Source organism: Paraburkholderia sp. SG-MS1 (assembly GCF_012275575.1).
Taxonomy (GTDB): Bacteria; Pseudomonadota; Gammaproteobacteria; order Burkholderiales; family Burkholderiaceae; genus Paraburkholderia.
In genome coordinates, this window is record NZ_NPIH01000234.1 from 1 (window position 1) to 43,367 (window position 43,367).

33 protein-coding genes and 2 pseudogenes are annotated in these 43,367 nt (G+C 61.4%); 19 read left to right on the forward strand and 16 right to left on the reverse strand.

The features are described 5' to 3' along the window. Position 1: 1 nt before the first annotated feature. The 4 genes and pseudogenes from CIC12_RS22060 to CIC12_RS22075 all read left to right on the forward strand — a co-directional run bounded on the left by CIC12_RS22060 (position 2) and on the right by CIC12_RS22075 (position 4,177). A complete protein-coding gene (locus CIC12_RS22060) occupies positions 2–859 on the forward strand; it encodes an HpcH/HpaI aldolase family protein (RefSeq protein ID WP_168665291.1) in 858 nt (285 codons plus the stop codon). Then, a pseudogene (locus CIC12_RS22065) lies at positions 859–1,049 on the forward strand (thiamine pyrophosphate-binding protein); the annotation flags it as partial. The gene CIC12_RS22060 and the pseudogene CIC12_RS22065, both read left to right, overlap by 1 nt. A 184-nt stretch (positions 1,050–1,233) precedes the next feature. Beyond that, positions 1,234–2,130, forward strand: coding sequence for a phosphate ABC transporter substrate-binding protein (locus CIC12_RS22070; protein ID WP_168666985.1), 897 nt, complete (start codon positions 1,234–1,236; stop codon positions 2,128–2,130). A gap of 154 nt (positions 2,131–2,284) precedes the next feature. Next, positions 2,285–4,177, forward strand: coding sequence for a PD40 domain-containing protein (locus CIC12_RS22075; RefSeq protein WP_168666986.1), 1,893 nt, complete (start codon positions 2,285–2,287; stop codon positions 4,175–4,177). A 414-nt stretch (positions 4,178–4,591) separates the two neighbouring features. Here the strand turns inward: CIC12_RS22075 and CIC12_RS22080 are convergent, their stop codons facing one another. Further along, on the reverse strand, positions 4,592–5,566 hold the full coding sequence (locus CIC12_RS22080; protein ID WP_168666987.1) for a hypothetical protein: 975 nt from the start codon (positions 5,564–5,566) through the stop codon (positions 4,592–4,594). Positions 5,567–6,411: 845 nt separating this feature from the next. Here CIC12_RS22080 and CIC12_RS22085 point away from each other — a divergent pair. The 3 genes from CIC12_RS22085 (at position 6,412) to CIC12_RS22095 (ending at position 10,829) form a co-directional block, all read left to right on the forward strand. Continuing rightward, a complete protein-coding gene (locus CIC12_RS22085; protein ID WP_168666988.1) occupies positions 6,412–7,437 on the forward strand; it encodes a porin in 1,026 nt (341 codons plus the stop codon). Between the two features lie 925 nt (positions 7,438–8,362). Beyond that, positions 8,363–9,310 (forward strand): helix-turn-helix domain-containing protein, encoded by a 948-nt coding sequence (locus CIC12_RS22090; protein WP_168666990.1) that lies wholly within the window; start codon positions 8,363–8,365, stop codon positions 9,308–9,310. 421 nt (positions 9,311–9,731) lie between these two features. Then, positions 9,732–10,829, forward strand: coding sequence for a lactonase family protein (locus CIC12_RS22095; RefSeq protein WP_238812806.1), 1,098 nt, complete (start codon positions 9,732–9,734; stop codon positions 10,827–10,829). Positions 10,830–10,842: 13 nt separating this feature from the next. Here CIC12_RS22095 and CIC12_RS22100 read toward each other — a convergent pair whose 3' ends face one another. Continuing rightward, positions 10,843–14,277 (reverse strand): DEAD/DEAH box helicase, encoded by a 3,435-nt coding sequence (locus CIC12_RS22100; protein ID WP_168666994.1) that lies wholly within the window; start codon positions 14,275–14,277, stop codon positions 10,843–10,845. 422 nt (positions 14,278–14,699) lie between these two features. On the opposite strand from CIC12_RS22100, the gene CIC12_RS22105 reads away from it, so the two are divergent. Together CIC12_RS22105 and CIC12_RS22110 are read left to right on the forward strand one after the other, a co-directional pair. Further along, complete coding sequence (locus tag CIC12_RS22105) at positions 14,700–16,457, forward strand: M30 family zinc metallopeptidase (protein WP_168666996.1); 1,758 nt, start codon at positions 14,700–14,702, stop codon at positions 16,455–16,457. A gap of 135 nt (positions 16,458–16,592) precedes the next feature. Then, on the forward strand, positions 16,593–16,904 hold the full coding sequence (locus tag CIC12_RS22110) for a hypothetical protein (protein ID WP_168666998.1): 312 nt from the start codon (positions 16,593–16,595) through the stop codon (positions 16,902–16,904). Positions 16,905–16,928: 24 nt separating this feature from the next. Here the strand turns inward: CIC12_RS22110 and CIC12_RS22115 are convergent, their stop codons facing one another. After that, positions 16,929–18,401, reverse strand: coding sequence for an MFS transporter (locus CIC12_RS22115; protein WP_168667000.1), 1,473 nt, complete (start codon positions 18,399–18,401; stop codon positions 16,929–16,931). A 217-nt stretch (positions 18,402–18,618) separates the two neighbouring features. Here CIC12_RS22115 and CIC12_RS22120 point away from each other — a divergent pair, with 217 nt between their 5' ends. The 5 genes from CIC12_RS22120 (at position 18,619) to CIC12_RS22140 (ending at position 25,451) form a co-directional block, all read left to right on the forward strand. Then, entirely contained in the window at positions 18,619–20,547 is a 1,929-nt protein-coding gene (locus CIC12_RS22120; RefSeq protein WP_168667002.1) for a putative bifunctional diguanylate cyclase/phosphodiesterase, read from the forward strand. Positions 20,548–20,567: 20 nt separating this feature from the next. Beyond that, complete coding sequence (locus tag CIC12_RS22125) at positions 20,568–20,987, forward strand: hypothetical protein (protein WP_168667004.1); 420 nt, start codon at positions 20,568–20,570, stop codon at positions 20,985–20,987. 322 nt (positions 20,988–21,309) lie between these two features. After that, entirely contained in the window at positions 21,310–23,007 is a 1,698-nt protein-coding gene (locus CIC12_RS22130; RefSeq protein WP_168667006.1) for a purple acid phosphatase family protein, read from the forward strand. A gap of 347 nt (positions 23,008–23,354) precedes the next feature. Next, entirely contained in the window at positions 23,355–23,795 is a 441-nt protein-coding gene (locus CIC12_RS22135) for a hypothetical protein (RefSeq protein WP_168667008.1), read from the forward strand. Between the two features lie 147 nt (positions 23,796–23,942). Further along, the gene (locus CIC12_RS22140; RefSeq protein ID WP_168667010.1) at positions 23,943–25,451 is read left to right on the forward strand and encodes an argininosuccinate lyase; all 1,509 of its coding nucleotides are present in this window, start codon (positions 23,943–23,945) and stop codon (positions 25,449–25,451) included. A gap of 83 nt (positions 25,452–25,534) precedes the next feature. On the opposite strand, the gene CIC12_RS22145 is transcribed toward CIC12_RS22140, so the two are convergent. The 8 genes from CIC12_RS22145 to CIC12_RS22180 all read right to left on the reverse strand — a co-directional run bounded on the left by CIC12_RS22145 (position 25,535) and on the right by CIC12_RS22180 (position 34,238). Beyond that, positions 25,535–26,848, reverse strand: coding sequence for an MFS transporter (locus CIC12_RS22145; protein ID WP_168667012.1), 1,314 nt, complete (start codon positions 26,846–26,848; stop codon positions 25,535–25,537). A 27-nt stretch (positions 26,849–26,875) separates the two neighbouring features. Beyond that, positions 26,876–27,637 (reverse strand): enoyl-CoA hydratase, encoded by a 762-nt coding sequence (locus CIC12_RS22150; protein ID WP_168667014.1) that lies wholly within the window; start codon positions 27,635–27,637, stop codon positions 26,876–26,878. After that, positions 27,634–28,800, reverse strand: a complete 1,167-nt coding sequence (locus CIC12_RS22155; RefSeq protein ID WP_168667016.1) for a CaiB/BaiF CoA transferase family protein — start codon at positions 28,798–28,800, stop codon at positions 27,634–27,636. The genes CIC12_RS22150 and CIC12_RS22155 overlap by 4 nt, the downstream gene beginning before the upstream one ends. A 373-nt stretch (positions 28,801–29,173) precedes the next feature. After that, positions 29,174–30,064 (reverse strand): LysR family transcriptional regulator, encoded by an 891-nt coding sequence (locus tag CIC12_RS22160; protein ID WP_168667018.1) that lies wholly within the window; start codon positions 30,062–30,064, stop codon positions 29,174–29,176. A 201-nt stretch (positions 30,065–30,265) separates the two neighbouring features. After that, positions 30,266–31,414 (reverse strand): 6-bladed beta-propeller, encoded by a 1,149-nt coding sequence (locus CIC12_RS22165; RefSeq protein ID WP_168667020.1) that lies wholly within the window; start codon positions 31,412–31,414, stop codon positions 30,266–30,268. A gap of 186 nt (positions 31,415–31,600) precedes the next feature. After that, entirely contained in the window at positions 31,601–32,395 is a 795-nt protein-coding gene (locus tag CIC12_RS22170) for an alpha/beta hydrolase (RefSeq protein ID WP_168667023.1), read from the reverse strand. A 118-nt stretch (positions 32,396–32,513) separates the two neighbouring features. Continuing rightward, a complete protein-coding gene (locus tag CIC12_RS22175) occupies positions 32,514–32,864 on the reverse strand; it encodes a DUF4148 domain-containing protein (RefSeq protein ID WP_168667025.1) in 351 nt (116 codons plus the stop codon). A gap of 477 nt (positions 32,865–33,341) precedes the next feature. Continuing rightward, positions 33,342–34,238: a LysR family transcriptional regulator gene (locus CIC12_RS22180; protein ID WP_168667027.1), complete on the reverse strand. Its 897-nt coding sequence runs from the start codon at positions 34,236–34,238 to the stop codon at positions 33,342–33,344. Between the two features lie 101 nt (positions 34,239–34,339). Here CIC12_RS22180 and CIC12_RS22185 point away from each other — a divergent pair, with 101 nt between their 5' ends. Together CIC12_RS22185 and CIC12_RS22190 are read left to right on the forward strand one after the other, a co-directional pair. Next, positions 34,340–35,377 (forward strand): nitrilase-related carbon-nitrogen hydrolase, encoded by a 1,038-nt coding sequence (locus CIC12_RS22185; protein ID WP_342030560.1) that lies wholly within the window; start codon positions 34,340–34,342, stop codon positions 35,375–35,377. Positions 35,378–35,513: 136 nt separating this feature from the next. Beyond that, positions 35,514–35,807 carry a DUF1330 domain-containing protein gene (locus CIC12_RS22190; RefSeq protein ID WP_121323699.1) on the forward strand — a complete coding sequence of 98 codons (294 nt, stop codon included), beginning with the start codon at positions 35,514–35,516 and terminating at the stop codon, positions 35,805–35,807. A 135-nt stretch (positions 35,808–35,942) separates the two neighbouring features. Here the strand turns inward: CIC12_RS22190 and CIC12_RS22195 are convergent, their stop codons facing one another. The 3 genes from CIC12_RS22195 to CIC12_RS22205 all read right to left on the reverse strand — a co-directional run bounded on the left by CIC12_RS22195 (position 35,943) and on the right by CIC12_RS22205 (position 39,078). Continuing rightward, entirely contained in the window at positions 35,943–36,794 is an 852-nt protein-coding gene (locus CIC12_RS22195; protein ID WP_168667029.1) for a carbohydrate ABC transporter permease, read from the reverse strand. Further along, positions 36,791–37,681: a carbohydrate ABC transporter permease gene (locus CIC12_RS22200; protein ID WP_168667031.1), complete on the reverse strand. Its 891-nt coding sequence runs from the start codon at positions 37,679–37,681 to the stop codon at positions 36,791–36,793. The genes CIC12_RS22195 and CIC12_RS22200 overlap by 4 nt, the downstream gene beginning before the upstream one ends. Before the next feature lie 164 nt (positions 37,682–37,845). Continuing rightward, a complete protein-coding gene (locus tag CIC12_RS22205; RefSeq protein WP_168667033.1) occupies positions 37,846–39,078 on the reverse strand; it encodes an ABC transporter substrate-binding protein in 1,233 nt (410 codons plus the stop codon). A 332-nt stretch (positions 39,079–39,410) separates the two neighbouring features. Here CIC12_RS22205 and CIC12_RS22210 point away from each other — a divergent pair, with 332 nt between their 5' ends. The 3 genes from CIC12_RS22210 to CIC12_RS22220 all read left to right on the forward strand — a co-directional run bounded on the left by CIC12_RS22210 (position 39,411) and on the right by CIC12_RS22220 (position 42,259). Further along, positions 39,411–40,184 (forward strand): SDR family oxidoreductase, encoded by a 774-nt coding sequence (locus CIC12_RS22210; RefSeq protein WP_168667035.1) that lies wholly within the window; start codon positions 39,411–39,413, stop codon positions 40,182–40,184. 45 nt (positions 40,185–40,229) lie between these two features. Continuing rightward, positions 40,230–41,312, forward strand: coding sequence for an ABC transporter ATP-binding protein (locus CIC12_RS22215; RefSeq protein ID WP_168667037.1), 1,083 nt, complete (start codon positions 40,230–40,232; stop codon positions 41,310–41,312). 83 nt (positions 41,313–41,395) lie between these two features. After that, the gene (locus CIC12_RS22220) at positions 41,396–42,259 is read left to right on the forward strand and encodes a MurR/RpiR family transcriptional regulator (protein ID WP_168667039.1); all 864 of its coding nucleotides are present in this window, start codon (positions 41,396–41,398) and stop codon (positions 42,257–42,259) included. Positions 42,260–42,334: 75 nt separating this feature from the next. On the opposite strand, the gene CIC12_RS22225 is transcribed toward CIC12_RS22220, so the two are convergent. Continuing rightward, positions 42,335–43,186 carry an IclR family transcriptional regulator domain-containing protein gene (locus CIC12_RS22225; protein ID WP_168667041.1) on the reverse strand — a complete coding sequence of 284 codons (852 nt, stop codon included), beginning with the start codon at positions 43,184–43,186 and terminating at the stop codon, positions 42,335–42,337. Then, positions 43,183–43,367: pseudogene (locus CIC12_RS22230) on the reverse strand (IclR family transcriptional regulator); the annotation flags it as partial. The gene CIC12_RS22225 and the pseudogene CIC12_RS22230, both read right to left, overlap by 4 nt.

The window sequence follows — 43,367 nt, forward strand, 5'->3', positions numbered from 1 at the left end:
CATGAGCGACACCCGCCTCAACAGCATCATCCGCGCATTCGAATCCGGCAAGCCCGCCTTCACCGCGTTTTCGAAACTGGACAAGCAGAGCGCCATCGAGATGAGCGATGCGCCGTATGACGGCATCGTCTTCGAAATGGAGCACAACCCGTACGACGTCTCGGCGCTCGGCGATGCATTGCAGTACATGCTCAACCGCAAGCAGATTGCCGAGTCCGGTTCAGTCGCACCGCGCGTGACGCCAATTGCCCGCATTCCGTCCAACGGTGTGGAGATGAATCAGGCGTTCGCCAAGCAGGTGCTCGATCGCGGCGCCTACGGCGTGGTGTGGCCGCACGTGGCGACGGTGGAGCAGGCCTGTAACGCGGTGGCCTCGTGCCGCTATGCGCGCCCGAAAAACGCGCCGCTATATGAGCCCAAAGGTGTGCGCGGCGATGGCCCCGCCACGGCCGCACGCTACTGGGGTTTGAGCATGGCCGATTACTACAGGAAAGCCGACGTATGGCCGCTGGCTCCGGAAGGCGAGATTCTCGTCGGCCTGATGTGCGAAAGCACCGAGGCGATCGGCAACCTCGACGACATCCTCTCGAACGTGCCCGGCATCGGCTTCATCCTGATCGGTGAAGGCGACCTGAGCCAGGAGCTCGGCTTTCCGCGTCAGTACGAACATCCCGAAGTGCTCGACGCAATGCGCCAGATCGTCGAGACCTGCCACAAGCACAACGTGGTGGTCGGCAATCCGCACACCACCGCGAAGAATCACGAGCGACTGCTCAAGGAAGGCTACCGCTTCCTGATGTCGGCGCCGCAGCGCAGCTATGGCGTGGTCGGCGCGGCGCGCGAGCTGGCGGGATACTGATGAACGGAGCCGCAAGCCTGGTCCGGACGCTTACCGCTCAGGGCGTCGACGTCTGGCTCGCGAACCCGGCACCTCGGAGATGCACTTCCTGAAGGCGCTGGAGAACCCGCAGATGCGCAGCGTCCTGTGTCTGTTCGAAGGCGTCTGCACAGGCGCAGCGGACGGCTATTACCGGATGAAAGGCAAGCCCGTGATCGATATCGATCGCCCGCGTATCGACTGGCTGGCGATGGCGCAGGGCATGGGCGTGCGCGCCGTCGCCGTCGACACGGCCGAAGCCTTCCATCAGGCGATGGCGGACTCGGTGAACGAGGCCGGTCCGTGCCTCATCGAGGTGAGGCTTTAACCCCATTCAAGCATAAGGACGCACATCAATGACAACGACGACCCTGACTGAAGTACCCACGTTGCGCACCAATCTGGCCGACTATCCGGTCACGAAGGCGATGAAGGACGGCCGCGTGGCGTCGGACATCGTGAAGCTCGACTATTGCGGACCGACGCCGGCCCATAACGGCTTCAAGGCGATGGTGCGCGAGAACAAATTCGACGCGGGCGAACTGGCGATCGTCACGTTCCTGCAGGCCAGGGCGTATGGCAAGCCGTACATCTTGTTGCCGACGCCGGTTTCCGGGCGCTTCCAGCATCATTGCGCGGGTTTCAACATCGACTTCGGCCACCTCGATCCGAAGGATATCGAAGGCCGGAAGGTCGGTGTTCGCACCTACACGCAGACCACCGCGCTGTGGATTCGCGGCATTCTGCGCCACGAATACGGGGTCGATCTCGACAAAGTGACGTGGATGACGCTCGGTGACGGGCATCTCGCGGAGTACCGCGACCCGGAGAACTGCGAGCGTCTGCCGGCGGGTTCGTCGATTCCCGAGATGATGCTCAAGGGGGAACTGGCCGCTGCGCTGCTCGGTGAAGACATGCCGAAGGACGAGCGGGTCCGCACGCTGGTGCCGAATGCGCAGGCGGCGGCGAAAGACTGGTTCGCACGGGAGAACGTGGTGCCGATCAATCACATGTTCGTGGTGCACGAGGACATCTCGAAGCAGCGCCCGGATGTGGTGCGGGAGCTGTACCGGATGATCGTCGAAAGCCGTGAGCTCGCTGAAGGGGTGCCTGCGGTGTTTCCGCCGATCGGGCTGGAGGCGAACCGCAAAGGTCTGCAACTGGCGATCGACTGGGCGCTCGATCAGAAGATCATTGCACGCCGTCTGTCGGTCGATGAACTGTTCGACGATGTGACGGGCAGCCTCGGGTAAACGAAGGAAGCAGGCGCAGCGCACGCGAAGCAAAAGTTGAAACGAGCACATCACGCGCAGCCGGGAATAGCGGCGCAGAAGCGGTTGAGCGGTTTCACGCCGCTTACCTACGCATAATTAATGGAGGCAATTCGCTGTGTATCTGACATCATCTGTGAAGAAGCGCCTGGCTTATTCAGTCATCGGGGGCACCTGGATTTTCATTTGCGCGAGCGCGCAAGCGGCGACCGAAGGCACGGCGCTTCTCAATCGCGTCGGCCCAGTGACGTCCGAGTTGTACGTCGCGAATGCGGACGGTACGGACGAACACAAGTTGCTGCCGACTCCGGGTTTCGACTATCACGCTTCTTTTTCGAAAGACGCACAGTGGATCGTCTTCACATCCGAGCGCGATGGCCTCGGCCAGTCGAATCTCTATCGCGTCAAAGCGGACGGCTCGGACCTGACGCAACTCACCCATCACATTGCAGTCGACGATGCCGCCGTCTTTTCGCCGACCGACCCTAACGTCATCGCATTCGTCTCTTCACGCCGCGGCGCGAAAGAATTCGGCACGACCAATATCTGGACGCTGAACATTGCGACTGGCGCGTTGAAGAACGTCACCGGTTCGCTGAAATTCGATCCGAGCAAACCGCATAGCTACTTCCGGCCGACGTGGTCTCCGGACGGCAAATGGCTTGCCCTGTCATCCGACATCGGTTCCGATTGGCGCGGCCACAATCTGCCGGTTGGCTGGGAGCGTACGCAGGAAAGCAGCATCTACGTCATCAGGCCCGATGGCTCCGGCTGGAAGAAGATTGCCAGCCATCCCGGTTTTGACGAGGGTTCCCCCTCCTGGTCGCCGGACGGCAAGCGCGTCGTTTTCTATGAAACGCCGGTTGAGTCGACGTGGGGTGCACATCGTCCGGAAGGGATCAACTCCGTCAGCTCGCAACTGGTGTCGGTCGAGTTGTCCACGCTCGCGAAGACCACGTTGACGTCGACGCCCGGCTTCAAGGTGTTCCCGCAATATCTGACGGACACCAACGTCGCGTATCACGTGAAGGGCGGCCAGACCGAGGGCATCTACACCACCGCCGGGACTTTCCGATCGACGGCGGATACGGGCATTCGCTCGCCGCGCTATTCGTCCGACGGCACGCGAATGGTCTATGAAAAGATCACGATGCGGCCCGCGCATCCGAATGGAATGCCGATGTTCAGCTTCGACCCCGCGTGGGACTACCGCTACATCGACGTATTCCCGCAACTGTCGGCGGATCGCAAGAAGCTCGTGTACACGGAAAAGGCGATGAACTCGTCCATTGCCACCATCAACCCGGATTTCTCCGGCTACACGCGCATCTATGATGCGGCAACGAGTGGCCTGACCCCGGACATGGTTAAGAAGGGCCTGGCGGGGGCGTTCCAGCCGACGTGGTCACCGAATCGCGAGTGGGTGGCTTTTGGCGTGGGCGACTGGTTCTTCACGCGCGGCGCGGGTCCGGGCCGGATTGCGCGGATCAAGGCGGACGGCAGCATGGACGGCCATCCGGAGTTCCTGACGGACGATTCGATCAATGCGGGCTTCCCGAGCTATTCGCCGGATGGCAAGAAGCTCGTGTACCGCGTGTGGAGCCCCAAGGTGCAGGGCCTGCGCATTCTCGACCTGGATACGCGCAAGACGACGGTGCTGACGACCGACGCGGACAACCTGCCGGGCTGGTCACCGGATGGCAGCAGGATCGTGTTCACGCGCAAGCTGATCAACCCGACCGATCCGAACAAATTCAACTATGACGTGTTCACGATCAAGCCTGATGGCACGGGTCTGGTCCGTCTGACTTCGGATGGATCAAACCAGGGGCATGCCGTGTGGACCTGGGATGGCAAGATCGGCTACAGTTCAGGCACCTATGGCTTCCGGGATGAACTCGCGCTGTACGACAACAGCTTCCAGCCCGACGGCCAGAACTGGGTGATGAATGCGGACGGAACCGAACAGCATGCGATCACGGATACGTTGTGGGAGGAGGCGATGCCGTTATACATTCCCAACCCTTGATCCGGGTGCTGCACTAGTGTGAGAGGCGCCGTGCAAAAGCACGGCGCTTTTTATTGCGCAACGAAATGAATGAGTGGGCACGCGACGGCTGTACTTTGCGCTTGTCGCCGATCCCATGTAGAAAAGGAACGCTATCCTAAGAAGCCGTCAATCTGATTCGTTGAGCCAGTGAAGGAAACAGCTTCAGCAAATTATCTGAAAGATGAAATCTCGAGAACCGGGTTCTGCATGGGCGAAGAATAGGGAATAGAAGTGAATACCAAGCTACATGCTCGTATTCAATAATGCGGCGTAGGTGAAGGAACTTCAGCAATCGCCCACGTGAAAGAGAACCCATTTCGAGGCGTGCTTTGAAACGCTCACTGGCGACCGGTTGAATGGATCGCCAGTGAGTAAGTGTTACAGGCGTGCCGATCAGAAATGAATTTCGGCTATCACCATGGGTGCGGACGTTATCGTGCTGACCGTTTCACGAGTCGGCGAGCCATACATGTGGTACCAGTATTCGTAGCCGACGCCAGCATAAATAGTTCGCGGATGACCAGCGAACGAACCAAGATCGGCCAGCAGCGAGACCCGTGTGAGAAATTCCGTTGTGGTCTCGACGCCGAAGCCGTCTTTTCCTTTCGGTCCGGTCACGCTCGCGAAGCCGCGAAACATCAATGGCACCGGACCTGCCCGGAACGGGAAGAGCCATGAACTTTCGACGTGCCAAGCCGTGTTGTAGTGCACGTCGACGCCGACGATGCCGTTGTGGTTGCTTTCGGTTCTCAGGCCCGCAGTCAGATTCAGGAACCCCCGCGGCAGCGCGAATTCGAGAGTCGGACCGAAAACGAGCATTCGTGCTCGCTGCGCGTAAGCGTCGTTCTTCGTGCCGATTTCGTAGCCGCCTGTCAGGCCCACATCCCGAATGATGCCGATACCGACCGGCCTTCCGAGGATTTTGCCCGCGCTCAACGTCACGCGGCCGATGCTATACAACTCTTGTGCGCCACCGGAGGAAGGGCCGCCAGCTTCCGGATTCGCTGAGTTCGAGATGATGTAGTCGACATTGAACGCATAGCTACCGAATCTGAAGCCACCGGTAGTCGTGAGATAGCCGATGTTTTGCGCGACCTTGTCGGGAACGCCAGGGTAGTGGAAATTGCTGCCGTAGCGGTAGCCGATATAGGTGTCGTTCCACGAGACGGGCGGTGCACCGATTTGTTCTCCCGATTTCAGATCCGGAGCAGTGAGCGGAGCGGTGCTATTCGTCTGGGTTGGTTGGGATTGCTGGGGAACGGAGGCATTCGGTGGGCTGAACACCTCCGCATAACTGAATTCGCTCAAGCAGCAGAACATGGCGATACCGAGAAGCGGCTCGCGCACAGCTATCGAAAATTTTTTCATGTCTCCATCCATATTGTTTTTTATCAGCCCCGACTACACTTGGCGCTGCGCACCTTATTGAAGATGTTCTGTATGTCTCCGTCGAAATGGGATTGAGGTCGATCGGTGAGGAATGGTATTGGATGGCCGACCGTCTGCCTTTACACAAAAGTTAGATTCGCTGGCATTTTTTGCAGGCGCAAGCGAGCTGGCGACGCCTTGCGTGTCGCTGCTGCAGAAAAAAATGCCAGTGAATCGACTTTTTGTGTAGGGACGCATGCTTGAGCATCAAATATTCTTGCTCCTACAAGACAGGGTGTGCGGCGACGAAAGACTCGCCCGACCCACTGAGAAAGAAATTCAACGGAGACGAAATTGACAATGAGCCCCCTTGAGGATCGCCTTTTCTGAGCATTCCGCCGGTTTGCGACCTTGATGTCCACAGCGAAAAGCAGTTCAACGCAAGGCGCCTGAGATGGTGCGGTGCCCGCGCCGGTGTCGGCGAACGGGCAAGTGGTAGTCGCTATCGATACGGCGCCGAACTGATTCTTTGAGTGCGCCGCTGAACGCGGAGTGGCGTACACGCCGATCGCCATCACAGACCGTGACTCCGCTGCTTCCTTGCGCCTGCGCAATGAGTGGACCATTCGCGTTGACGCATCGGATCCAGGGTGGGCGCACTCCGCGTCATCTCCCCGCCGTGCGTTGTCCTTACAGACTGGAACGCCTGACTCGCAAATGCGCCGAGCACGCACCTTGACGCCGCCCCCCATCGGGCGTGCGCACGGAACTGCGGATTTATCGAGTGTCCTGACTCGAACCGCTGAACGATGAAATTAAAAACTACATATTGATTCGGAGACGGAATGAAAAAGTTGATCGCTCTTGTGTCAGGCGTTGCATCGGCCTGGACGTTTAGCACCGCACACGCTCAGTCGTCGGTCACGCTGTACGGCATTGTCGACAACGGTCTGGAGTATCAGAATTCTGGCGCGGGAGCCGTGGTGCGCGCGGTATCCGGTGGGCTCTTTGCAAGCCGATACGGCCTGAAGGGCAGCGAGGAAATCGGCGGCGGCCTCAAGATCAACTTTCAGTTGGAGCAAGGCTTTTCTGGCGTCACAGGGGCGGCCTCGAACGCGGCCGCCGCCTTCAATCGCCAGGCATGGGTAGGGGTGTCCGGCGGTTTCGGTGAGGCGCGTTTCGGGCTGCAAAACACGCCTCAATACATGTTCATGAACCCTGAACTCGACCCGGTGGCGGTCATGAGCATCGGGTCGCCCATGAATAATTTCAACAGTCTGACCGTTCGGGTCAACAACGCGATCTCCTATTTCACGCCGACTGTCTACGGCTTGAGCGCGCAGTTCATGGTCGCGATGCGGGATGCGACGACCAGGCCGAGCAACGGGCTGCAGTTCTATAACGCGGCCGTGCGCTACGTGAATGGACCATTCCGCGTGGCAGCGGGTTATGAGCAGGCAGACAATGCGGCAGGAACCTCGACGCTGAAAATTTTCAACGCGGGCGGATCGGTGGGAATAGGGGCCGCCCGTTTCTATCTGGCGTATCACACGGAGCGTCAGACCGACAACAGCGTGAAGCGCGACGTCTATGAAGTATCGGGTTCGTACTCGTTCAGTCCCGCCGACCAGCTTTCACTCATGTATGGTTACGCACACGATCGCAGTGGTCAGGGGAACAATGCACAGCAGGTGGGCCTGACCTACTCGTACTCCCTCTCGAAGATGACGACCCTTTACGGTTCCGCAGGCTTCATCGAAAATCGGAATCAGGCGCGCTTTACCCTCAACGGCACCGGGTATACCGGTATTGCGGTCGCGCCAGGCGCCAACACGCGCGGGGTCATAGTCGGAATGCTGCATCGGTTCTGATGCGCGAGCGCCGGCCTCGCCGGGCCGGCATCGATGTTCGGGTAAATCGCAGGCCGCTATTCCCGGAAATGTATGGAAAAATTGGCGTTGTTTTGCCGACGCTCCGCGGGTGCTACGATGCATCCGTTCGGCACAGCGAGAACTTCGTTAGGTATGTTCTCCAGTCCTGAGCGGATTTTCAATGTGAGAAAACGAACGTAGAGACGATTTTTTAGGGCCCCCCAGAGCGCTGCTCTCCGGGGCCGAGCTGTTGACCTCGACTGGCGAACGACGAACGTCAGATCGAGGTGCACGCCGATTCTGGATGATGAATTGTGGTCACGCCTCAAACCGTCGTTGCTGCCCTTGGAACTCTTGCCCTTCAGCAGGGCGGCGTGCAAGCCGGTGTTGCACCGGGCCGCATCCGCCTGCATGTCGTTCGTGCAGGCGAACGGGTGACGCGAGCGGACCACGGCCCTATCTCTTCTGGCCTCTGGCAAATCTCCGTGGCCGCGATTCCGGCCGGCGCCAACCATCGCAATGTCACGCGACTACTTCAGAAACCACCGTCCTTCTACCCCGCTCGCGGCGACCGCTTTCGCGTGGCTCGGCCACGACCAAAGGCGCACAGCATCCATTTCGTGATTGCTTGCCGATGCGCTGGACACGGCAGCAGCTTCGGCAAGTATTGCTGCGTGGTTGAACGCATGCGCGGCGCGACTGTGGCAACATCGACAAATAAATCGTGGACTCCGTGTGCAGAGACATCGCTCACAAGCCACGGATCGTGAAAGATACAACTGACTGACGATGCGGTGCAGACGATCTGCCGTCGCCCGGTCAAAAAAATATGGCCCAGTCGGAACCAACGCCAGAGATATTCTGCGTAAGGCCGGAAATTCAAGGACGGCCGCGATCGAATCGGTTCGGCCGCCAAGGAGACTTTATGACGCACAGTGCCGTGGCAAAGTATCAATCCAGATCGGCCCCGAAAGTGAAGCGAACGACGGTTCCCAAGGTCCGCCTGTATGTGGAGCAACCTGAGGAAAAGAACTGGTTCGTGCATGTCGGTCACGTGACCGACCGGGGTCGCTGGCGAACGGAGCCCCACGCGCATCCTGCCTACGGTCAGGTGATATTCGTTCGCAGCGGACGCGGTGTCATGAATCTCGAAGGTAGCCGCGTGCCATTTGAAGGCCCTTGCGCGCTGCTGTTACCGACCGAGTGCGTTCACGGCCTCGACTACGAGGTCGATGTCGACAGATGGGTCGTGACGATCGAGGTGGCCTATCTGACACAGGTCAACGCCAAGCTCCGCGAATTCATTTCGCTGTGGGCGTTGCCGCGAATGATTCCGCTCTGCTATTCCGCCGAAGCAGGAATGGAGTTCTACAGCGTGATCAACAGCCTCAAGCAAGAGGTCGAATCCGACGCAATCGGGCATGTGGTGGGCACGGAAGCGCTGCTCACGACGCTCCTGCTCATGCTGGTCCGTGAAGCGCGTCTGGAACAACAACACGGCAACGAAGGCGCGACGCGCAACGATATCCGCCTGGTAGACCGCTTCCGGAAACTGATCGACGAGCATTACCGGGAGAATTTGCCACTGCAGGACTACGCGTCGATGATGGCGATGTCGCTCGTGCAGCTGCGCGCAGCCTGTGCTTCCGCGGCCGAGCAGAGCCCTACCAAGATGATTCACGCGCGCATTATCGCGGAGGCAAAGCGCAGCCTCATTTTCGGGGACATGTCGGTGGAGCAGATTGCCTTTGGACTCGGCTTCGCGGACGCCGCGTACTTTACGCGATTCTTCCGCAGAGAGGTCGGCCAGGCACCCAGCCAGTTTCGCGCCGCGTCGCGACAACAGGCCGATCGCAAGGTTCTCCCGCAGTAGATGCAGTAGTCACGCTGACGGGTTCAGGATAGCTTGTCGAATATCCGCGTGGCGTTAGGCGCCTTGGCGACCTCCGCTCTTTCTGCTTGACGTCTCATGCTGAATGCCGGATTCGGTACCGTGCTTGATTGAATTAAAAAGTACCGGCGAATCCGACTTTTGTGCAGGGACGTCCCGCGGCGAATCACCTACCCTTGGTCTGGTCTTCCCGTCGGCGACACGCGAACCACGGCTCGCCGTTGAACGACATCCTGAGTGACCGTCTATTTGTTAGCCGTCAGTCCCGCCGCGCAAGTAGCATTCATTCGTCTCACACTCTGTGCCTCTAATCAAATCGAATATGACGCGGTTGTTCCGGAGAAATGGCGTAGTGCGGTATGGCATGGCGACGGGGCTTATCGCTTTGACTATATCAGCAGGCATGGTCGGCATCCGCGTTCGTGCGGCCACACTAACAACACCCGAGCAGACGGAATTCGTCTACGTCGGCACGATGCAGAGCCAGATTGGCACCCTGCGCTTCGATACAGTTACCGGCAAACTGACGGCGCTCGGCCCGGCTGCCCAAGGGCTGAAATCCACGTGGGTCGAGGCACACCCAACGCTGCCGATCCTCTACGCCGTCGATGACGACGCCACCAAAGAAGGAAGCATCACGGCCTACGCCGTAGATCGCGAGAACGGCGCGCTCACCCGGATCAATGCGTCACTGACGGGCGGACATGGAACCACGTTCCTGCGATTCGATATCCCGTCGATGACCCTGCTCGGCGCGAATTACAACAGCGGCTCCGTCTCGAGCGTTGCGGTCAATCGGGACGGCAGTACTGGGCCGCTCGTCTCGACGCTCGCGGAGACCGGGTCAGGGCCGAACCGGCGCCAGGCGAGCGCGCATGCGCACAGCGTCGCAATCGATCCGTCCGGCCGCTACGCACTCGTTCCCGATCTCGGCGCCGATCGTGTGTTCATTTATCGTTTCGACCGGCAAACGCGCGTCCTGTCACAGGACGATGCGCCAATCTCACACGCCTTCGTCGCGCCGCCGGGCAGTGGTCCGCGCCATATCGCGTTCAGTTTGGACGGCCGGTTCGTTTATCTGCTGACCGAATTGAGCGCGGAGATCATGGTTCTGCGCTGGGATGCGTCGAAAGGGCAATTGACGCTGATGCAATCGTTGCCGACCAGCAGTCAGGACTTTCAGGGCGTGAAGAGCGGCGCCGAACTTGCGCTCAGCCATGACGGGCGCTTTCTCTACGTCGGGGATCGCGGAGAGAATGCGCTGGTCGTCTATCGCGTCGACCCGCAATCGGGCGAGCTTGCTTTCGTTCAGCGCATTGCCTCGGGCGGCGAGAAGCCGTGGGGACTGGCTATCGACTCATCAGGCAAATGGCTGCTGGTTGCCAATCAACGTAGCGGCAAAGTGAATGTCTTCGGTATCGATCGGGAATCGGGCATGATCTCGGATACCGGGCAATCAGCAGACATACCGTCTCCGACCAGCGTTGCTTTTGTGAAGTGAGGAGCCCAGGCGCTTATACCAATGCATTCTCGCGGTCGGAATCTGTCGCCTCCGCGACCCGTGCAAGCCATTGCTCCGCCGGGATTGGCAGACCCAACTGCGCCAGGGCGACATCGAAGTGTTTCTTCGTACCCCACAGCGACGCGTCCCCCACGATAAAAATCCGATGTTGTGCGCGGGTCACGGCCACGTTCAAAAGATTCGGTTTAGCCGATGCCCAATCGGCCGATCCTGCGCGATCGTGATCCGCGCCGAGAACGAAGATCACGACACTCTCTTCCCTGCCCTGGAACGTGTGTACGGTGCCAATCCGGTCGCGGCACCACTGACCGAAATCTTTCTTCGTCGGCGCCCGCCCGCTCACACCGGCTTGCCAGTCGAGTTTGCGCAGACGCGCCAGCAGTTCTTTCCTGATCGCCTTGAATGGTGAAATCACATAGAGCGGGGGCAGCGCGCCAGACCTTGAATAGAGCAGCGTAATCAACCTGACCACGGCGTCGATCTGTGCCGGCACGACCTGTTTTGCCGATGTCTTGCCTCGCACATCGATCCATGCACTCGCGCCGAGGTCGAGGCGATCGTCCGGCGGCAGCTCGGAGTCGAGTCCATACACCATCTTGCCGCGATAGGCGATCCGGTTTGCGATGGGGAACATCGGGTACACACAACGCCGATGCACGCGCAGCGGACTGCCGATCCACAGCCGCTCTTCTCCATCCGCCGTGACGTACGTGCCGTACGGATTGGCATCGTCCGCGAGACGCTGAGCCGATACTTTCGCCGGTGAGCAGCGTCCGTCCGCCGTATGCGGCGAGAGGTCCGCCAATGCGCCGATCAGCCGGGACGGCACCGTGAACACCGGCTCGATTTGCAGCGGGTCGCCCACCACCATCGCACGCTGAGCACGCCAAAGTGCGCCGACGGCGGCCTGCGGAACCGCCTGCCCGGCTTCGTCGATGAACAGCCAGCCGATCGAGCGCGGTCCCATTCCATGGAACTGCCGTGCGAACGAAGCGAACGTTGTCGATACGACCGGCACCACCATGAACAGGCTTTGCCAGATCAGCCCGGCGTCGGCGGGATTCTCGAGACGCCGTCCGCCAAGCAGTTTACCGATTGCAAACAGATTGCCGCCGAAACCCAGGCCACCGGTCTTCGCGACTTCCGCGAGCCATGCTTCGTGTAAGGCAAGCGATTTCACGAAAAGGTCGGAACGCAAATGCGCAAGGTCCGGATCTTGCCAGAACCCGTTTTGCTGGACCTCATCCGTTTCGATCAGGTCGAGCGCACCCGGCAAGCTCGTCTTGGCGAAGCGCGTCTGGCAATCGGCGAGTTCCGCCTGGTTGCTTTGCCATGTTGCCTGGGCAGTGGACAACGCCGCCTTCGCAAGCGCCACCCGTGATTCTTCGCGGCGTACGGCTTGCGCTGCGGCAGTCGCCGCTGCACGGCATTGGCTATGATTGCGCCGCGCCTCGATCTGCGCGTGCGCGTTGCTGGCGACATTCGCCGCATGCGTGCGCGCCGCTTCGCTGCGCAATAGCCTGGCAAGACGTCCCGGCCTCGCCCGGTCGAGAAGGCGCTCTTCTTCCTTCAAGTCGCCTAGCGTGGTGTCGGCCTCGCTTAGTGCAGCATCGCATTGCTGTTTCGCTATTGCCGCCTTGTGTGCAAGGCGGCCGACTTCGGCCAGAGCATCCGCTGCGGCGCTCGTGAACTGCTCTACCGACACGCCGGACCACGCGGAATGCAACTCGCCATAGCGCAAGCGTTCAGCAAGTGCTCTCTGGACTGCCGCATCCGCTTCGAGAAATGCGCGTTGCGCCGACGCGAAATCCGGTCCCGAGTAGTGCTTGATCCAGTCCCAAATGGCATGGGGATCGGCCGGTCCGCCGCGTTCGTTGGCCGGACGTTTGTCGTCAAAAAAACGCTCGCGGAAACGCCGGCGATTTTTCGTATTGCCGAGCGCGCAGGAAATCAATCCCCATGGCGTGTCTTTCGGCTTGAGTTTCGCGAAGCTCTTCTCTCCGGTTTGCGCCGCTATCTTGTACGCGACCGGTTGCAGATACCGAACGCTTTGCCACGCGTCACCCAATTGTTTGCGCTTGGGCAAATCTATCGAAATGTTCTCGACCGCCGCATTGTTCGATGACGCGACGACCATCTCGAACCCCGTCAACTCCGGGCGAAGCCGGCGAACCGTTGCCGGGTTGCCGTCCGTAAACGGGACTTTGATCTTGCCGCCGCTGAATGCATCTGCCGCATCCTTCAGTGCGGCCAGTTGCCTCGCGCGTCGCACGAGGTTCTCGGAAATCATGTCCCGCAACAGCGTCGTCTTGCCAGTTCCAGGCGGTCCGTTCACGGAGAACAGGCCTGCGGCTCTCAACTGGTCAAAAGCCGTATTGATGGCGAACTGCTGCATCAGGCTCATCTTGCGCAACGAATCTTCAGGCCAATGGCCAGCGTTCATCTTCGCGGGATGCAGCGCGTCGACGATTGTCGCGCGGCCCGCATCGCTATACAGGTCGACGCGATGCTGCGTATCGCCGGGCGAGAGATAGGCGCGTATCGTCGTCGGTATATCGCCTTGTACGATCGATGCGATGCAACGCTCGATATCTTCGATATAGAAGCTATTGAGTATGTCGATGCTTGGTTCATCGGCTGCCGTGTCGTCTTCATCCTCGTCTTCATTTTCGTCGCTGGACTCGGAGACGGTCGACAATTCCCCTTGCGGAGTGGCCACGGCATTCTTCTCGACATCGTGTCGAGGCGCGGGCCGCTTATTGTTCTTCTTTTCCTCTTTAGTCACGATTTCGAGCAGCGCCACCGGCAAATCCGCCGAGGGCTCGAAACCGGACCAGTCCACGAGTAACGCGTGCAGGGACAAAAGTTCTTCGCCGGTCAGCGGCATCGGTTTCGATGCGTCGTCCGGCGCGGATCGCTTTCTCAAGCGGTCGGACTCGTAATTGAACAACCTGTCGGACAGATCGCGCCGGGCTGCGTCGAATGCCGACGCGCTGAGTGCGTTCAACCCGCTTTTCGACGCCGTCCCTAACGCCCATGGCACTGTCGATATCGACAAGGGATCGAAAAGGGGCTGCCCCTGCGCATTGAGATTCAAGCGAGCGAAACACGACTGCCCGTCCAGATCCGCACGCTCTTCATCTTCTGTGGCGTTGGTCTGAAGCAGCGTGGGCAGACTAGTGGCGAAATCCGCGATTGCCTGCATCTCGAAGATGCCGAAATAAAGCCGGAATCCCAGCAGTTCGCGCCCTTCAGGCACTTTGATTTGCCAATGCGAGAACGCGCCTTTTGCCAGGTCGGCTGGGCGTAACCACTTGAGGGCGCCCTCGTCGGCTTTGTCGAACACCTGCTTGAGATCGAATGGGATGAAGAACTCGACCTTATGCCAATAGTCGAGGATATCGCGAAAGCGTTGGGATTCGTTCATGCCGTTTTCTGATTCATGTTGAGCACAATAGCTTCGTATCATAGGCGCATTTGCAGAACAACAACTGCGCGTGGCAAATGGAGGTACGGCTTTTTCCGGTCTGGAATACAGCTATGCGTATGGCCGACCAGAACTTTTTAATCCGTTTGGCATATAAAAGAGGGCGCGGTTAAGCAGGCAGCTATGTAAGCCGCTCTTGTCTGCCGAGCGGCGTCGACCGAATGCTATTTGCTGGTTCCAGCCGCCTGCTGCGGAAAAAAGCGGCAATTTGAATTAAGTCGAATTCATTACTCTAAATTTCCACATCTTTTTGCCGATAACAGACGGTGTGTTTTTGCGCGTGTCTGAAGGTCACCTCAAGCCGGCGCACAACACGCCAAGAAGTTTCAAAAGGCACTAAACCGGTAGTGGAGAAAAAGAATATGCGTATCAAGCGAGGGAAATCGGCTGTCGGGGTCATCGTTGCGCTCTCTCTGGCAGCGACTCTGGCTGCGTGCGGCGGAGGGGGCGACGGTGACAGCGGCACGAACGGCCCGGCCAACACTGGCACGAACACGAGCAACGGCACGAACACCAACACAGGCACGAACACCGCAGGCAACACACCAGTCATCACCCAAACACCGACTGACGACGGCCAACTGCACGCGGCCTGCTCGAACTGCGGCGCGGCCGATGACTCGACCTACACGGGTAGCGGCCTGGGCCTGTGGCAAGCGCTCAACACGGGCGCGCAGCCCGACACCGTCAATGTGTCGCTCAAAGGCACGACGGGCCGCAACGTCACGCTCGTTTTCACCAATGAGCTGGCAACCCCGGTGGCCTTCAACGCCAGCGTGGCGGCTCCGGCGGCCGATGTCGTTTCCATGAAGGCGCAGGCTTCGGGGGCATCGACAGGCGGAGAAGACCCGCTCGCGCAAAGGATTCACGAATTCAACGCGACCGGCTGGAAGACGCTCGTGCAGCCGAGCGCGGCTTCGTCGGCTGCTTCGGGTTTGACCGCTGACATCGTCGGCCGCGTGCAGCGCTCGGTGGTGACCTACACCATCGGCGATACACGCGACTTCTGGCTGGCGGACTACACGCAGCGCCACATGACGCTTCAGGCTGTGGGCACGACCACAGACGGCACGAAGGTCAATATCTGGGTCGAGACCTCCGAATACGGCACGGGCAAGATCACGCCGGCAATCGTCAGCAGTCTTTTGCAGAACTACGCGGGCACGGGCGGCGTGTACGACATGGTCACGGGCGTGGGCGGTCCTTTCTGGGGCACGGTCAGCACGGCCGGCATGATTGGCGCATCGCAACCGGTCGACCTCGTCGTCGCGAACTTCGATCACGATGCGCAGCCGTACGGCATGGTGGGCTACTTCTGGTCGCTAAACAACTTCGTCAACCAGGGCAGCGGGCTGACGGCTTACAGCAATGCGGACCTGTCGCTGTATCTGGATTCGGAGACGCTGTATCTGGCCGGCGCGGCCGGCATGAAGTCGATGCAGACGGTAATGGCGCACGAAAGTACCCACATGCAGAACTTCTACCGCCGCGACATGCTGATGGGAGCGCAGTACGCGTACGACACGTGGCTCGAAGAAACGACCGCGATGATGATGGAGGACTGGGTCAGTTTCAACATCGACTCCACCTACAACGCCGTTCGCGACAACCGCTTCATCAGCTATCTGACGTACGACAACCACGGCAGCTACAGCTGCGGTCTGACGACGTGGGACGTGGGCGACACGACGTGCGACAGCTACACGACCAACGGCTCGTTTGGCGGCTTCCTGAACCGGCAACTCGGCCTCGCGTTTTACAAGGCCTTGTTGAACGACAAGAATGCGACGACGTCGATGGCTATTCTGAACGACGCCATCAAGCAGGTTCGTGCGGATTCGAGCGTCGCTCAGGAGTTGCGCCACTTCACCGCCGCCGCAAGCGCTCAGGTGCCGCTCGCGGCGAACATGGCGCAGTACAGCTTCCCGTCGCGGGCGGAAGGTGGCTTCACGCTGCCGTCCATCGATCCTTCGAAGATGGTTCGTTTGCTGCCGTCGGCCTCGCCGGGCATTCTATTGGGCTACGCAAGTTTCCCGGTGGTGCGTTCGAACGTCGCGAGCACTTACCAGGAAACGGTGACGTTGCCGCCTGGCGTGACGCTGTCGGTCATCGTGCAGTAACCTGGTCACGCGGCGGCATCGCGCGGGCTTGATTGAAGAAGCCGTCCCCTTCCCGGGACGGCTTTTTTCGCGCATGCTGCTGGGTGATTGAAATCGATAACCACTGCACACGAACGGTTTGACTCTGCTGCCGCTATGCTTCGAAAACTTCTGCTGTCCGCATTCGTTCTTTGCGCCGGTGTCGCGTGCGCAGGCTCGGCGCGTCCCGGCGATCCGGTCGATCTGCGCGGTACGTTGATGCTTCGCGGCAATGAGCCGTTTGCGTATGCCGTCGTTTCCGACGGCAAGACGGTGTGGCAACTCGTAGGCGTGGAGCGCGCGACGGCGCTTCGCTTGCAGGGCCGGCCCGTGCATGTGAGGGGCCGGGTAGGAGAGACCGCCGTGCCTTCCGGGCTGCCTGCGGTTCAGGTGGATGCTGTGGAGGCGGATGACGGGACGGGGCGTTGAAGTACTCAGCACCCGTCCCCGGCGTCACACGCCGCTGCGGAAATCCTCCGCATCGACGTCATACCCCGACGGCTCCCAACGAATTGCAAGCAACGCCAGCAATCCGCACAACGGTGCGAACGCGATGACCCAGAAAACACGCGTGCTTAGCGCAGCCGCCAGCACCGGAAAGAGAAAGAGCGACGCGGCCGAACTGGCGCGCATCAGCGTCTGATTGAAGCCCACGCCGACCCCGCGCAGCGACGTCGGATAGCTCAACGACGCGAAGGTCATGCTGTGCGATCCGGGTCCAATGCCTTGGCCCAGCAGGAACACGGCGAGCAACGCAACGGCTGCGACCACCTCGGGCATCGACGACGGACGCCGCACGACGGCAAGGCCCAACAGCGAGATCAACTGCAGTGCGTAGCCGAGTACCGTCAACTTCCACGCGCCGACCGCGGGCACGATGCGCACCGCAATCAGGCCGCCGACGAAAGCGAAGCAGAGATTCAGCGCGAGCGAGGCGAGAATCGTCGTGAGCATCGACTGTGCAAGGAAGCTCGAAATGATGACAGGCAATCCGAACGCGACGGCGTTATAGGCGAAAGCCGAAGCAATGCCAATGATCGTCGCGAGAACCGTTCGCCGCAGATAGACGCCGCGCAGCAGCGCGCCGTAATTGCGCCACGAACCTGCGCGCACGGGCGCACGACCGGCGATGGTTGCGACTTCCGGCGCGACCTCCGCATCGATGCCGTACGAACGCTTCAGAATGCGGGCTGCACCTTCAAGGTCGCCCTGATTGGCGGCCCAAACGGGCGATTCGCTGATGTATCGGCTGCGAACAGCAATGATGATGATCGCCGGCACCGCGCCGAAGCCGAGAATCAGACGCCATAGCAGGCCCGAGTGGCTGGCCGGCAATGTCGAATAGAAGCCCAGCACGAGCAGGTATGAGATGCTGATCGCCGCATACCAGACGGGGCACCACGTGGCGATACGCGCGGCCTTGTTGCCGCGTCCCGACAGGCGTGAGAACTCGGCCAGAAAAGCCATCGCGACAGGCAGATCGATACCCACGCCGAGTCCCATGACGAAGCGCGCGCCTCCGAGCACCCAGGCGTTGGGCGCCAATGCGCATGCCAGCGCTGCGACCACGAAGAAAAACATGTCGGCCATGAACACGCGATAACGGCCGATCTTGTCGGTGAGAAAGCCCCCGAAAAAAGCGCCGAAAATCGCGCCGAACGTAATTGCCGACGCAACGAGCCCCGTGCCCGCAGGCGTGAGCGAAAATTCGCGCGAGACGTCCTTGAGGCCGAACGCGAGCGCGCCGAGATCATAGGCATCGAGAAAAACGCCGCCGAGCGCGATGGCAACGACGATGCGCGCGTCGCTTCCGGCCGCCGCGCCGCGGTTGACGAGGTCGGAAACATCAGAAGCCGAACGGATGACAGGCTTTGCGGGCCCGGGTGTGGACACGGCGGACGGAGTAGGCGCAAAGGTAGTTGACATACGAAGACGAGCGGCAAAAAGGCGCCATCGTACGCTGGACCTCCGGGCCGTACAAATCCATATTGGTTATTTGCTCATGCAGTCAGGGGGCGGAATCGTCGTGCATAGCGCTCTTTTCCGCAATAAGCTGAGATTTTGAGGCTACGTAATTGAAGTTTACGTAATAATTGCTGCGCACGCCCCGTTTGAATTCCACTAACCGACAAATGTGCAGGTCATGGCTTTTAGCGAACCAAGGTCTCCATTTTTCAAGTGGGTCGTGTCTTCCGCTCAGGAACTGAGTCCGGAAAATCGCCAAATCCTGCTCGCTCATCTATTCACGCGAACGCCGTCGATCATATTCGCGTCGATCTGCGAAATCAGCGTTTGCGCCACCGCTTTCTATCTTTATCCGATCCCGCTATATGCAGCGTGGGGGAGCGCCGTCGTCGCGCTCCTGTTCGCGCGCCTTGCGTTGATCTGGCTGTGCCGCAAGCGCAGCGCGCAAAATCGGCCCACGCCGACCTCCGCGTTTTTGCTGGCGAGTCTGCTGTGGAGCGTGCTGTTCGGCTTCGGCACGTTGTTGTGCAATATCAGCGGAGATCCAACGCTATTCCTGCTCGGCAACGTTTGCGCGGTCGGTGTGATCGGCGGATTGGCCGGCCGCAATGCCGGCACGCCCAGACTCGCGATGCTGCAGATCTCGTTCATCCTGGGCCTGTTGGGTCTCGGCGCGGCGATGTCGCCTGGCAACGGCAAGCTCGTGCTGCTGTTTCAGGCGCCTTTCTGTGCCGCCGGTTTCTTCACTGTGGCGCTACGCAGCAATCGCGACACTGTCGCCCTGTTGCTGACGCGTGAAAATGCCCACCGTCTCGCCCGCCAGGACAGCCTCACCGGCCTGCCCAATCGCGCGCGTATCAGCGAATTGCTGCTGGAGCGCACCGGGCAGGGCGCGTCGCGTGAGAATCAGTCGTTCGCTGTTCTCCTGATCGATCTGGACGGTTTCAAGGCGATCAACGACAGCCTCGGCCATGCCGCGGGCGATCAGATCCTTCAGGAAGCGGCGATCCGCTTGCGTCAAATCCTGCCGGGCGGCGATCAGGTCGGACGCCTCGCGGGTGACGAATTCGTCGCGCTTTCCGACGGTATAAGCGAGATCCGCGACGTTCGCGTGCTGGCCGACCGCATCGTCAAGACGCTTGCGCGCCCGTTCGTGTTGAGCGAGGCGCTCGTGCATATCGGCGCGAGCGTGGGAGTTTCGCTTTATCCGGAGCACGCGAAGACGGGGCCGCAATTGTTGATCTGTGCTGACCGTGCGTTATATGCGGTCAAGCGCAGCGGTAAAAGCGCGTTTGTCATCTTTGATGCCGACAAGCACGTTTCCGACGAAAGCCTGAGCCTGCTGCGTAGCGACCTGGAAGGAGCGCTAAAGTCGTTCAACGGCCTGCGCATGGAGTATCAGCCGATCATCGATCTCAGCGACGGCACAATTTCCGGCCGCGAGGCGCTGATTCGCTGGACCCATCCGAACCGCGGCGAACTGCCACCGTCCGCGTTCATCCCGACCGCGGAACGCACCGGCCTGATTCTCGCTCTGGGCGAATGGGCCTTGTTGCGGTCGTGCACGGAAGCTGCGACGTGGCGGGACAAGGTTGCCGTCGCCGTCAATGTCTCGCCGGTGCAGTTGCGCGAGGAGTCGTTTGCGTCGACGGTTGCGGCGATTCTTCGGAAAACGAGGCTGCCGCCCACGCGTCTGAACCTCGAAGTCACGGAAACGGTGCTATTGAACGACGATGCCGTCACGCAGCGCAACGTTGCGAGGCTGCGTGCGCTAGGCATCGGCATGGCACTCGACGATTTCGGCACCGGCTTCTCGACCATGTCGACGCTCGTGCGTTTTTCGTTCGACAAGCTGAAGATCGACAGCTCGTTCGTCAAGGAGTCCGTACACGGGCGCGAATCCGCGGCGGTGGTGCGCGGGATCGTCGCGCTGGCTCGCGAAATCGGTATGCCGACCACGGCAGAAGGTATCGAAACGCAGGAGCAGCTGGATTTCGTGCGTGTGTGCGGCTGCACGCACGCGCAGGGCTTTTTGTTGGGCAAGCCGCTGCGCGGCAGTGAGATCGAGCAGATCGACGGGCAACTGACCGTGAACGCGCGTTCCTGAAGACCGGCATGGAGGTGGCAATGAACTCTACACTGCAACTCCAGCTGCGGATTACCGTCTCGCCTGAACTCGCGGATGCACTGCGCAGCGACCCGACGAGTGCCGCGCACGCCGCGCTTCGTGACATTCTGCGCAGACACGGCGCGACGTTGAGGTGCCAGTTCGATGCATTCGCCGATTACGTCAACGAGGCGGAAAAACTCGGGACAGAAAACTTTCCGCTCTATCAATGGACGCGGGACACCATCGAGAACCCGGAGAAGAAAGCGAAGTATCTGCAGTCGTTCACGATCTATGTGGACGGCGACGAGGTCTATGGCAGGGACGTCGCGGATGCGATGGAAACCGAATTATTGAAACTGGTCGATGCAGACGGCGTTAGCCGCGTTTCAAGATTCGATACAAATCCGGCGAATAATCCGCAGCCGCCCACGCGCTAGCGGCTGCGCCTGGCCGCCGTGTACGTCAGCCGCGCCGACGCGGCAGACAAAGTAAACGTGCTGCGATCAATTCGCATAGGGCAGGCTTTCTGCCACGCCGTTCTCATTCCTTTTTCACATTGTCTTCTTCGTGTCACGCGCAACGACCGCGACACCGGCCATGCACAACCCATCCTTTCATCCGGTTGTCACACCTTCACGGCTAGGATCGATGCTCGTATCCGTCACGCACCGCGCCGGCAGCGCGCACTTCAGCGCGAGTAGCCACACGCGCCCGGCATCGGCGCTGGCGTTCTTCCATCCTCATACAACACCACCGGACATGTCGAACAAAAAAATCGTCAAGGCCTCGCCGCCCGATGATCAGGGCGCTTCCATCGTCTCGCGTCGTGGGTTCCTGAAGTTTGCCGGCGCCTCCAGCCTCGCCACGGCGGCGGGCACGCTGGCATCGGCGGCGCGGGCCGCCAACGGCAATCCGCCGGACGGCACGCCGGAGCAGGTTCACCTGACCTGGGGCAACGATCCGACGAGCGAAGTCACGGTGTCATGGGCGTCGCTTGCGCCGGCGGTGAATCCGCAGGTGCGTTTCAGCGGCGCGGATTCGAAGCGGCACACCGTGCATGCGGTGCAAGGCACATACACCGACGGCATCAACGGCGAGGTCGTGTTTGCCTATCACGCGCGTCTGCGCGATCTGAAGGCCGATACGAATTACCAGTACGAAGTGACGGCCGAGAACGACGACAACGCGGCGCAGCCTTTTTCCGCGAGCTTTCGCACGGCGCCGCGCGGCCGCGCGCCGTTTCGCTGGACGAGCTACGGCGACCTCGCGACGCCGAATACCGGCTGGGTGTTGTCGTCGCCGCAAAGCCGCTTCGCGGTGCAGGCGGTCGAGCGCTTTCAGCCGCTTTTCCACCTGCTCAACGGCGACCTTTGCTATGCCAACCTGAATCCGCTGCAACAGCCGGCGGTGTGGCGCGACTTCGGCAACAACGCGCAGACGTCGGCGTCGAACCGGCCCTGGATGCCCTGTCCCGGCAATCACGAACTCGAATTCAATAACGGCGAACAGGGACTGGCGTCGTATCTCGCGCGCTATACGCTGCCGGATAATCATTCGCGCTTCCAGGGCCGCTGGTACAGCTTCCGCGTGAGCTCCGTGCTCTTCATCTCGCTCGATGCGGACGACGTCGTCTATCAGGACGCGGCAGCGTTCGTGGCCGGGCCCACGCCGCTGGTGCCGGTCGCGAGCACCGGCAATCCGCCGATTCAACCGGGCACCTCGTTATACGTGCGCGGATATAGCGATGGCGAGCAGACCCGCTGGCTCGAAAAGGTCCTGCACCACGCCGCGCAGGACGACGAAGTGGACTGGATCATCGTCCAGATGCATCAGGACGCGCTGAGTTCGTCGCAGACCGGCAACGGTTCGGATAAGGGCATCCGCGAGGCCTGGCTGCCGCTGTTCGACCGCTACGGTGTCGACCTGGTGTTGTGCGGCCACGATCACGACTACGAGCGCAGCTATCCCGTGCGCGGCTGCAATCATCACAAGGGCACCGACATCGCGACGGGCCGCCCGGTCGATACATTGCAACCGAAGCCGGTGATGTCGGCGGTATCGTCGGGCGCGTCGACGTTCGACACGAGCCACGGCACGATTCACCTGATTCTCGGCGGCGGCGGCACGAGCGCGCCGCTCGATGTGTACGGTGTGGATATCGGCACGGGCCAGCCGCAAGCGCGGATTTTCACGCGACCCAATCGGCCGGTTGCGGGGACGACGGCGGGAACGTTCGCGCGCGCCAACGCGGACGCCGTCGAGGACGCGATCTGGTCGGCGCAACGCGACACCGGCACGGGCTACGGGATTGCGGTGTTCGATCACGACCCCGGACATCGCGGCGGCGAAACGACGATCACGATGAACTACTATCACGCGCCCGGTGCGGATCAGACGCCGACGCCGAACTACGAGTTGTTCGAGACGATCGAGTTGAAGAAGAAGCGCCGCGGGTGACTGCTCGATGAGCATGCGCGGCGGGTCGGCGACGCAACGGAGTACGGTGATTCGTCGATCCGCCATCGGGCTGCACAACCTGTGACCCGGTCAACCGGATAACTTCAACAGGCCAGTCTTCGCCTCTTCCCTTCGCTGTTCTTGAGTGTGTCGCATGCAATGCCGCGTATTTCCGCGCACGTTGCAGCCGCCGGCTTCGATCGCTCTCCTGCTGCGCAACACGCTCCGCTCATACCACCCTCCGTCATTTTGTTACACGTCTTACCGGACCGGTCATGGGTGGTTACAAAAGGCTTTCGTCAGGCCGGTTATACTCGGCGCCGTCTCAAGAAAATAAAACACCAGTTATGTCGAAGAAAATCATCCGGATGGTTGCCGTTGCTGTGTTGACCGCTGCGGCATCTTTGTCGGCAGTGGCCGGCGATATGAACAACATGCTCGGCGGCGCGCTCGGCGGTGTGGCCGGCGCGGCGCTCGGTGGCGCAGTGGGCGGCAGCACGGGCGCGGTTATCGGCGGTGCGGTGGGCGGCGGCGCCGGCGGTGCAGTGACGTCGAATCGCCGCGAGCGCACGGGCGCGGTCATCGGCGGGGCGCTCGGCGGCGGTGCGGGCACGGCAGCCGGCAATGCGATGGGCGGCCGCTCGGGCGGCCTCATCGGCGCGGCAGTGGGCGGTGGCGCGGGCTCGGCGCTCGGCGGCAACGTCTCGCGCTCCAACTCGTACGGCGACGATTATTCGCGCGGCTACCGCTCCGGCAAGCGTCATCACAAGCATCGTCACTACGACTGAACGCGTCACGCTCGCGCTTGAATTCATAGTGGCGCGAGCACGACGTTGCATTCATCAGGATGCGTGAATCGGAACCCAGGTTTCCGATTCATACCGAACCCACGGCGATCATATAATCAGGCGCATTTGAACCCACGCGCGCCCGACATGAGACTACTCGCCTGGACTTTCCCTGCTGTCGTTCTCCTTACCGCTTCTCCCGCCTTCGCCCAATCGACGCCGCCGCGCGACGAATTCTTCTGGCTCGGTGAAATCAACAAGGCCACGGTCGTCATCAACACCGACGAAGGGCTGCTCGACAAGGCGATGGCCCCGCGTCTCGCCGCGGGTGTAGCGAAGGTCATCGCCGACGGCAATCAACCCGGCGCGAAACGTCCGGCTACGGTCATCACGTTCGAACCGCTGCTGATCAAAGCGGCCGGCGAAGACGTGACGCTATTGCACGCAGGGCGCTCCAGCCAGGATATGCACGCCACGTATCGCTCGGCGATTCTGCGTGGCGAACTGCTGAACCTCGCCGATCAGCTGAACCGCACGACCGCGACGCTGGTGCGTCTTGCCGGCCAATACCCGGCGACCATCCTGCCCAACTACACGAACGGCGTGGCGGCGCAACCGAACAGCTACGGCCACTACTTGCTGGGCTTCGCCGCGGGACTCGATCGCGACGCGCAGCGCATTCGTGAAGCGTACAAGCGTGTCGACCGTTCGTCGATGGGCACGACGGTGCTCAATGGCACGAGTTGGCCGTTGAATCGCGAGCGGATGGCGCATTATCTCGGCTTCAATGCGATCGTCGACAACGCGTATGACGCTTCGCAAATCTCTTCCGTCGACGAACCGGTCGAAGCCAGCGCGATCGTCACGAGCGTGGCGCTGCACACCGGCAGTTTCATTCAGGACGTGATGACGCAATACGCCGAGTCTCGGCCGTGGATTCTGCTGCAGGAAGGCGGCGTCAACACGTACGTGTCGAGCGCGATGCCGCAAAAGCGCAACCCCGGCCTGCTGATCCGCACGCGCACGGACGCGTCCACTGCGTTGGCGCAAGCCGAGGGTGTCGTGCTGGAGGCGCACAATCTGCCGCCCGGCATGAGCGATCCCAAGGACGTGAAGGCGAACACGGAGATGATCGACAGCGGCATAGCCGCGCTCAAAGGCTGGCAGACGGTAATGAACGCGCTCGTGATCAACCCCGAACGCGCGCTCGAAGAACTGAATAGCGACTGGACCGCGTCGCAGGAAGTCGCCGACGTCCTGATGCGCAAATACAAATTGCCGTTCCGGGTCGGTCATCATTTTGCGTCGAATGTCGTGGAGTACGCGCGGCAGAAGGACATCAAACCGCTCGACTTTCCGTACGCCGACGCGCAACGCATCTATCGGGAGACGGTGGCGGGGACGCCGTATGCCGGTGATCTGCCGATGAGCGAAGCCGAGTTCCGTGCGACGCTCGATCCAGTGTCGATCGTGAACAATCGCGCGACGACGGGCGGTCCGCAACCCGCTGAAATGGCGCGCATGCTGAAGGAAGCGAACGCGCGCGTCGCGCAGCAGGATCAGTGGATCAAGGAGAACCGCGCGCATATCGACGGATCGCTGGCGAAACTGGATGTCGATTTCGACAAGGTGCTCGGCCGCTCGCGCGGGAATTGACCATCGCCTTGGACAGCGCGACTTCGCGAGCACTGCGTTGATCCGTCCGTGCTCGCGAGGCGGAGATCCGATAAGGCGCTTGACTACTTGTCCGCGAGTGGGAACGCAGCATCGCGACCCGCACGCGGCGAAGGCGTCGCAGGCTTCAGACTGCCGATAAACGGCGCATCCGGCTTCATGACGAAGGTCAGCAGCACGCCGCAAGCCATCACGCAGATCGACAACAGAAAGGTGACGTTCCAGTTGCCCAGACGATCGATCAGATACCCGGCCACCACCGGGCTCACGATCGCCGCCGTGAAGCCCGTGCCGCTCATGATGCCGCTCGCCGTGCCCGAGCGGTCATACGCGATGTCCATCGGAACGGCCCACATCGGGCCGATATTCATTTCATTGAAGAACATCGCAGCGGCGAGGAAGACCAGCGAGTACATCGGGTCGTGAATCAGCACGACGGGGATCAGCGAGAGGCCGGTCATCGTCATGCAGAACGCGACCAAGGCGCTGCGCGCGAGTTTCAGATTGCCGGTGCGGCGCAACAGCCGATCGCTGATCAGTCCGCCGGCCAGATCGCCGAACACGCCCGCAATGAACACACCCGACGTAAATATGACCGCCTTCTTGATGTTCAGATGGAAGTTGTGCATGAAGTAAAGCGGCATCCAGTCCAGCATCAGCCAGAGAATCCAGTTGTAGCAGAAGTACACGGCGGAGACCGGCAACAGGCGCCGATAAAGCCGCGCCCAGGTGCCGGACGCTTCGACCGGGCGAACTCTCGGCGGCGGCAGGCTATGAATCTCTTCGTCGGTGATGCGCGGGTGATCCGCGGGTTTCTCGGTGTACGTGATGTACCACAACACGAGCCAGCCAAAACTCAGCGCACCGAGCAGATAGAACGCAAAGCGCCAGTCGAACGCGGTCATGAGCGCCAGCACGAGTATCGGCGCGATGGCGTTGCCGAGCCGCGCCGACGAATGCGTGATGCCTTGGGCGAAACCGCGCCGGTCCTTCTTCACCCACGACGCCATCGCGCTGGTAGAGGCGGGGAAGGTCGCGCCTTCGCCGAGACCCAGCAGCAGGCGCGCCGCGACGAGCGTCGCGAAACCGCCCGCGAGTCCCGTCAGCGTGGTCGCGACCGCCCAGATGAACGCGCAGGCGATCAGCGTGCGCTTCGCGCCGAAGCGGTCGCTCACCCAGCCGCCGATGAACTGGAACACCACGTACGGATACGCAAACGCCGAAAAGATGAAGCCGAGCTGTGTGTTGCTCAGTCCGAGTTCCGATTTGAATTGCCCGGCGGCGGTGCTGATGTTGACGCGATCGACGTAGGTGATGAAGTACATCAGGCACAACATCAGCAGGACGGTGGTGGTCGCCTTGAATTGCAATCGTTTCATGTCTCACTCCACGTTGTTCATTTATTGTTATTTCGACGCACCCGAGGTGAAGGCGATCACGGCGTCCTTGAAGCGGGTGCTGCCGTACACCTCGTCGATCAGGTCTTCGTCGTCGAGACGCTGTTCGATGACGATGCGGCGCAAGCTCTCCTTCACCGCTTTCTGCGTGACCGGCGACAATGCCATGAGCCGTTGCGCGAGTGCATGCGCCGCTTCCTGCAACGCGCCGGGCGAGCAAACATCGTGGACGTACCCGCATTCCAGCATGTCCGAGGCACTCAGATAGTCGGCGAGCATCAGCATCTTCTTGACGCGCGGCACGCCGAGGGCAGCCTGAAGCCGCGCGATGTTGCGCGAGGACAGCGTGTTCGACAGCGTCTTCGCGATCGGCGCGCCGAAGCGCGATGCATCGCTGCACAGTCTGAAGTCGCACGCCGTCGCGAGCGCGAGGCCGCCGCCGACGGCCCAGCCGTCGATCACGGCGATGGTGGGCATCGCGATGCGTTCGACCGTATCGATGACGCGTTCCACGAAGGCCTCGTAGGCCACGCCATCGCGGCCGTCCCGAAAGTCCTTGAAATACGTGATGTCCGTGCCGGCAATGAACGATTTGCCGCCCGCGCCGCGAAACAGGATGCAGCGCACGCCGCTGGTGCGTTCACACTGGCCGATGAGCGTGAGCAACGACTCGTACATGTCGAGCGTCATGGCGTTGTGCCGCTCGGGCCGATCGATCACGATCTCCGCCGCGCCCGAAGCATGCACTGTGAGGGTGACGGGTTCGTTCATGATGCCGTTCCGTTGATTTCGGCGAAGATTTCGTCGTTGTGTTCACCGAGCAGCGGCGGATGGCGGCGCACCGTTTGCGGCGTGCCGAGCATCTTGACCGGAAAGCCGATGTTCCTGACCTTGCCTTCATGGGGATGGTCGATCTCCATGCACATGCGCCGGTGCGTGGCATGCTCGCTTTCGAACGCTTCCGGGTAGGACAGGATCGGGCCGGCCGGAATGCCGGTCGCGAGCATCACCTCGACCCACTCGGCGCTGTCGCGCTTGGCAAATTCCTGCTCCAGTACTTCGATCATCGCTTCGCGATTCTTCAGGCGCAGCGATACGGTCGCATAGTCGGCGTGCGCGACGAGGTCCGGGCGCTGTAGCAATTCGCACAGCTTCGTCCACAGCTTCTGATTGGTTGCACCCATTACGAAGTAGCCGTCGCGCGCTTTCACGGCCTGATAGGGCGCGCTCATCTTGTTGCTGGTGCCGAGCGGCGTCGGCGGCACGCCTGTGCCCCAGTACTCCGACATGTCCCAGATCGAAAAGGCCATCACCGAATCGAACAGCGACGCGTCGATGTGCTGACCCTCGCCGGTTTTCTGCGCGCCTATGTAGGCCGACAGCAGCCCGTACACCGCGAACAGCGCGCAGCCGATATCGGCCACCGGCACGCCTGCCTTCACGGGCTTGCCGCCCTTGTAGCCGGTCACGCTCATGACACCGGACATCGCCTGCGCCATCAGATCGAAGCCCGGGCGCGAGGCCCACGGGCCGCTTTGCCCGAAGCCGGAGATGCTCACGTAGACGATCTTCGGATTGATTGCCTTGATCGACTCGTAGTCGATATGCAGGCGCTGCACCACGCCCGGGCGGTAGTTTTCGACGATCACGTCGGCGGTCTTCGCGAGTTTGTAGAAGAACTCGCGGCCTTCGTCGCTCTTGAGGTCCAGCGTCAGAGAACGCTTGTTGCGGTTCATGTTGAGGAAGCCCATGCTGTCGGGGCCCTTCATCTTGAAGCCCATCGCGCCGCGAGTCTGATCGCCTTCCAGCGGCTCGACCTTGATCACGTCCGCGCCCAGGTCGGCCAGCAGCATGCACGCGAACGGGCCCGCCATGACCTGACTCACGTCCAGCACGCGGATGCCTTGCAGCGGCAAATGTTTCGATTCGGTCATATCGAGGTTCCTTTTGGTACGTTGATTCGTCGTTTCGACATGGCGGCAGGATTGCCCGCTCGCGCCAAGGTGCAACGAGGCGTGTGGGGAAGACGGGTGTCAGCGCGAGACGCTGAGACGGATGGCTGCCGAAGGGTGCCTGGAATTCGCAAGCGCGAGTGAGGGCGTGTCAGGAGCCCGCGACGCGGTGCATTGACCGCTTTTTCGTGGGAGTGCATCGCGCGATGCTGTCGGTGGTCGCGCCAGGGCCACGGGGCATGATTTGTCTCCGGCTAATCGTTATGCCCCACTGTCGCCGACCGCAAAGGCCGCCGCAAGAATGACCGCGTCATGTCTGGTTTCGCGAGCGGCGAAACCGGAGGGAGTGGAACGCCTATGCCGGGTGGCCGAGCAATTCGGTCACCACGTTGCGCAACGTCTGTTCCTGCGCGTGTCCTTCGACACACGAGAGCACATAGCTGCGCTGAGGCCAGTCCCCTTGCAACTCGGCCGATGCGAGCGCTTTCTCTGGATGAAAACTGCGCAGCACGTCGGGTGGCATCAGACCGACCCCGAGCCCATGACGCACCATCGCCAGCATGGTGTCGAAGCCGCTGGCGGTGAAGTTGTTGGCGAACAGGCGTCCGCGGCTGCGATAGGCGCGCTGCACGGCCGAGAGCACCGCGGAGCCCTTGCCGAGACTCACGATGGGCAGATCGAGAATGTCGTCGATCCCGAGCGGTTCGTCGCGAAACCGGAAATGCGCGCGGCTATAGACGAGCACGAGCCGGTCGTCGCGGTACGGCGATTTGGCGAGATCGAGAAAGCCGCTTTTCTTCTCATAGATGCCCACGTCGATCACTTTGTCGCGCAGCAGCTGTTGCACGATCTTGCTGTTCTCTTCGACGATCTTCAGCGTGATGCCCGGATACTTGTGCTGGATGCCGGCAATCTCGCGGGCAAGGAACTGGATCACGACCGCCTTCGGCGCGCCGATGATGATGCGGCCGTCGAGCCCATGATTGAGCGCCAGCGCGTCGCCTTCGAGCCGGTCGATCAGGTTGTCGATCTGCCGGACGTATTGCAGCAGCTTGGCGCCCGATTCGGTGATTTCGACGCCGTGCGGCACACGGTTGAACAGCTTCGCGCCGAGTTGCTCTTCGAGATCCGTCACGCGCCGCGATGCGGCGGCCACGGCCAGATTGAGCTTGTCGGCGGCGCGGGAGATGCTGCCTTCCTCGACGATAGCGAGGACGAGCCGAACGGTTGTCGTGTCGAATTTCAAAACGAACCCCAGACTTTGTTTTGAGCGAAGGGACGGGCGCGCACGGGCTGTGGCCGATGCCGTCAATGATATCGGTGATATGGCGTGATACCACCGGGAAGGGTGAGTATCGATTAGCAGCGGGTCGGCACGCGGTGTCTGCTGTCACGCTGGCCGCGTTTCAGTCAGACACTCGCGTGTATGTGATGCCACCGTCGTCGCTCAGGCATGCAGAATCAGTTTTTGCACGCGCCAGTTGAGCAGTTCCGCGACGAACAGCACATTCTCCGACGGACACGCCATCTGATGAATCCAGCCGAATTGCTTCGGTTGTTTGCCCGCCTTGCCGAGCACGCCGAGTACTTTTCCGTCCAGCGTCATCTTGTAGATGCGCCCCGGAAAAGCATCGGCGCTATAAAGCACCTGGTTCGGCCCCGGCGAAATGCAGATGGCCCACGGCGAACCGGGTGCGAACGTGCCGGCTGCGATCGCCGCTTCGTCGGGCATGTTGCCGATCGCCGGACGCGCATCCGGTGGCACCGGCAAGTCGATGGTGAATTGCCGCAGGAAAGTGCCTTCGGTGTCGAACACCTGAATGCGGCGGTTGCTACGGTCGGCGACGTAGACATTATCGTGCGCATCCACAGCGATGCTATGCGGCGTATGAAACTGGCCCGGACCCGTGCCCCGGTCGCCCCACGACTTGATCCAGTTGCCGTCGCGATCGACTTTCGCCACGCGCGAGTTGATATAGCCGTCGCTGATGTACGTGTTGCCCGCGGCGTCCCACGCGACGTCCGTCACCTGCCGAAAACGCCCGGGTTCCGAGGGCAGCGGCGGATTGGGATGCTTGAGCGGGCCGGTTTCCTCGTCGGCGGCTTCCTGCTTGCGACCGAATACCATGGCAACCCGTCCGTCCGGTGTGAACTTGATCACCATGTCGGAGCCTTTGTCCGTCACCCAGATGTTGTCCTGCCGGTCCACCTTGACAGTGTGCGCGAACGACCACGCATACAGGTTGTGGCCGATCTCGCGCACGAAGCGTCCGTCAGGTGCGAACTCCAGCAGTTGCGCGGCGGCCGCGCCATACGCGGGGCCATTGGTGTTGCCGCGCGACAGCACGAAAATGTGTCCGCGCGAGTTGAGCGCGACGCCGGAGCATTCGCCGAAATAGGTGTTTTCAGGTAAATGAACGGGATTGGCAACCGAATCGTAAGCAATGGACGGCACGTCTTGTGTGTCCGCGAATGCCGCAGGCATCGCGAGTCCGGCCGCCGTGCCGGCGATAAGATTCATGAACGTTCGACGACTCATTGCCCGATGATCCGCGCTGCCACAGCACGGACAAAACGCCCCATATTGCTCGCTCATTCGGTGTCTCCTATGTGATCGGCCTGGTTAGTCACGTCGTCGAGCTCGAAACGTGCAAAGGCAATCGTAGTGCACAAAACGCTTAATAGCTAAGTCGTCGTTTTGCGCCAGGAGAGTCGGGCGCGGTGCTACGTGTTCCGGGTCGCGTGCCGGTATCGCTCGCTCTCGCGGGCGATGCCGGTTTGGTCATTGTTCGGCATGCTTCGCCGCATCTTCGATCACAGCCACTACTTCTTTCGGGCGCGATTCGTAGACCGAATGGCTTGCGCCTGCAAGCACGGTCGTGTGACTGTGCGCCCGTGTGTAGTACCAGCGTTCGAGATCGGGATTGATGATCTTGTCGTCCGCCGCGACGATGCCCCAGCTCGGCTTGCTGGTCCACGCGGCGGCCGTGAGCGGCGTCGAGAAGACCTTTGCCGCGGTCAGAATCTGCGCGTGTGATTCGAACTGGGCCTGCCTGAGCGGCAGGTCGGCGGCGAAATCCTTTGGGAAGTCCGCGGGATTCAGCGAGGTGTAGCCATCGGCGGTCTTCATGATTGCGCCTGACTGCTTCGACGTATAACTCGGCATGCCCTTGCCGAGGTCGCTTTCATTTTCGCCGACGGCGGGCGCGTGCGCCGCCACGTACACGAGGCCGACGACGTTCGGATGCACGCCGGCTTCGGTGATCACGGAGCCGCCGTAACTGTGCGCAACGAGAATCGTGGGACCGCTCTGCTGGTCGAGAACGCGTTTGGTCGCGGCGACGTCGTCGTCGAGCGAGCTCAGCGGTTCCTGCACGATGGTGACGTGGTAGCCGTCTTTGGTCAGCCGGCTATAGACCGGCTGCCAACCCGATCCGTCCACCCACGCGCCGTGAACGAGAACGATGTTGTGCACAGGTGCGTGGGGTGACTGGGTGTCTTGCGCCATCGCGGCAGTCGATGCAAAGAGCGACGCCGACAATGACAGGGCTGTGGCGACGAGAGGCAGAAACTTCATGACGAACTCCGATTAGGCGATTAGAGATTACTTTTGAACAGATTCAGGTGATCAACCAGTGATAGTAGGAACGCCGCTCTTCATGGAAGATTAAATTGGCGTGCCGTAGGCACACCGTTTAACTGCCGAAAAAGAGATTGCAAAAGCTCACCGGACCTACACAGTCGGAGCCCATCGACCTGCGTGCGTGTGCGCCTGATGAAGTACTGCCGTTCTGCGGTACACCGCCGTACGCTGATTGGGTCGTTTGCGAAGTGGTTTGTGCGGCGATCTTCGCTTCGGCAGCCTGAATATTGGCCGGGTAGGTGGTGTCGCTGCCAGCGGAGGGGCTATAGCCAGCCTGCTCGACGCGAACCAGATCGGCGCGCACCTCGGCGCGAGTCAGCGGAGCATTCGATTGTGCGAAGCTCAGTGCGGGGACGGCCAATGTGCCGATAACGAGAGCGATGCCAGCAAGAGTCTTGTTCATGATGAAAATTCCTTTTGATCAATGAAAAGTTGTTTAATATGGATGGCTAATTAATGGATGAATAAAGATGCGTGCCAACGTGATAAAAGATACGTCTCTGTCTACCTGCCTGCTTGGGCAAACCGTGTGCGATTAAAGCGGGGACACACGTTCCTCTTTTGGCATTCGCGTCGCAGGTATCAGCAGTCGTTCTTGTAGAGGCAAACACGTCGAGCCGCCGCTTATTCCAAACTTTTTTCAGGGGAAGTTGCAGTGGCGAGTCTTACATTCCGCTGAAATGGGGGACATGCAGGCAATTGGCGAGGGGGCGCGCAAGGCGTCCATCGCGGGAGGTTGCGGCGTGCTTGAAAGTAATGAATGTGAAAGAAACGGACCGCAACGGAAAGGGCTGTAGCCGTGTCAAGGCCAAGCGGAGTCAGCCACGGTGCTGCGTAACTACATTCGTGAGTGCGTGAGAGGTGCTATCCCGCCACCCGGTCACTTTCCCTTGGACGCTCGACCCACCGACCGCGCGGCGCTTCGCACGAATTCAACGAAACGCGCCGTCACCGGATCATCGCGCGTGGACTGCCACGCCAGACCGACACGCCACTGCGCCGCCGCATCACGCAGCGGCATGACCTTCGCGTCGCGCAGCAAATACTGCACGCGCGATGGCAGAAACGCCGCGCCCACGCCAGCGGCGACGGCCGCGAGGACCGACTGGATATCGTCGGTCTGCTGGATCACGCGCGGCACGAAGCCGTGCTCGCCACACCAGTGATCAATTTGTGCGGCCAGGCTGGGGCCGCGTCCGCGTGCAAGCGCAATGAATCCCGGCTCGTTCAACTCATTCAGGTTGGCGGGCATGCGTTTCCAGCGCGACTGTTGTGGCATCGCCAGCGCGAGCTGTTCATCGAGTACGGGGAACGTGGACAGCGCAGGGTCGGCAGGCAAACGTAGAAAGCCGACGTCGAGCTTGCCGCCCAGCAGCCGGCGAGTCTGTTCCGCGGACGACAGATCGTTGAGCGTGACGCTCACGTTCGGATAGCGCCTGCGGAATTCAGCGATCAATGGCGGCGCGAAGTTGAGCGTGGAGAGCCCGAGGCCAACGCGCAAATAGCCGCGTTTTCCGCCGCTTGCTTCGCGGGCACGCGCGAGGATCTCATCCGCATCCCGTACTAGCGCCGTTGCGTCGGCGAGAAACCCTGCGCCGAATGTCGTGAGTTCGGCGCCATGTCTGCCGCGTTCGAACAGGCGGGCGCCGAGGCTCGACTCCAACGCCACGATCTGCTTGCTGAGCGCGGGTTGACTGACGCATAGTTCGTCGGCCGCGCGGCCGAAATGACGCAGTTCGGCGACGGTCAGGAAAGCACGGAGCAGTTTGAGTTCCATTCCACCAATCTATTGAACGTGTCGAAATATTCATTTTACGTATTGAATGGCAAGCGGTCCAATAACGGTGTTCCAGCGATCCCTGTCATGAGGTACTCATTGTGTCCGCTTCAATGCTGCGCGTTGCAACCATCCCGCTGGTATCGCTTCGGGGCGAGGTATCGCAGAACGTCGAACGTGTGGCGCAGTGGCTCGCGCTTGCCGCTCGCGATCAAATCGATCTCGCGGTGTTTCCGGAAGCATGTCTCGTCGGAGGTGCGGATCTCACCTCGCTCCATCGGCGTGAACTCGAAGCGCTAGCGGAGCGGCTCGACGGGCCTGCGCTCAGCGCGGTCGCCGACGCTGTCGAAAGCACCGGTGTGGCCGCGGGCGTCGGCCTGATCGAGCGTGCGCAGGACGGGCGGCTGTTCAACAGCTACGTAATCTGCATGCCGGGCGGGCCGCGCCATTGTCATCGCAAGCTGTATGCGTTCGAACATCGGCGAATCGAATGTGGAGAACGGTTCACCGTTTTCGACACGGCGTGGGGCGTTCGTATCGGCATCCTGATTGGCGCGGACAACTATCTGATCGAGAACGTGCGCATGACGGCGCTGATGGGCGCGACGCTGCTCGTCGCCCCGCATCGAAGATATGGAGTGAGCCGCGCAAGCGAAGAGCAGCTTCGCCTCGTGTCGAGGAAACGGAGGGCTGGTGGCAACTCAGGGCGGCGTGTCGCAAACGCCAGCGCGAACGCAGACGTCGGTGAATACAGTGATGCTGCAAGCTGCTTGCGTCGATGGCTACCGGCTCGCGCCGGCGACAACGGCATGTTCGTCGCATTCAGCGACGGCGCCGATGTGCGCAACGAAAACGAACAGGCTCCTGCGGGGACAGCAATGATTCTGGACCCATGTGGACGCATTCTGGCCGAAAGCACTGGCGAATCACGCACGATCGTTTCGGCGGATCTGAATTCAGCGCTGATCGACTCAAGCATTGGCCGGCAGTGGCTCATGCGCCGGCGGGCGAGCCTCTATGGGCCATTGGCCCGCACGTCGAGTGAGGCAGCGACAGTCGCCGATGCGCCAAGGGTGGCGCGCGCAGGTTCCGTCGCGCTCAGTTTTGCGGTAGTCGGTCGCGGCCGGCTAATCCGGTAGCGGAAAGCGCGGAACGCCGCTTTTCAGCCGCGCGCATCGACAAACGACAAACGCCTTCGCCGACCAACGCAATGATCTCTCTTTGCTACTATGTAAGCCCGCGACCGCTGTTGAACCGTAGAACAAGGAGAGGCAAATGAGCAAAGGATATTGGGTAACGAGCTACCGCAAGACCAACGACGCGTCGAAGCTGGCCGCTTATGCGCAACTCGCCGCGCCTGCCGTGGCGGCCGCCGGCGGCAAGTTCATCGTGCGCGGTGTCGCTGATGAAGCGCGCGAGCAGGGCTTGAAGGAGCGCACTGTCGTCATCGAGTTTGCGAGTTACGAGCAGGCGGTCGCCGCTTACGAAAGCGAAGCCTACAAGAAAGCGCTCGAAGCGCTGGGTGACGGCGTCGAGCGCGATCTGCGCATTGTTCGTGGCACGGACTAGCGCAGTCGGTGTGGTGGGCAAGGCTATGCCCTATCGCACTGATATGCAGTAGTGAGGTGTTGGGCCGTCAATGCAGAATTGGATTGACGGCTCGCCGCGCGAGCAGGCCGCCACCGTCTTTCGACCCGCGCCAGCTCACTTCACCGCCCCCAACGCCAGCCCCTTCACCAGATACCTCTGCAACCACGCGAATACGACCGAAACCGGCAGTGTCGCGCAGAGCGTAGCGGCCATCACCAGGTGCCACTGGACGACGTATTTCCCTGCGACCATATCCGTCACCTGCACGGTGAGCGTCTTGTTCTCCGGCGAACGGATCAACGTATAAACCACCGCGAACTCGTTCCACGCGTTGATGAACGTGAAGATCGCGGTCACGACGATCGCCGGCACCGCCAGCGGCAGGAACACCTTGAACACCGCCTTGGTGCGCCCGCATCCTTCGAGCCAGGCCGACTCCTCCAGATCGCGCGGCACCGTCTGGAAGTACGAAGACAGCATCCACACCGCAAACGCGATGTTGAAGGCCGCATACGAAACGATCACGCCAATCTTCGAATCGACCAGGTTGCCATCGCCAAATGGAATCATCGCGGCGAGCCGGAACAGACCGACCACGAGCAGAATGGGCGACAGCATCTGCGTGACGAGCAGAAACTGCCGATACAGGCCACGTCCGCGAAACGGAAAGCGGGCGAGCGCATAAGCGGCGGGCAAGCTCACCGCCAGCGCGAGCATCGTCGAGAGCAAGCTGATGATCGTGCTATTACGCAAGGCCACGCCGAAGTTGGCCGCTTCCCACATGTCGATGAAATTGCGCCACTGCCATTGCACAGGCAGCCAGCGCGCCGGATAGACAAAGATCTCGGAAGCCGGCTTCAACGCCGTGAAGAACATGACGGCGAACGGAAACAGCACGACCACCACCAGCGGCGACAGCGCGAGCCAGCACCACAGCGAGCGCTTCATCTTCGCGTCGAAACTCATGACGGATCTCCTTCTTTCGCGGGCTGCAGGCGCAGATAGGCGATCGAGAAAAGGAACAGCATGACGAGCATGATCAGCGAGACGGCGGCGGCTTCGCCGGGACGGCCGAGCCGGAACCCGAGCTCATACAGGTACGTGACGAGAATGTGCGTACTGTTGTCGGGGCCGCCTTGCGTCATCACCCAGATGATCGGGAATGAGTTGAACACGTAGATCACGTTCAGCAGGATCGTCATGTTGATGAACGGGCGCAGCAGCGGCATTGTCAGCTTGCGGAACTGTTGCCATGCGCTCGCGCCGTCGATTCGCGCGGCTTCGTAGATGTCGCCGGGTACCGACGACAGGCCCCCCAGCAGGATCGTCACAGTAAAGGGAATCGACACCAGAATGCCGACGGCGATCTCCACGGGGAACGCGAGTTCTGGCGTCGCGAGCCAATGGATTGGTCCGCCTATCAAGCCGAGCCGCTGCAACGTGACGTTGACCATGCCGTAGTCGTCGTTGAAGGCCCAGCGCCAGACCACGGCGGTCATTGTCAGCGAGACGGACCACGGCAGCATCACGATGGTGCGCGCCACGCCGCGTCCATGAAAATCCTGATTCAGCACGAGGGCGACCGGCACCGAAATCAGCACCGTGCCGCCCACCACGCAGACGGTCCAGATGATCGTGCGCCGGGTCGACGCAATGAAAACCGGGTCGTTGAAAACCGTCGAGAAATTCTGCAGGCCGGTGAAATCGCGAATCGCGCCGAAGCGTGAGACTTCGTGCAGCGATTGCCACACGATGTTGAAAATCGGATAGCTGATGATGAAAAGCGCCAGTATCAGACTCGGCGCAATCAGCAACCAGGGCGCTTGCAAGCGCGAAGAAGCGGAACGGCTCATGCTTGCTCGATCGTAAGACGCGCCCGCGTTATGCAGCGGGCGCGACGGAATGGGCCGAAAACGTCAGATGCGATCAGGTGCATCACAACCGGAACGCGCGCCGCATTTTGGCAACGGCGGCGCGCGTTCCGGGTTCAACGAATTTCCTCGAAGCTACGACGCGATCAATGACCGAGCGACTTGTTCGCTTGCGCGGCCGCCGCATTCAGCGCGGCAGCCGGCTGCGCCTTGCCGAGGTAGATCGACTGCATCGAGTCGGTGACGGCCTTCGCGGTGTCTTCCCAGCCGGTCACGGTCGGTGCGAAGTGGGCCGTCGGCAGCAGCGCGACGAATGCTTTGGTATCCGGATCGTTGAACGCCGGATCGGTCGCTTCGGCCTTCGTTGTCGGCAGGAAGCCTTCCGTCGTGGTGAACTCGACGCGCGGTTCCTTCGTGAACAGATAGTCGAGGAACTTCCATGCCGACTTCTTCACCTTCGAGTTCTTGAACATCACGATCGAATCGGTGACGGCATAGGTGGCGTGCGTGGTGCCCATCGGAATCGGATCGATACCGTACTTCAGATTGGGCGCTTCCTTCTTGATCTGCTTCGCGAGGAACGGCGCCGAAATCATCATCGCGACACGGCCCTGCTTGAACAGATTCTGCACGTCTTCGCGGCTGTAGCCGGTCACACCCGGTTGCGTGAGACCCTGATCGATCATGGTCTTGTACAGCGTGGCTGCCTTGATGCCGGCCGGCGAATTGAACGCCGCCTTGCCGTCCTTGCCGACCACGTCGCCGCCGTTGGTCCACAGCGCGTAGTAATAGTAGACGTCGGTTTCGATTTCCTTGCCTTGCAGACCGAAGCCGGCAATGCCTTGCGCCTTCAGCTTTTTCGACGCGTCGATCACGTCGTCCCAGGTCTTCGGACCGTCGGGGTAGCCGACCTTCGCGAGCAGATCCTTGTTGTAATACAGCGCGCGTGCGGACGCGGCGATCGGCAGGCCGTAGGTCTTGCCGTTGATCTGACCGGGCGCGAGGAACGGACCGATGAAGCGGCCCTTGAAGTTCGCATCCATATAGCCGTCGAGCGGCTCGGCCACGTCGTCCTTCACGAAGTCGAGCAGCCAGCGCGTGCCGACGATCGCGAGGTCGGCGTTGGCGTTGCCGGAGATGTCCGTTTGCAGCTTCTGTTGCAGCGTGTCCCAGTTCACGTCTTCGATCTTGATGGTCGTGCCGGGGTTGGCCTTCTCGAAGTTGCGGGCCATTTTTTCGAAGTACGGCGCGGTCGCGTCGCTGTAGTGGGCGACGGTGACGCGGACCGTGTCGGCGTGAGCCGAGACGGCCATACCTACAAACGCGAGCGCCACGGCAACTTTGCCGAGCGCGAGGGAAGCACGGGCATGCAACGACATTTCTCTCTCCTGTGTCGAACGGAGTGGGCGCTTTCGCGTTTGCTCCGGTTCCATCCAACGATGGTGGGGTGGTCTGCTGCCGTCGCCGGCCGCGTGGGTTGATTTGTTTGAAAAAATCCTACATGACGCAAAATTGCTTGTCACGTAGGGTCTGCGATATTTTTTTCGCCTGATTTTGTGCATATGATGCTGTAAAACAGGGGGTATTCTCATCAGGCGATGTCAGGAATACCCAATCTTCGGGATGACCGGCCAATAGTCTCGCCGTCAGGTTTGTAGGAAATTTACACGCCGCGAAGCTGCCGGGCGGTGAGATCGAGGAGCGAGGCGACATGAATCGTGTGGTGTTGGTAACGGGCGCTTGCGGCGGCATCGGCAGCGTGTTGTGCAAGCGCTTCGTGGAAGCGGGCGATACGGTGCTCGCGCTCGACATCGACGCGGCCGCGCTGAGCGCGTTGACCGCGCAACTGGGCGCGGCGCACGTTACGCCAATCGCCGTTGATCTCGGCGACGCCGCCGCGGTGCAGCAAGCGGTGGCCGCCGCGGTCAACACACGCGCTCCGGTGGACGTGCTGGTCGCGAACGCCGGCGCGGCGTTGGGCACGACGCTCGCCACCACCGATGCCGCGAGCTGGCAGCGCGATATCCATCTGAATCTGAACGGCACGTATCACACGGTGGAGGCGGTACGGGCGTCGATGATCGAGCGGCAGCGCGGCGCGCTGGTGCTGATCGGTTCGGTGAACGGCCTGGCCGCGCTCGGTCATCCGGCGTACAGCGCGGCGAAGGCCGGACTGATCAGCTACACGAAGGCGCTCGCGATCGAACTGGGCCGTTATGGCATTCGCGCCAACATCGTGTGTCCGGGCACCGTGAAGACGCAGGCCTGGCAGGCGCGTGTCGACAAGAATCCGCAGGTCTTCGAGGATCTGAAGAAGTGGTACCCGTTGCGCGACTTCGCGACACCCGACGACATCGCCGACGCGGTGCTGTTTCTCGCATCGCCGATGGCGCGGGTGATTACCGGCGTCGCGTTGCCGGTCGACGGTGGTCTGATGGCGGGCAATCGTCTGATGGCGGAAGAACTGACGCTCGAATCGCTTTGAGCCGCTACACACTCCGGATCAACGCAGCAAGACAATGAGGACAGCATGGCAGCAGTGCAACTGAGCGGCATCTTCAAACGCTACGGCGACACGCAAGTGGTGCACGGCATCGATCTCGACATCGACGACGGCGAGTTCGTCGTGCTAGTGGGGCCGTCCGGCTGCGGCAAGAGCACGCTGATGCGGATGGTGGCCGGACTCGAAGAGATCAGCGGCGGTGATCTGATGATCGGCGGCACACGGGCGAATTCGCTCGCGCCGCAGCAGCGCAATATCTCGATGGTGTTCCAGAGTTACGCGCTCTATCCGCATCTGTCCGTCTACGAGAACATTGCGTTCGGTCCGCGTATTCGTAAGGAATCCTCGGCGAGTTTCAAGCCGCGCATCGAAGCCGCCGCGAAGATGCTGAACCTCGGCGGCTATCTGAACCGCTTGCCGCGCGCGCTCTCGGGCGGTCAGCGGCAACGCGTCGCGATGGGGCGCGCGGTGGTGCGCGAGCCGTCGCTGTTTCTGTTCGACGAACCGCTGTCGAATCTCGATGCCAAGCTGCGCGTGCAGATGCGCACGGAGATCAAGGCGCTGCATCAGCGGCTGAGGAATACGGTGATCTACGTCACGCACGATCAGATCGAAGCGATGACGATGGCCGACCGCATCGTCGTGATGAACGCGGGGCGCATCGAGCAGATCGGGCGTCCGCTGGAACTGTACGATCATCCGGCGAACCTGTTCGTCGCGAGCTTCCTTGGCTCGCCGTCGATGAATTTCGCCGAGGGCGTGATCGTGAATCGCGCACAAGGGCCGGGCCTTGCGCTGCAACTCGCGGAGGGCGCCGGGATCGTGCTGGACAGCGTGCCCGCCACGGCCACGGCCGGCGCGAAGGTCACGCTCGGCGTGCGGCCCGAACATATCGAAACGATCACGCAGACGCCGGACGCCGTGCTCGACGTCGAAGTGGTCGAGCCGACCGGCGCGGAGACGCACTTGTACGGGAAAATAGGCGGCAACACGTGGTGCGTGACGACGCGCCAGCGCTCGAGGGTCGAGCCTGGCCAGCGCGTGACGCTGCGCCTGCCGGCCGAGCATATTCATCTGTTCGATACGGAGAGTGGACGCAGGCTGGTCTGAACCGCGTGTTGCCGCTTGAACGCCATTCAAGCCGATCGAAGCTGCGAGCGACGCGGATTCATTTAACCCTCGAGGAACACCGGTTGTCCGCACCGAACTTGATTCCCCACATCCGCAGCGCACTTGCCAGTTTGCGGCCCGCCGAACGCAAGGTCGCCGACATGGTGTTGAGCGACGTCGACTTCGCCATGCGCGCAAGCATCACCGAACTCGCGCAACGCGCGGAGGTGTCTGAGCCTTCCGTCACGCGCTTTTGCCGCGCGATCGGCGCGCATGGGCTGCGCGACTTCAAGATGCAACTGGCGCAGAGCGTGGCGGGGGGGCTGCCGTACGCATCGACGGCGGTGGCGCGTGACGACGACGTGCAAACCTTGATGGGCAAGGTCGGCGAGGCGGCGATCGACGGCATTACGCATGCCTGCGGGGCGCTGGACCCGGCGGTGGTCGAGAGTGCGATTGCGGCGTTGTCGAGCGCGGGGCGGGTGTTTTTCTTCGGCGTGGGATCCGGCTCGGGGCTCGTCGCGCAAGATGCGGCGTTGCGGTTCTTGCGAATCGATATCGCTTCCACGGCGTTTACCGACGGTCATTTGCAGCGGCTGTATGCGGGCCTGATGGAACCGGGCGACGTAGCCTTTGCGATTTCGCATTCAGGCCGCAGCGTCGAGGTGAACGAGAGCATTCAGATTGCCAAGGAGCGCGGCGCGACCACGATTGCATTGACCAATGTCGGTTCCCGGCTCGCGTGGCTCGTCGATATTCCGCTGCTGCTGCGCGTGCCGAGTCCGGTCGATCCGAACACTCCGGGCGTGTCGCGGCTCGTGCATCTGTGCATCATGGATGCGCTCGCGATTGGCGTAGCGCTGAAGGCCGGACCGAAGACGCTCGAGAAGATGCGGCATGCGAAGGCCAGGCTGGCATCGCATGGGCCGGAGGACGCGGGCGATTGAGTGCTGACGTCAAGCACGCGGTGGTCATGTGTGGTTTGTTCAGAAGTCGATGGCCTTGCGCCGGCCCACTCTTCTTCAACTCCCGTCGGTTGCGGGCATCCAGCCAAACCTGCGCGAGAGCCTCGACACCGCCGCACGCAACGTCTGTGCAGGGCCGCCCACCAGTTCGCTATCGAAACTCCCGCTCGGTCCCATTAACGCCAGCACGAGGCAGATGCTGCCGGTATGGTCGAACACCGGCGTGGCCAGGGTGCTGATGCCGGGCACGGGGCGGCTCAATGCCGTATCGATGCCGTCCGCGCGGATCTGCGCGAGTCGTTGCGCGTAGGGTGGGCTCGCCGGCGTGAATTCCGGTTTGTCCGCAACGGGGGCTCCGGTCCCCGCCCCCGCCAACCGCAAGTGATCCTGCGCGAGCAGACCCGCGCGAACATCATCCGCGACATACGCTGCGAACACGCGGCCAATCGCGGTGTTCACCAGCGACAGCACCGTGCCGACCCGCAGGCTCACATGCAAAGGTCGCGCGGATTCCTCCAGCCGCACGACGGTCGGCCCGAGCGGCCCGAGCACCGCCATCGCCACGCTCATTGCCGTCGATGCCGCCAGCTCGACCACTTCGGGCTCCGCTTCACGCGTCGGCGACAGTCTCTGCAAGCCGATCAAACCCAGTTCCAGCGCGAGCGGCCCGGCTTCGAAACAGCCGGCCGCATCGCGATTGAGCAGGCCGATTTTCAGCAGACTCACGAGGTGCGGGAATGCCTTCGCCGGCGGCATGTCGGCTGCCGCCGCCAGATCGCGCAAGCTCAACGGGCGCCCCGCAGTGACCAGCGCAGTCAGCAATTCGCCCGTGCTATCGAGCGACTGGATGCCGCGTTGCGGCTTCGCATCGGCGGCTGAAGGGGGAAAGCGGTCAGAAGAGTCGGTCACGATGCGGAAGAAAGTGTCAGAGAACGTGCGGCCGCCAGGTCGGCGCCGATGTCGTGGGCAGCGTTAAGCAGTGCGCGAGCGGTCGGGCCGTCGGCAGCGACATCGATCACGCCGCTCGAGCCGATCACCGTCAGCGCGAGCAGCAAACGGCCGTCGCCGTCCAGGACCGGCGCGCTCAGGC

Coding starts and splice junctions, on each gene's coding strand:
- CIC12_RS22120 (WP_168667002.1), top strand. CDS start 18,619: ATGGCTTTTAGCGAACCAAGGTCTCCATTTTTCAAGTGGGTCGTGTCT.
- CIC12_RS22170 (WP_168667023.1), bottom strand. CDS start 32,395: ATGAAGTTTCTGCCTCTCGTCGCCACAGCCCTGTCATTGTCGGCGTCG.
- CIC12_RS22130 (WP_168667006.1), top strand. CDS start 21,310: ATGTCGAACAAAAAAATCGTCAAGGCCTCGCCGCCCGATGATCAGGGC.
- CIC12_RS22140 (WP_168667010.1), top strand. CDS start 23,943: ATGAGACTACTCGCCTGGACTTTCCCTGCTGTCGTTCTCCTTACCGCT.
- CIC12_RS22080 (WP_168666987.1), bottom strand. CDS start 5,566: ATGAAAAAATTTTCGATAGCTGTGCGCGAGCCGCTTCTCGGTATCGCC.
- CIC12_RS22190 (WP_121323699.1), top strand. CDS start 35,514: ATGAGCAAAGGATATTGGGTAACGAGCTACCGCAAGACCAACGACGCG.
- CIC12_RS22165 (WP_168667020.1), bottom strand. CDS start 31,414: ATGAGCGAGCAATATGGGGCGTTTTGTCCGTGCTGTGGCAGCGCGGAT.
- CIC12_RS22060 (WP_168665291.1), top strand. CDS start 2: ATGAGCGACACCCGCCTCAACAGCATCATCCGCGCATTCGAATCCGGC.
- CIC12_RS22095 (WP_238812806.1), top strand. CDS start 9,732: ATGGTCGGCATCCGCGTTCGTGCGGCCACACTAACAACACCCGAGCAG.
- CIC12_RS22070 (WP_168666985.1), top strand. CDS start 1,234: ATGACAACGACGACCCTGACTGAAGTACCCACGTTGCGCACCAATCTG.
- CIC12_RS22110 (WP_168666998.1), top strand. CDS start 16,593: ATGCTTCGAAAACTTCTGCTGTCCGCATTCGTTCTTTGCGCCGGTGTC.
- CIC12_RS22155 (WP_168667016.1), bottom strand. CDS start 28,800: ATGACCGAATCGAAACATTTGCCGCTGCAAGGCATCCGCGTGCTGGAC.
- CIC12_RS22090 (WP_168666990.1), top strand. CDS start 8,363: ATGACGCACAGTGCCGTGGCAAAGTATCAATCCAGATCGGCCCCGAAA.
- CIC12_RS22105 (WP_168666996.1), top strand. CDS start 14,700: ATGCGTATCAAGCGAGGGAAATCGGCTGTCGGGGTCATCGTTGCGCTC.
- CIC12_RS22135 (WP_168667008.1), top strand. CDS start 23,355: ATGTCGAAGAAAATCATCCGGATGGTTGCCGTTGCTGTGTTGACCGCT.
- CIC12_RS22215 (WP_168667037.1), top strand. CDS start 40,230: ATGGCAGCAGTGCAACTGAGCGGCATCTTCAAACGCTACGGCGACACG.
- CIC12_RS22195 (WP_168667029.1), bottom strand. CDS start 36,794: ATGAGTTTCGACGCGAAGATGAAGCGCTCGCTGTGGTGCTGGCTCGCG.
- CIC12_RS22085 (WP_168666988.1), top strand. CDS start 6,412: ATGAAAAAGTTGATCGCTCTTGTGTCAGGCGTTGCATCGGCCTGGACG.
- CIC12_RS22145 (WP_168667012.1), bottom strand. CDS start 26,848: ATGAAACGATTGCAATTCAAGGCGACCACCACCGTCCTGCTGATGTTG.
- CIC12_RS22175 (WP_168667025.1), bottom strand. CDS start 32,864: ATGAACAAGACTCTTGCTGGCATCGCTCTCGTTATCGGCACATTGGCC.
- CIC12_RS22125 (WP_168667004.1), top strand. CDS start 20,568: ATGAACTCTACACTGCAACTCCAGCTGCGGATTACCGTCTCGCCTGAA.
- CIC12_RS22200 (WP_168667031.1), bottom strand. CDS start 37,681: ATGAGCCGTTCCGCTTCTTCGCGCTTGCAAGCGCCCTGGTTGCTGATT.
- CIC12_RS22100 (WP_168666994.1), bottom strand. CDS start 14,277: ATGAACGAATCCCAACGCTTTCGCGATATCCTCGACTATTGGCATAAG.
- CIC12_RS22205 (WP_168667033.1), bottom strand. CDS start 39,078: ATGTCGTTGCATGCCCGTGCTTCCCTCGCGCTCGGCAAAGTTGCCGTG.
- CIC12_RS22115 (WP_168667000.1), bottom strand. CDS start 18,401: ATGTCAACTACCTTTGCGCCTACTCCGTCCGCCGTGTCCACACCCGGG.
- CIC12_RS22180 (WP_168667027.1), bottom strand. CDS start 34,238: ATGGAACTCAAACTGCTCCGTGCTTTCCTGACCGTCGCCGAACTGCGT.
- CIC12_RS22210 (WP_168667035.1), top strand. CDS start 39,411: ATGAATCGTGTGGTGTTGGTAACGGGCGCTTGCGGCGGCATCGGCAGC.
- CIC12_RS22150 (WP_168667014.1), bottom strand. CDS start 27,637: ATGAACGAACCCGTCACCCTCACAGTGCATGCTTCGGGCGCGGCGGAG.